At 52.7% G+C, this 57,671-nt stretch carries 46 protein-coding genes and 1 tRNA gene (2 of these 47 cut by a window edge); 34 read left to right on the top strand and 13 right to left on the bottom strand.

The features are described 5' to 3' along the window. From gatA to rlmD, 4 genes are all read left to right on the top strand, one after another. Window positions 1-435, top strand: partial view of an Asp-tRNA(Asn)/Glu-tRNA(Gln) amidotransferase subunit GatA gene (gene gatA, locus LKH74_RS08560; RefSeq protein ID WP_287708257.1) — the 3' end only. Its footprint begins 1,035 nt before the window's first position; 435 of the gene's 1,470 nt are visible here — the last part of the coding sequence; its start codon lies beyond the left edge, outside the window; its stop codon occupies window positions 433-435. Continuing rightward, entirely contained in the window at window positions 435-1,856 is a 1,422-nt protein-coding gene (gatB, locus tag LKH74_RS08565; RefSeq protein ID WP_287708258.1) for an Asp-tRNA(Asn)/Glu-tRNA(Gln) amidotransferase subunit GatB, read from the top strand. The genes gatA and gatB overlap by 1 nt, the downstream gene beginning before the upstream one ends. A 94-nt stretch (window positions 1,857-1,950) precedes the next feature. Continuing rightward, a complete protein-coding gene (locus LKH74_RS08570) occupies window positions 1,951-2,967 on the top strand; it encodes a diacylglycerol kinase (RefSeq protein ID WP_135368160.1) in 1,017 nt (338 codons plus the stop codon). A gap of 85 nt (window positions 2,968-3,052) precedes the next feature. Then, on the top strand, window positions 3,053-4,420 hold the full coding sequence (rlmD, locus tag LKH74_RS08575) for a 23S rRNA (uracil(1939)-C(5))-methyltransferase RlmD (protein WP_135368159.1): 1,368 nt from the start codon (window positions 3,053-3,055) through the stop codon (window positions 4,418-4,420). An 87-nt stretch (window positions 4,421-4,507) separates the two neighbouring features. Here the strand turns inward: rlmD and LKH74_RS08580 are convergent, their stop codons facing one another. After that, window positions 4,508-4,867, bottom strand: coding sequence for a helix-turn-helix domain-containing protein (locus tag LKH74_RS08580; RefSeq protein WP_135368158.1), 360 nt, complete (start codon window positions 4,865-4,867; stop codon window positions 4,508-4,510). A gap of 184 nt (window positions 4,868-5,051) precedes the next feature. Between LKH74_RS08580 and LKH74_RS08585 the strand changes: the two genes are divergently transcribed. The 8 genes from LKH74_RS08585 (at window position 5,052) to LKH74_RS08620 (ending at window position 14,132) form a co-directional block, all read left to right on the top strand. Beyond that, window positions 5,052-5,303: a helix-turn-helix domain-containing protein gene (locus LKH74_RS08585; RefSeq protein WP_135368157.1), complete on the top strand. Its 252-nt coding sequence runs from the start codon at window positions 5,052-5,054 to the stop codon at window positions 5,301-5,303. 467 nt (window positions 5,304-5,770) lie between these two features. Then, the gene (locus LKH74_RS08590) at window positions 5,771-6,631 is read left to right on the top strand and encodes a hypothetical protein (RefSeq protein ID WP_287708259.1); all 861 of its coding nucleotides are present in this window, start codon (window positions 5,771-5,773) and stop codon (window positions 6,629-6,631) included. Between the two features lie 301 nt (window positions 6,632-6,932). Further along, window positions 6,933-7,622 carry a deoxyribose-phosphate aldolase gene (deoC, locus tag LKH74_RS08595; RefSeq protein WP_287708260.1) on the top strand — a complete coding sequence of 230 codons (690 nt, stop codon included), beginning with the start codon at window positions 6,933-6,935 and terminating at the stop codon, window positions 7,620-7,622. A gap of 33 nt (window positions 7,623-7,655) precedes the next feature. Further along, window positions 7,656-8,843 carry a phosphopentomutase gene (locus LKH74_RS08600; protein WP_135368154.1) on the top strand — a complete coding sequence of 396 codons (1,188 nt, stop codon included), beginning with the start codon at window positions 7,656-7,658 and terminating at the stop codon, window positions 8,841-8,843. A gap of 28 nt (window positions 8,844-8,871) precedes the next feature. Continuing rightward, complete coding sequence (deoD, locus tag LKH74_RS08605) at window positions 8,872-9,579, top strand: purine-nucleoside phosphorylase (RefSeq protein WP_125574828.1); 708 nt, start codon at window positions 8,872-8,874, stop codon at window positions 9,577-9,579. A gap of 335 nt (window positions 9,580-9,914) precedes the next feature. Further along, window positions 9,915-10,880, top strand: coding sequence for a sugar-binding transcriptional regulator (locus LKH74_RS08610; RefSeq protein ID WP_287708262.1), 966 nt, complete (start codon window positions 9,915-9,917; stop codon window positions 10,878-10,880). An 18-nt stretch (window positions 10,881-10,898) separates the two neighbouring features. Next, complete coding sequence (locus tag LKH74_RS08615; protein ID WP_135368152.1) at window positions 10,899-12,197, top strand: pyrimidine-nucleoside phosphorylase; 1,299 nt, start codon at window positions 10,899-10,901, stop codon at window positions 12,195-12,197. Window positions 12,198-12,614: 417 nt separating this feature from the next. Beyond that, on the top strand, window positions 12,615-14,132 hold the full coding sequence (locus tag LKH74_RS08620; protein WP_287708263.1) for a gamma-glutamylcysteine synthetase: 1,518 nt from the start codon (window positions 12,615-12,617) through the stop codon (window positions 14,130-14,132). 516 nt (window positions 14,133-14,648) lie between these two features. Here the strand turns inward: LKH74_RS08620 and LKH74_RS08625 are convergent. From LKH74_RS08625 to gnd, 4 genes are all read right to left on the bottom strand, one after another. Beyond that, on the bottom strand, window positions 14,649-15,971 hold the full coding sequence (locus LKH74_RS08625; RefSeq protein ID WP_287708264.1) for an APC family permease: 1,323 nt from the start codon (window positions 15,969-15,971) through the stop codon (window positions 14,649-14,651). Window positions 15,972-16,316: 345 nt separating this feature from the next. Then, entirely contained in the window at window positions 16,317-17,675 is a 1,359-nt protein-coding gene (locus tag LKH74_RS08630) for a gluconate:H+ symporter (RefSeq protein WP_287708265.1), read from the bottom strand. Between the two features lie 167 nt (window positions 17,676-17,842). Continuing rightward, the gene (gntK, locus tag LKH74_RS08635) at window positions 17,843-19,393 is read right to left on the bottom strand and encodes a gluconokinase (RefSeq protein WP_287708266.1); all 1,551 of its coding nucleotides are present in this window, start codon (window positions 19,391-19,393) and stop codon (window positions 17,843-17,845) included. Between the two features lie 35 nt (window positions 19,394-19,428). Next, complete coding sequence (gene gnd, locus LKH74_RS08640) at window positions 19,429-20,334, bottom strand: phosphogluconate dehydrogenase (NAD(+)-dependent, decarboxylating) (RefSeq protein WP_135368147.1); 906 nt, start codon at window positions 20,332-20,334, stop codon at window positions 19,429-19,431. 89 nt (window positions 20,335-20,423) lie between these two features. On the opposite strand from gnd, the gene LKH74_RS08645 reads away from it, so the two are divergent. The 3 genes from LKH74_RS08645 (at window position 20,424) to LKH74_RS08655 (ending at window position 22,576) form a co-directional block, all read left to right on the top strand. Next, window positions 20,424-21,338: a MurR/RpiR family transcriptional regulator gene (locus LKH74_RS08645; protein ID WP_135368146.1), complete on the top strand. Its 915-nt coding sequence runs from the start codon at window positions 20,424-20,426 to the stop codon at window positions 21,336-21,338. A 149-nt stretch (window positions 21,339-21,487) separates the two neighbouring features. Next, entirely contained in the window at window positions 21,488-22,252 is a 765-nt protein-coding gene (locus tag LKH74_RS08650) for a GH25 family lysozyme (RefSeq protein WP_287708267.1), read from the top strand. Window positions 22,253-22,270: 18 nt separating this feature from the next. Next, on the top strand, window positions 22,271-22,576 hold the full coding sequence (locus LKH74_RS08655; RefSeq protein ID WP_287708268.1) for a hypothetical protein: 306 nt from the start codon (window positions 22,271-22,273) through the stop codon (window positions 22,574-22,576). Window positions 22,577-22,769: 193 nt separating this feature from the next. Here the strand turns inward: LKH74_RS08655 and LKH74_RS08660 are convergent, their stop codons facing one another. Then, window positions 22,770-23,156, bottom strand: coding sequence for a DUF4828 domain-containing protein (locus tag LKH74_RS08660; RefSeq protein ID WP_135368144.1), 387 nt, complete (start codon window positions 23,154-23,156; stop codon window positions 22,770-22,772). A gap of 317 nt (window positions 23,157-23,473) precedes the next feature. Here LKH74_RS08660 and LKH74_RS08665 point away from each other — a divergent pair, with 317 nt between their 5' ends. The 5 genes from LKH74_RS08665 (at window position 23,474) to LKH74_RS08685 (ending at window position 28,316) form a co-directional block, all read left to right on the top strand. Then, the gene (locus LKH74_RS08665) at window positions 23,474-24,478 is read left to right on the top strand and encodes a Gfo/Idh/MocA family protein (protein WP_135368143.1); all 1,005 of its coding nucleotides are present in this window, start codon (window positions 23,474-23,476) and stop codon (window positions 24,476-24,478) included. A gap of 12 nt (window positions 24,479-24,490) precedes the next feature. Continuing rightward, on the top strand, window positions 24,491-25,831 hold the full coding sequence (locus LKH74_RS08670) for a DEAD/DEAH box helicase (protein WP_287708269.1): 1,341 nt from the start codon (window positions 24,491-24,493) through the stop codon (window positions 25,829-25,831). A 52-nt stretch (window positions 25,832-25,883) separates the two neighbouring features. Continuing rightward, window positions 25,884-25,956 (top strand) — tRNA-Arg (locus LKH74_RS08675). A gap of 390 nt (window positions 25,957-26,346) precedes the next feature. Then, window positions 26,347-26,799, top strand: coding sequence for a universal stress protein (locus LKH74_RS08680; protein ID WP_135368141.1), 453 nt, complete (start codon window positions 26,347-26,349; stop codon window positions 26,797-26,799). Window positions 26,800-26,960: 161 nt separating this feature from the next. Beyond that, window positions 26,961-28,316 (top strand): gluconate:H+ symporter, encoded by a 1,356-nt coding sequence (locus LKH74_RS08685; RefSeq protein WP_287708270.1) that lies wholly within the window; start codon window positions 26,961-26,963, stop codon window positions 28,314-28,316. 717 nt (window positions 28,317-29,033) lie between these two features. Here LKH74_RS08685 and LKH74_RS08690 read toward each other — a convergent pair. Continuing rightward, a complete protein-coding gene (locus LKH74_RS08690) occupies window positions 29,034-29,975 on the bottom strand; it encodes a glycosyltransferase family 2 protein (protein WP_135368139.1) in 942 nt (313 codons plus the stop codon). Window positions 29,976-30,334: 359 nt separating this feature from the next. Between LKH74_RS08690 and wecB the strand changes: the two genes are divergently transcribed. The 3 genes from wecB to LKH74_RS08705 all read left to right on the top strand — a co-directional run bounded on the left by wecB (window position 30,335) and on the right by LKH74_RS08705 (window position 33,483). After that, window positions 30,335-31,468: a non-hydrolyzing UDP-N-acetylglucosamine 2-epimerase gene (gene wecB / locus LKH74_RS08695; protein WP_287708271.1), complete on the top strand. Its 1,134-nt coding sequence runs from the start codon at window positions 30,335-30,337 to the stop codon at window positions 31,466-31,468. Then, on the top strand, window positions 31,461-32,312 hold the full coding sequence (locus tag LKH74_RS08700) for a nuclease-related domain-containing protein (protein WP_135368136.1): 852 nt from the start codon (window positions 31,461-31,463) through the stop codon (window positions 32,310-32,312). Before wecB ends, LKH74_RS08700 begins: the two co-directional genes overlap by 8 nt. Before the next feature lie 247 nt (window positions 32,313-32,559). Further along, on the top strand, window positions 32,560-33,483 hold the full coding sequence (locus LKH74_RS08705) for a YihY/virulence factor BrkB family protein (RefSeq protein WP_287708272.1): 924 nt from the start codon (window positions 32,560-32,562) through the stop codon (window positions 33,481-33,483). A 470-nt stretch (window positions 33,484-33,953) separates the two neighbouring features. Here LKH74_RS08705 and LKH74_RS08710 read toward each other — a convergent pair whose 3' ends face one another. Beyond that, the gene (locus tag LKH74_RS08710) at window positions 33,954-34,412 is read right to left on the bottom strand and encodes a flavodoxin (RefSeq protein WP_135368134.1); all 459 of its coding nucleotides are present in this window, start codon (window positions 34,410-34,412) and stop codon (window positions 33,954-33,956) included. Between the two features lie 218 nt (window positions 34,413-34,630). On the opposite strand from LKH74_RS08710, the gene recX reads away from it, so the two are divergent. Beyond that, window positions 34,631-35,434, top strand: coding sequence for a recombination regulator RecX (gene recX, locus LKH74_RS08715; protein ID WP_287708273.1), 804 nt, complete (start codon window positions 34,631-34,633; stop codon window positions 35,432-35,434). A 28-nt stretch (window positions 35,435-35,462) separates the two neighbouring features. Further along, window positions 35,463-36,647, top strand: a complete 1,185-nt coding sequence (locus LKH74_RS08720; RefSeq protein WP_287708274.1) for a serine hydrolase domain-containing protein — start codon at window positions 35,463-35,465, stop codon at window positions 36,645-36,647. 681 nt (window positions 36,648-37,328) lie between these two features. Here LKH74_RS08720 and LKH74_RS08725 read toward each other — a convergent pair. Next, window positions 37,329-37,574 carry a YdeI/OmpD-associated family protein gene (locus LKH74_RS08725; RefSeq protein WP_135368131.1) on the bottom strand — a complete coding sequence of 82 codons (246 nt, stop codon included), beginning with the start codon at window positions 37,572-37,574 and terminating at the stop codon, window positions 37,329-37,331. 576 nt (window positions 37,575-38,150) lie between these two features. Between LKH74_RS08725 and ntdP the strand changes: the two genes are divergently transcribed. From ntdP to LKH74_RS08750, 5 genes are all read left to right on the top strand, one after another. Then, complete coding sequence (gene ntdP, locus LKH74_RS08730; protein WP_125574805.1) at window positions 38,151-38,708, top strand: nucleoside tri-diphosphate phosphatase; 558 nt, start codon at window positions 38,151-38,153, stop codon at window positions 38,706-38,708. Window positions 38,709-38,814: 106 nt separating this feature from the next. Next, the gene (locus LKH74_RS08735; protein ID WP_135368130.1) at window positions 38,815-39,927 is read left to right on the top strand and encodes an AI-2E family transporter; all 1,113 of its coding nucleotides are present in this window, start codon (window positions 38,815-38,817) and stop codon (window positions 39,925-39,927) included. 151 nt (window positions 39,928-40,078) lie between these two features. Next, window positions 40,079-40,495 carry a glycerol-3-phosphate cytidylyltransferase gene (gene tagD, locus LKH74_RS08740; RefSeq protein ID WP_125574803.1) on the top strand — a complete coding sequence of 139 codons (417 nt, stop codon included), beginning with the start codon at window positions 40,079-40,081 and terminating at the stop codon, window positions 40,493-40,495. A 68-nt stretch (window positions 40,496-40,563) separates the two neighbouring features. Beyond that, window positions 40,564-41,448: a hypothetical protein gene (locus tag LKH74_RS08745; RefSeq protein WP_135368129.1), complete on the top strand. Its 885-nt coding sequence runs from the start codon at window positions 40,564-40,566 to the stop codon at window positions 41,446-41,448. 14 nt (window positions 41,449-41,462) lie between these two features. After that, window positions 41,463-43,487 carry a CDP-glycerol glycerophosphotransferase family protein gene (locus tag LKH74_RS08750; RefSeq protein ID WP_287708275.1) on the top strand — a complete coding sequence of 675 codons (2,025 nt, stop codon included), beginning with the start codon at window positions 41,463-41,465 and terminating at the stop codon, window positions 43,485-43,487. A 718-nt stretch (window positions 43,488-44,205) separates the two neighbouring features. Here LKH74_RS08750 and LKH74_RS08755 read toward each other — a convergent pair. After that, window positions 44,206-44,760 carry a hypothetical protein gene (locus tag LKH74_RS08755; protein WP_287708276.1) on the bottom strand — a complete coding sequence of 185 codons (555 nt, stop codon included), beginning with the start codon at window positions 44,758-44,760 and terminating at the stop codon, window positions 44,206-44,208. 239 nt (window positions 44,761-44,999) lie between these two features. On the opposite strand from LKH74_RS08755, the gene LKH74_RS08760 reads away from it, so the two are divergent. Together LKH74_RS08760 and LKH74_RS08765 are read left to right on the top strand one after the other, a co-directional pair. Further along, window positions 45,000-46,577, top strand: a complete 1,578-nt coding sequence (locus tag LKH74_RS08760; protein WP_287708277.1) for a peptide chain release factor 3 — start codon at window positions 45,000-45,002, stop codon at window positions 46,575-46,577. Window positions 46,578-46,906: 329 nt separating this feature from the next. After that, window positions 46,907-49,033, top strand: coding sequence for a lectin-like domain-containing protein (locus LKH74_RS08765; RefSeq protein WP_287708279.1), 2,127 nt, complete (start codon window positions 46,907-46,909; stop codon window positions 49,031-49,033). A gap of 478 nt (window positions 49,034-49,511) precedes the next feature. Here LKH74_RS08765 and LKH74_RS08770 read toward each other — a convergent pair whose 3' ends face one another. Next, window positions 49,512-50,867, bottom strand: coding sequence for an FAD-dependent oxidoreductase (locus tag LKH74_RS08770; RefSeq protein WP_287708280.1), 1,356 nt, complete (start codon window positions 50,865-50,867; stop codon window positions 49,512-49,514). A gap of 230 nt (window positions 50,868-51,097) precedes the next feature. Between LKH74_RS08770 and LKH74_RS08775 the strand changes: the two genes are divergently transcribed. Both LKH74_RS08775 and LKH74_RS08780 read left to right on the top strand, forming a co-directional pair. Beyond that, a complete protein-coding gene (locus LKH74_RS08775) occupies window positions 51,098-52,531 on the top strand; it encodes a C69 family dipeptidase (RefSeq protein WP_287708281.1) in 1,434 nt (477 codons plus the stop codon). Between the two features lie 505 nt (window positions 52,532-53,036). Then, a complete protein-coding gene (locus LKH74_RS08780; protein ID WP_434737633.1) occupies window positions 53,037-55,643 on the top strand; it encodes a cation-translocating P-type ATPase in 2,607 nt (868 codons plus the stop codon). A gap of 554 nt (window positions 55,644-56,197) precedes the next feature. On the opposite strand, the gene LKH74_RS08785 is transcribed toward LKH74_RS08780, so the two are convergent. Both LKH74_RS08785 and LKH74_RS08790 read right to left on the bottom strand, forming a co-directional pair. Further along, a complete protein-coding gene (locus tag LKH74_RS08785; protein WP_287708282.1) occupies window positions 56,198-57,295 on the bottom strand; it encodes a MucBP domain-containing protein in 1,098 nt (365 codons plus the stop codon). 245 nt (window positions 57,296-57,540) lie between these two features. After that, window positions 57,541-57,671, bottom strand: the 3' end of a protein-coding gene (locus LKH74_RS08790; protein WP_287708283.1) for an ATP-dependent Clp protease ATP-binding subunit. It continues 2,119 nt past the right edge of the window; only the last 131 of its 2,250 coding nucleotides appear in the window; its start codon lies off the right edge, out of view; it ends in the stop codon at window positions 57,541-57,543.

Below are 57,671 nucleotides of genomic sequence, written 5' to 3' on the forward strand. Positions count from 1 at the left end.
TCTCGTTCCGAAGGATTTGGCGAAGAAGTAAAACGCCGGATCATGTTGGGGACGTTCTCCTTGTCCGCTGGGTTCTACGATGCCTACTTCTTGAAGGCAGCCAAGGTCCGGACGGTCATTATCAACGACTTTAAAGATGTCTTGAAGGACCACGATTTCATCATGGGTCCCGTGGCACCAACGCCGGCATTTGGCATTGGCGACGAGATCAAGGATCCTATCACCATGTATATGAACGATGTCTTGACAATTCCGGTCAACTTAGCGGGATTGCCAGGGCTGTCCTTACCAGCTGGCTTCAGCAACAACTTGCCAGTCGGGATGCAATTAATCGGTCGGCCATTTGACGAAAGCACGCTGTACAAAGCGGGTTACGCCTTTGAACAAAACACCGACTTTCATTTACAAGTACCCACGTTAGGAGGTCAAAACTAATGAACTTTGAAACCACGATTGGACTAGAAGTCCACATTGAGTTAAAGACAAATTCAAAGATCTTTAGCCCGTCACCAGTTGCCTATGGTGCCGACCCTAACGCCAATACCAACGTCATTGACTGGGGGTATCCTGGGGTACTGCCAACCACCAACAAGGGCGTAGTTGCCGATGGGATCATCGCCGCTTTGGCACTGCACGCCACGGTGGAACAACACACCCATTTTGACCGGAAGAACTACTTCTACCCAGATAACCCGAAGGCTTACCAGATCACGCAATCTGACAAGCCAATCGGTCATGATGGTTGGGTCGAAGTCGACGTTGACGGCGTGAAGAAGAAAATCGGGATCGCCGAAATGCACATCGAAGAAGATGCCGGGAAGAACACCCACGAACGGGACTATTCCTACGTTGATTTGAACCGGCAAGGCACGCCATTAATCGAAATCGTGTCGAAGCCAGACATCGCTTCACCAGCCGAAGCCTACGCCTATTTGGAAGCCTTGCGCCAACGGATTCAATTTACCGGGATCTCTGACGTGAAGATGGAAGAAGGGTCGATGCGGGTCGACGTCAACATTTCCGTGCGGCCGGTCGGGCAAAAGAAGTTTGGGACCAAGACTGAGTTGAAGAACTTGAACTCGTTCAACTACGTGCAACGCGGGTTGGAATACGAAGAAAAGCGTCAACAACAAGTCTTGATGTCCGGCGGTTCCGTACAACAAGAAACCCGCCGTTTTGACGAAAAGACTGGCGAGACGATTCTGATGCGGGTCAAGGCCGGCTCAGACGACTACCGGTACTTCCCAGAACCAGATTTACCTGCCTTGAACATCAGCGATGACTGGATCAAGGAATTGGGTGACGCCATGCCAGAAATGCCTGGGAAGCGGCGTGAACGTTACGTCAACGAACTGGGCTTAACGGATTACGATGCCATGGTCATCACCCAAACCAAGGAAATGTCTGACTTCTTTGACGCTACGGTGGCTTTAAAGGCGGATCCGAAGATGGCGGCCAACTACCTGCAAGGGGACGTGAACGCCTACCTGAACGAAAAGCAAGTGGACTTACAGGCTACCAAGCTGACACCAGCCAACTTGGCCGGGATGATCAACTTGATTTCTGACGGCACCATTTCTAGCAAGATGGCCAAGAAGGTCTTCAAGGCCATCACCAATGGCGAAGAACCAAAGGCCTACGTGGAAGCACATGGGTTGGTTCAACTGTCAGATCCAGCGAAGTTACAACCAATCATTGACGATGTCTTGTCGGCTAACCCGCAATCCATCGAAGACTTTAACAACGGGAAGAAACGGGCTGTGGGCTTCTTAGTGGGCCAGATCATGAAGCAAACGCACGGTCAAGCCAACCCACAAGTGGTGAACCAGTTGTTAATGAAGGCATTACAACAATAAAGACGTGAGACGTGGCCACTGAGGGACACGTGTTAACGGCGATTTAAAGAGAAAAGGGTGTCTGGTAATTTCTAGGCACTATTGGAGGCACAGCATGCGTAAACGGGCACGGGTCATTTACAATCCGACTTCAGGACGCGAGGCGTTGAAGAAAGACCTAATCGATATTTTAGCAGTGTTCGAGCAAGCGGGGTACGAGACCAGTGCCTTTGCGACCACTGCGGCACCAAATTCAGCTCGCGACGAAGCGACTCGGGCGGCCAAGGCCGGCTTTGAGTTGGTCGTGGCGGCCGGAGGCGACGGGACCATTAACCAAGTCGTCAACGGGATCGCTGGCTTGCCTCACCGTCCCAAGATGGCCATTATTCCTGCCGGTACCACGAATGACTATGCCCGGGCCTTGCACATTCCGCGCGAAGACCCGCTGGCGGCGGCCAAGGTCGTGTTAAAGGACCAGACGATTAAGATGGATATTGGTCAAGCCGGCGATACCTACTTTATCAATATTGCGGGTGGAGGCCTGTTGACGGAACTGACTTATGACGTGCCGTCTAACTTGAAATCCATTTTTGGTTACTTGGCTTACCTGATGAAGGGCGCTGAACTGTTGCCCCGCATTAAGCCAATCGACATGGACCTGACCTACGACGGTGGGCATTTCCGGGGGAAGGCGTCGATGTTCTTGTTGGCGCTGACCAACTCCATCGGGGGCTTTGAACAGATTGTTCCCGATGCGGCGTTAGATGACGGCAAGTTCACCATGATCATCGTCAAGACCGCCAGCATGCCGGAAATCTTGCGGCTGATGGGCCTGGTCTTGAACGGGGGCAAGCACATCAACGACCCCCACATCATTTACGAAAAGACCAGCAAGGTGGTCGCCCGGCCGGTGGAAGATCGCATGATGATCAACCTGGACGGCGAGTACGGTGGGGATGCACCAATGAAGTTCCGCAACCTGCGGCAACACATTGAGATGTACGCCAATCTGGATGATATTCCGGATGCGGCCGTCACCAGCGAATCGCCAGAACTGCTGGCCGCGGAGCAAAACTTCGTGAAGCAAGTGGAAAGTTTACCGGAGGACGCGGACGAACCGTCCGAAGACTAAACGGCTTATAGATAGTTACTGAAAGGGATTTTGCGCGACGAATGAGCAGCAAAGTCCCTTTCTGATTAAGGAAATTGAGGTTATTATGAAAACAAAAGCACCAGTCAGTAAAAACGAACGGCTAGACGTGACCATCACCGACCTGACGTATCAGGGGATGGGCGTGGCCAAGGTGGACGACTTCCCGTTGTTCATCGAAAATGCCTTGCCAGGTGAAGACATCACCATCCAAGTGACCAAGGTTCAGAGCCACTACGGCTTTGCCCGCGCCATTGCTTGGCAAAGCGAATCGCCCGACCGGGTCAAGGACGTGGACAAGACCTACCGGCAAACGGGAATTGCGCCCTTACAACACCTGGCGTACCCGGCCCAATTGAAATTTAAGCAACACCAGATTGAAGAGCTGTTCAGTAAGGCGCACCAAGACGTTGACGTCGCCCCAACCTTGGGGATGGCCAACCCGACGCAATACCGTAACAAGGCTCAGGTGCCTGTGCGGATGATCAAGGGTAAGTTGGAGACCGGTTTTTACCGCCAACACAGTCACGAATTGATTCCTTTGACGGACTTCTACATTCAAGATCCCGCCATCGATGACGCCATCGTCAAGGTCCGCGACTTACTGCGCCAATTTGAAATTCCAGCTTACAACGAAATCAGTGACAAGGGTGTTATCCGCAACATCATGGTTCGACGCGGGTATTATAGCCACGAAATGATGGTCGTTTTAATCAGCCGTCAGCAGAAGTTGCCAAGTCAGGACCAATTGGTCGACCAGATCCACAAGGCCCTGCCAGAGGTCACGAGCATCGTCTTAAACGTCAATGCGAAGAAGACCAACGTCATCATGGGCAACGTGACCCGGACGTTGTATGGCAAGCCTACGATTGAAGACACCCTGATGGGGCTGACCTTTGCCATTTCGGCACGGTCCTTCTATCAGGTCAACCCGCAACAGACCGAAAAGCTGTACCAAATGGCCATCGACAAGGCCGGCCTGACCGGTCAAGAGACCGTGATTGATGCCTACTGTGGGATCGGGACGATCTCTCTGGCCTTAGCCAAGCACGCCAAGCGCGTTTACGGGGTCGATATTGTGCCCGAAGCCATTGAAGACGCCAAGGTCAACGCGCAAAAGAACCATTTAGCCAACGTTGAATTCGCCGTGGACAAGGCCGAAGACCAAATGGCCAAGTGGCAAGAAGCCGGCATCAAGCCCGACGTCGTGGTGGTGGACCCACCACGCAAGGGCCTGGCCGAAAGCCTGATCGACTCCACCGCCAAGATGGGGCCGAAGAAGGTCGTCTACGTCAGCTGTAACCCAGCAACGCTGGTGCGTGACGTGGCCCGGTTCCAAGAACTCGGCTACGCCATCGACGGCCCGATTCAACCCGTTGACCAGTTCCCACAGACGCCGCATGTGGAATCTGTGACGGTACTGGTAAAGAAGTAAAGATTTAGGTGAAATTCCAAAATAAAAAAAATAAAAAACAGCTCTGCGAACCAAAATCGGTGGCAGGGCTGTTTTTTTGCAGATGCATCATTTCAGACCAGACAATTGTGCCTGTAACTGTTGTTGCGCATAGGTCAGAACGGCACGCTGACGGTCGGGCGAAAGCTGGGCATAGATGGCTTCGAAATGAATATTGTTATCGAGCAGGTCTTCGTCAAACCGGGGGTCGATAGCGGATTTATGTATGCCAAGGGCAGTCGCGAGTTTTTCGACGTTCGCGGGGCTGGGGGTGGAACGTTGGGCGAAGTAGCCGGATAAAGTCGACGTGGGAATGCCGGTTTTCCCCGCTAGCTCAGCTTGTGTGATGTCGCGACTGGCTGCCTTTAAGTTCTGCGCGATGACTCGACGGATGTTCTTTTCAAAAGGCGATAATTCATGGCGGGGCACGACGTTCACTCCTTTAGATAGTTTTAGTAAAATAACCTTTGATATCGTCATTATAACGAATTGCAAGAATACAAGCAAACTTATGAGAAAAAAACTTAAAAAACACCCCTAATTATTAATCAGCAATTGACAAAACGAATAAACTCGTTTAAGATGTGAAAGTGTTTGTAAGGAGGAGTCCGTGATGGATAAGGTGCAAATGACACTGGAAGCCGCTCGGCACAATGCCGGGTACTCGCAAAAGGAAGCCGCGGCTTGCTTAGGTATCCATTACCAAACGCTGGCTGCTTGGGAACGGGACAGTTCGAACCTTGGAATTCAAACGATTGAGCGTTTATCGGCGCTCTATCAGGTGCCACAGAACTGTCTCTTTTTTGGTAAAAAGAGTGATTTTATCCACGCTTTACGGCAGCGTGCGGCTAAGGGTAAGCTGTAGATCGCTTGAACCATTGGGAGGAGTCATAGCTAATTCCTTAGTGGAATTGGGCTGCTAACGTCGCGAGGGAATTTCCCTGGCGATTTTTTTGCGCCCATGAACTTTCTCGGTGGGTGATGGTTCAGTAGTAAGGTTACTAACTTGACTAACCGCCTTGCAAAATAGTGGTGTCGATGTAAAAAGGTCGTAAGTTGAAAAGATATGAGTCGTTAGTAGATTGATGGCAAATCTATTATTGCCTGGTAGCTTACCAGCTTCATTGGGTAGGGTCAAGGTAAATGCAATGAGGCGGTTCGCACGACAGTTGGGTATAGGATTGGGCCCCTGAACTTTTTAGGCGAGCGATTGTTGACAACGAATCCTACCGTGAGTAGACTGAAGAAGTTGTGTCGGTGGCGCATTGCTTGAAGATGAATGCGTCCGACACGCAAATTGGCCGCGTTAGAAGCCGCTAGGGGATGGATTGGATGAAGAAAAGAATTGTTGGATTGTTAGTTTTAGGTGGCTTAATGAGTGGGGGATTGATGACGCAGCCGGCACAGGCCGCTAAGAGTTACCGACTGAACTGGATGCACGCACGCGCGCGGAGTACATTTAAGTTTCGCAAGTCTGGTTACAAGCACTATGCCTATACACTACATAAGGTGAAGCATAACCGTTATCGGTTGAAGCGGGCGTATCGCCTAGGAACTATGAAAAACAAGCAAGTTCATCAGGTTAAAGCCATGTCATTAAGCCACTATAAGTATGAATTTGTTTACGTGACATATAAGGGGAAGGGGGCCTGGGTAAATGAGAAGTACGTCGTCTTCAGTCGGTCGAAAAAAGTCAAGAAGCGTTCTGCAAGCACTGCAAAGCAAAGACAAGTAACGCAAAAGTCAACAGCCACCGGTACCAAGACAACCGGTACCAAGACGACCAGTACCAAGACCACGTCACCCGCAACAACGGGCAAGAAGAACCAGTCTAACCAATCGAACACAGCCTCATCGACGACGTCAACCAGTACGAAATTCTACATCAAGACCAACAAGCACATCTCATGGCAAGAATGGCTCAGTTTGCCGGACCTCAAAGGTGAGGTGCAGGGGCTGACGTTTTATCACGTGGACAACGTGCCTTATGACGAAGACGGTTTTCCCTACGTGACCCAGAATATGTTTGCTGCGCCGTTACAAGTGCGGATGATGAAGGATGAGTTTACCTCGGCCACCTATCAAGCCATTGCGGATAAGTGGGATACGTATTATGTCAGTGACAAGCACGCGCTGTTCTGCCCGACCAATACTGAAGACGGCCAGGCCATTCGTGACCAGATGCCCGATTAACTGAAATTTAAACCGCAATCGACCGGATCAGTACGTCCGGTCGATTTTTTTAAAATTTTTTTTGCCAGGAAAATGAGGCCCTTTAACGTCGTCCCCGTGAACTAGGTAATTTCACAAGTATTTTTGAAAACGCTATCACGACGGGCTTCGATTAAGTAAAACGATTAACCCAACAAGTGAAATTTTTTCGTCCACCAATTGAACGAACGTGCATGATTTTGAACAGCGGTTCAATCGAGGGGTTTACAAATGTGCAGCTATCCGGTATGCTATTGGTGATAAATGAAAGGGGTTTCATATTATGACATTAACCAAAGCACAAGTAGCAAAATACATTGATCACACGAACTTAAAAGCTGATGCCACTGAGGCCAGCATTAAACAAACCTGCGACGAAGCCAAGCAATTTGACACGGCTTCCGTCTGCGTAAACTCTTACTGGATTCCTTTCGTTGCGGAACAATTAAAGGATAGCGACGTCAACCCAATCGCCGTTGTCGGCTTCCCACTAGGGGCAATGGCCACGGATAGCGAAGTCTTCGAAGCCAACAAGGCCATCGACGACGGTGCCGAAGAAATCGACATGGTCATCAACGTCGGTGAATTGAAGTCTGGTAACAACGATGTCGTTGAAGCCGACATCAAGGCTTTGGCAGATGCCGTTCACGCCAAGGGCAAGCTCTTGAAGGTTATCTTGGAAACCTGCCTGTTGACCAAGGACGAAATCGTCTTGGGTTGCCAGTTGAGTGAAAAGGCCGGCGCCGACTTCGTCAAGACTTCCACTGGGTTCTCCACTGCCGGTGCCAAGGTCGAAGACGTGAAGTTGATGCGTGAGACCGTTGGCGACCGCTTAGGCGTCAAGGCTTCCGGTGGGGTTCACAGCTGGGACGAAGCCTTAGAAATGATCGATGCCGGTGCCAGCCGTTTGGGTGTCAGTGCCACGGTTGCCATTTTGACCGGGGCCGATGCGGGCGACAAGGCCGGTTACTAGAATTAAATCTTTTGTGAAAGCGGGTATATAGGTATGAAGTTCAAACGTATTTTTGGATTAGTCATGGATTCAGTCGGAACGGGTGCCGCTCCCGATGCTGCGAAGTACGACGATGAAGGCTCAGATACCTTGGGCCACGTCGGCCAACACTTCGCTGGCAAACTGGCTTTGCCGAACTTGGCGAAGATTGGGTTGTCCAACCTGCGCGACACGCCAATCGAGGGTGTGCCAGTCGCTGACGACCCGCACGCTTACTACGGTAAGATGCGTGAAATCTCCGCCGGTAAGGATTCCATGGACGGTCACTGGGAAATGATGGGCCTGCCAGTACGCAAGGCCTTGAGCACGTTCCCGAATGGCTTCCCAGCCGACATCATCGACAAGTTGGAAAAGTTCTCTGGTCGTAAAGTGATTGGGAACCGGCCAGAATCCGGGACCAAGATCATTGCCGAATTAGGGGAACAACAGATGGCCAAGGGCGACTTGATCGTCTACACCTCTGGGGACTCCGTCTTACAAATTGCGGCCCATGAAGACGTGATTCCGTTGGACGAGCTCTACAAGATCTGTGAGTACGCCCGCTCCTTGGTCAACGGCCCTGAATACTTAGTCGGGCGGATCATTGCTCGGCCTTACGTGGGACCAGACGCACAACACTTTACTCGGACCGCTAACCGGCGGGACTTCACGTTGGAACCAACCGGTGAGACCGACTTGGATCGCCTGCAAAAGGCAGGTGTGCACGTGGTCGCAGTTGGGAAGACCAACGACATCTTCTCCGGTCACGGGATTGACGAAGGCTACCACAATGAAAGCAACATGGACGGGATGGATCACGTCGATCACGTCATGGCCGAAGACTTTACCGGCTTTTGCTTCATCAACCTGGTCGACTTTGATGCCATGTACGGTCACCGCCGCAACCCCGAAGGCTTCGGTCAAGCTCTGATGGACTTCGACAAACGCCTGGGCACGGTCTTAGACAACATGCATGACGATGACCTGTTGATGATCACCGCCGATCACGGGAACGACCCAACCTTCAAGGGTTCCGATCACACCCGTGAACAAGTGCCTTTGCTGGTCTACTCACCAAGCTTCAAGCAAGGTGGGAGCTTAGGCGTACGGTCACCATTTGCTGACTTTGGGGCAACTGTGCTCGACAACTTTGGCGTGGCTGGCAACGATGAAGGCCACAGTTTCTTAGCAGACTTGAAATAGTGAACAACCATTTTAGGAGGAACTAATCATGAGTAACCATATTGAAGCGAAAAAGGGCGACATTGCTGATACTGTTTTGATGCCAGGTGACCCATTACGGGCAAAGTACATTGCTGAAACCTTCTTAGAAAACCCAGTTTGCTACAACAAGGTCCGGAATTGCTTCGGTTATACCGGGACTTACAAGGGCAAGCGCATTTCCGTTCAAGGGACGGGGATGGGGATTCCTTCAATTTCCATTTACGCTAACGAACTGATCAGAGACTACGGTGCAAAGACCTTATTCCGGGTGGGGACGTCCGGTGGGATGAGCCCCGATGTACACGTGCGTGACGTGGTGTTGGCCCAAGCGGCCACGACCGATTCTTCCATCATCCAAAACACCTTTGGCCCAGGCATCTACTACGCGCCAATTAGTGACTTTGGCTTGCTGGACACGGCTTACCACGTAGCCCAAGACCTGAACATTCCGGTTCGGGTCGGCAACGTCTTGGCCGAAGACCGGTTCTACAACGACGAAATGGACCGGCAAAAGCTGGTTGATTACGGTGTGATTGCCACTGAAATGGAATCCACAGCCCTCTTCATGTTGGCAGCGAAGTACCATGTTCGCGCCTTATCCGTCTTGACCATCAGTAACCACTTGATTACCGGTGAATCCACGACACCTGAGGAACGCGAAAAGTCCTTCAACGACATGATCAAGGTTGCGTTAGACACAGCCGTTAAAGGTTAACCACTAGCGGGTGCGGACACGAGTCGCACCCGTTTTCTGAAAGTGAACCAGATTGACGCTTGCCGTTGTGATTCCGGCCCGATAAGTCATTTGCTTGAGACGGGTGGCAATCTTAGCCGGAGACAGTCAGAGGTGGAGCCAGCTGTGTCGACGCAGTTAGCTGGCGTTTTGTGCCAGGTTACTGCGTGGGACGACTTTGGAGACTGGCGGGTTAAGCCAGGCTTCAAAGCGAGCTGGAAGCCCGCCTTATGGCTGGAAGCGTTCCCCATAGCAGGTGGAACCTCTGACTGACGCAGGCGGCAAGCAATAAAAAATAATTACAAGGAGGAATCGGGATGACAGAGACGACGGAACAGCGATTAGCGCAAGGGTTGACCGTTGCGAAAATGTATTATCAAGCTGACCAGAGTCAAAGCCAGATTGCCCAACAGCTGGGCATCTCGCGGCCGACCGTCTCCCGCCTCCTGCAATTTGCTCGTGAACAAGGATTGGTGCGGATTCAGATTGTGGACCCCGTGCAGGACGTGCAAACGCTGGAACAGGCGTTGACCGCGGCCTATCACGTTGAGGTTCACGTGGTCCCGACTCAGTTGACCGCCAACGCGGAATTGTTGAATACCGTTGGGTCGTACGCGGCCCGCTACCTCGAAGACATCGTGCAGGAACACGACGTCATCGGGATCGGTTGGGGGAAGACCATTTATGCCATTGGGTCTAACTTGGCGCCGGACACGTTAACCGGTGTTGAGGTGATTCAGCTCAAAGGGAGCGTGAGTTATTCCACGGAGCACACGTACGCTTATGAAAGCATTGACGCCTTTGCCAACGCTTTTCACGCCGTGCCCCAGTACTTACCGTTGCCGGTTATCTTCGACCACCAACAAACTAAGGAATTGGTGGAGAAGGAACGACACATTCAGTACCTCCTCGAGCTGGGTGAAAAGGCCAACATTGCCATTTACTCGGTCGGCACCGTCCGTAATAACGCGTTAGTCTTTCAGCTAGGGTATTTGCGCGAACCCGAAAAGGCCGCGCTGCAGGCCCATGCGGTGGGGGACATTTTCTCCCGGTACATTGACGAAAATGGTGAAATCGTCGACCCGCAGCTGAATGGGCGGACCATCGGCATCAATTTGGCAAGCTTAAAGCAAAAGGAACACTCGATTCTGGTGGCTGCGGGGGATGCGAAAGTCCCAGCCGTCAAGGCGGCCTTGTTAGGCGGCTATCCGAATTGTCTGATTATCGATCAACACGCAGCAGCACAACTACTGAAAGTGTCACCCAATGCGGTGGCCAATTAGAAATGGAGTGGCTGAAACATGAGAATGGTAGACATTATTGATAAGAAACGTAACGGTGGCGAATTAACCAAGGAAGAAATTCAAACCTTCGTTGACGGTGTCGTTTCCGGTGAAATTCCAGATTACCAAACCAGTGCCTTCTTAATGGCAACGTACTTCAACGACATGACGGACGCCGAACGGTCTGAATTGACCATGGCCATGATGAAGTCCGGGGACCATTTGGACTTATCCAGCATTCCTGGCGTTAAGGTCGACAAGCACTCGACCGGTGGTGTCGGGGATAAGACCAGTATTCCGTTGGCCCCAATCGTGGCCGCACTGGGCATTCCCGTGCCGATGATCTCTGGCCGGGGGCTGGGTCACACGGGTGGCACCTTGGATAAATTGGAAGCGATTCCAGGATACCAAGTTGAAATCAGTGAAGACGACTTCAAGAAGCAAGTTAAAAATGAAGGCTTAGCCATTGTCGGCGCTACCGGGAACATTGCCCCCGCCGACAAGAAGATCTACGCCTTGCGTGACGTGACCGACACGGTGGACTCCATTCCATTGATTGCCAGCTCCATCATGAGTAAGAAGATTGCTTCCGGGACCGACGCCTTAGTGATCGACGTCAAGACCGGGGCCGGCGCCTTCATGAAGACGCTGGATGATTCCCGTGAATTGGCCAAAGCCTTAGTTGGGATCGGTAAAGGGGTCGGCATGAACTGCATGGCCATCATTTCCGACATGAACCAACCATTGGGGAATGCCATTGGGAACGCCTTGGAAATCAAGGAATCTATCGACTTACTGAAGGGCCAAGCACCCGCTGACATCACGGACTTAGTCTTGACCTTAGGTTCTCACATGGTCGTCATGTCCGGCAAGGCCGACGATTTGAAGACGGCCCGGGCAATGTGTGAAAAGACCATCGAAGACGGTTCCGCACTGAAGAAATTCGGTGACATGATTGCGGCTCAAGGCGGCGACCGGAACGTCATTGATCATCCAGAAATCATGCCACAAGCCAAATACAAGATCCCACTGCCAGCCAAGACGGACGGGGTCGTTAGCAAGGTCGAAGCCGATGAAATGGGTATCGCCGGGATGTTACTCGGTGGTGGCCGGCAAAAGGCTGACGACAAGCTGGACTACGCGGTTGGTATCATGATGAACAAGAAGGTCGGCGATGCAGTCAAGGCCGGCGACACCTTATTGACCATCTACAGCAACCGAGAAAACGTCGATGACATCAAGCAGATGCTCTACGATAACATTGAAATCAGTGACTCAGCTGAACCAATCACGCTGATTCACGAAACGGTTCGGTAGTCGAATCGTTGGCTTCATCTCCAAAAAAGACCAACTGGGTTTTGCGCCTGGCTGGTCTTTTTGTATGGCCATCGTTATAACTGACCGCCTTGCCAGTTACTGTGCCCGCGGCTGTCAGGGGGTCCGCCTGCCATGGCGGACGCTTCCAGCTCGGGGCGTCCTTCCACAGCGTTCCAACCTAGAGTTTCACGTAACGGTAGGCGGACCGATTTAAACGGATAAGACAGTCACTAAATATTTTTTGAAAAACTGGTGAAATATCAGTGACACGGGGGCCAATATTGTTTACACTTTAGGTTAACTAGAGATTGGAAGCGAGTCGGTCGTGGCCGCGACCGGGAGAATGCCCAGTGCTTGTCGACTGACGACCTTTAGCGCTTGTCACACTCATCTTGACAGTTAGGGGATGTTACCGTCATGCTGGACAACTTATTAACGGTTATTCGCGAAGAAAACCTTTCGGAACAGCTTTATCACAGTTTGGTTGGCTTGGAAATCGAGGAGCAGCGCATCGATCAGCACGGCCGGTTGAGCCGCCGCCCGCATCCCAGTCAGCTGGGGTCACGGACCTTTCACCCGTATTTACAAACGGACTTTACGGAAAGTCAGTTGGAGGTCATCACGGATCCCAACCCCAATATCGGCGGGACCTTGGATCAGCTGGATACCTTGCAAACGGTGGCGTATCGGTCGCTAGAAGGCGATGACCGCATCTGGCCGCTGAGTATGCCGCCGGTCATGGACGCGACCGACCTGCAATTTATTGCCGATCACTTTGACCGTCCCGCGATTCGACCATACCGCGAGTATTTAATCCAAAAATACGGCCTACAACACGGCTGTTTGACTGGCGTGCACGTGAACTACAGCCTGCCAGATCCCGTGGTACACCGGCTATACAGTCACTACACCCAAGAATTTTCGTCACTGGTTGCCTTTAAGAATGCCCTGTACTTTCGCATCGCCCAAAACTTCGTGCGCTACCAGTGGTTGTTGACCTATCTATTTGGCGCTAGTCCGTTGGCGGAAAAGGGATTCTTTGATCCAATGCCCCCAGAATTAAAGCGCCCGGTCCGCAGCATTCGCAACAGTCGCTTTGGTTTCGTCAATTTTGCCAAGGAACAGGTGAGCTACACCTCGTTAAAGGCCCATTTGAGCCAGCTCCAGCAGTTTATCGACGATGGGACCTACTTCTCGGCTCACGAGTTTTACGGCCCCGTACGGCTCAAGGGACAGGCTAACGCCCATGACTTTCAAACGGGCGGTATCCGTTACCTGGAGCTGCGCGATTTCGACAACACGCCGTTCACGCCCAACGGGGTCAGTCGGCACATGCTGTATTTCTTGAAGATTTTCATGCTGTACCTGTTGACGCAACCTGAACCGGCGGATTTAGCCACCGCCCTGACCGAAGCGCGGGCCAAAAACCAAACCGTGGCGTTAGAAGACCCGTTGACCCCGACTGCCTATCAAGCAGAAGGGTCGCGCATCTTTGCGGAAATGCGACAGATGGCCGAAGCGCTGGCGACGCACACGGAACAGTGGGAAATCATCGATGACTTAGAAGAGGTTTTGATGCACCCAGAGTTGACGCCGGCGGCCAAGTTGCTGGCGCACGTGGAACAGGGCAGTCTGATGAAATTCGGTCAGGCCGTTGCCCGCAAATGGTACCACGACCGCATCAGCGCCCCAGCCTTGTTGCCACAACTTGCCCAGTTGAGCGACCAGGCGCAGCGGTTCATCTTGACGGCCTTGCAAGCCGGCGTGCAATTCTACCAGGTCCGCGATGAAAATGGCGCCGACCTATTGATGTTCACCTTTGATGGGGTGACCCAGGTGCTAGAGGACCGCGAAACGCACGTGGCGGACCCCAACGCCCGCCTGCGCCAGCTATTCCCCGACCTACCACCATTGCCGACACCGTTACATTACTAAAAGGTGAGCCTAATATTGGCGAAACCAGGCGCCTGCGTCAGCCAGGGTTCCACCTGCTATGGGGAACACCTCCAGCCTGAGAAGCGGTCTTCCGGTTCGCTTGAAAGCCTGGCAAAGACCGCCAGTCTCCCAAGTCGTCCCACGCTGTAGGCTGAGACAAAACCTCAGCCAACACCGTCGACACAGCTGGCTCCACCCTGGCTGCCTCCGGCAAATTGATGGCTATCAGCAACACTGTGTTAATTAAATAGCAGTCGTCAATGTAGCTATCATCTGGGGGTTGGGTTGGGCGACTGGCATACCTTACTTAGCTGAGAGTTCGCATTGCGAGGCTGAGAACGAATATTTTTAACGTTATGAGTCGCATGATAATAATGGTTCCAGCTGATTTTCGTCTTTCGGGCTTCAGTTATGAACTATAAATAAAAATCCTCTTGCTCGGTTTAAGCCGGGTAGGAGGATTTTTGGGTTATGAATTTTACACAACGGCAGGCGACCAGCGTGAATAAATCGTGATTACTCCACAGTCGGATGGTGTTGGTGCCAGTAGTAGACGGGTAGCCCAATCAAGGTCAATGCCAGCCCCGTTACGGCCAAGCCAGTTTCGGTGACCAGGGTGGTAACCAGGATGAAGAGGCCTCCCAACAAGGCAATCAACGGAATCACGGGGAACCCGGGTACGCGATACGGCCGTGCTAATTCGGGTTCTGTCCGCCGTAGTTTGAACACGGCAATGAAAATCAGACAGTTAAAGCACCACATGACAAAGACCAACATGTCCGTCAGAAGATCAAAGCTGCCCATCAGCATCATGATGAGGGCGATGATAAACTGAACGGTTCCCGCAAAGTAGGGGACGTAGGTCCGCCGAGATAAGCGTCGGAAGTATTTGGAAAATGGCAGGCTGTCCTCTGCGGCCATGGCGAAGGGGACCCGCATTCCGGTCAACGTGTAGCCGTTGATGGCACCGTAGACGGAGATGAGGATACCAATCGTGACCAATTTACCGCCAAATTGCCCGAACAATTTCATGGAGGCATCGGCCGCGGCATTTTGATTACCGGCAATCAGGTCGATGGGCAGGGTCTTCAAGAAGACCAGGTTGACCAACGTGTAAATGATGGTGATGCCCGCCAACCCAATGACGATGGCCCGCGGTAGGTCGCGTTCGGGGTGTTTCATTTCGCCGGCAATGTTTCCAATGCTGATCCAGCCGTCATAGGCAAACATCGTTGCCAACAGGCTGGAACTAAAGGCGGTGCCCCAATTGAGGTGGTCCCCGGTGGTAATGGGCCACCACTGAATCGGGTCGTTGGCCGGCGCAAAGAGGCCGATACCGACAATGACGATGATGGGGATCAATTTAAAGACCAAGGCCGCCGACTGCACAGAACCGCCCACCTTGGCGCCCAAGAAGTTCAGTCCCGTGATACTCAGACCACAAATGATGGCCACCGGGAGCTGCCAACTGCTGCTGAGGTGAAATAGGGCAACCCACTGTGTCCCAAAAATGATCGACAGAGCCGCGATATTGGCGGGGTAGTAGACCAGTAATTGCGCCCATCCCATCAAGAAGCCCACGGGCTTGCCGTAAGCATATTCCAGGTAGCGCATGGCGCCCCCAGTGCGCGGGATTGCGGCGGCCAGCTCGGCACTGGTCAGACCAGCACAGATGGTCAACACTCCCCCGAGAATCCAAGCCAGCAGCGTCATATTGGCCGAATGGTTAGCGGCCACGACACTAGCAGTCTTAAAGAATACCCCGCCGCCGATCACGGTTCCCATGACGGTGGCCAGGGCGGTAAACGTGCCGATTTCTCGGCGTAACTCTTTTGCCAAACTCTTGACGCCTCTCTTCTCTCAAATGACTGATTCAACTATTATAGCACGGATTTTTGGGTGATGTCGGTGGGGAGCGTGAAATTTCCCTGAGAATTAGATTGGGTACAATTTAGTGCGTAAGGGATGCGTTAGTTTTGACCCTGAGTCGTTTAGCGATTAATGGGTGATAGGTGAGGGAGGTTGTTGGACCATGTTCGTCTTGGTACGCAAGTTGATGCTGCGTGATGGGGGAAGTGGGGGGCGAACGGTAGGCGGCCAGGATAACTTATGTTGCCAAAAAAATCCGCCACCCAGAACTGGGCAGCGGACGAGATGATGCTCGAATTAATTGTCAGAAAAATTCTAGTGGAATGCCATGTTCAACAGCAGAACAATCAGGATACCCACGATGGAAATCACAGTTTCCAGCACGGTCCAGATGCTCAGCGTTTGCTTAACCGTCAAATCGAAGTATTCCCGGAACATCCAGAAACCGGCATCGTTCACGTGAGAAGCGGCTAAGGAACCGGCACCAATGGCCAGCACCATCAAGGCTGGGTCAACACCGGATTGCGCCATCAATGGGGCAACAATCCCGGCAGCGGTCAATGCGGAAACCGTGGCAGAACCTAAAGCCACCCGCAGAACCACAGCGACTAACCAACCTAAGATCAGTGGGGACATGTTGGAATCGATAAAGAGTTTAGCAACTTCTTTACCAACACCACCGTCGATGAGGACTTGTTTGAAGGCCCCACCACCACCGATAACTAACAGCAGCATGGCGATTGACTTAACGGCATTTTCCAAAGTAGCCATGATGTCAGCGGTCTTACGTTTCCGACCCCAACCCATGGTAAACATGGCAACCATCAGGGAAATTAACATGGCGATGGCTGGGTCACCAATCAGGGCCACGATTTGGTCCAACATGGTGGCGTTCTTGGTAGGGGTAGCCCCACCGTCGACCGTCATCTTGTAAATGGTCGTGATGGCCATCAAGATAACAGGGAAGAGGGAAGTTATGACGGATAAGCCGAAGCTAGGGGCTTCAGAAGGCTTGAAGGTCTTGACTTCACCCAAGGAAGACAAGTTCCCTTTTTGTTGAAAGGCAGTTGGGGCAAATTTTTGGGCCAACTTCGTAAACAGTGGTCCGGCAACAATGGCGGCTGGAATCGCGACCACTAAACCGAACAGGAGGACCTTACCATCATTGGCGCCCAAGACTTGCGCAATGGCAACTGGGGCCGGGTGAGGTGGTAAGAACCCGTGGGTAACAGACAAAGCGGCTGCCATGGAAATCCCTAAGTACAGGATTGGCACATCAGCTTCAACGGCGATGGCAAAGACGATAGGAATTAACAGAACCATTCCGACTTCGAAGAATAACGCGATCCCAAGAATAAAGGAAGCAAGCATAATAGCTAATTGAAGGCGTTTCTTACCGAATTTGTCGATCAGCGTGGTGGCAATCACATAGGCCCCACCGGCGTCGGCAACTAACCGACCCAGCATGGCCCCGAAACCGAAGACTAAGGAAAGTTCACCCAGTTGGCTCCCAATCCCAGATTCAATCGTCGTGGCGATCTTGGTGAGGTTCATGCCCAACAGCATGGCTGTTAGGACAGAAGTGAGAATCAGGGAAACAAACGTATTGATCTTGAACCGAATAATGAGGACCAATAGGAAGATGACCCCGATAAGTAAAGCTAGAAGTTCCATAGGAAGTAAGCCCTTTCATATAGTTAATTTTGAAAAGCCAACGTGAAAGCGTTGGCTTCTCAATACTTTGTACACACATTGTACTAGACTAAGTGTGGTTTGTACACAATTTACTCGCGAAAAATTAAATTTTTTATTTAGTTTCAGAAAAAACTAAACCGGCTAACTTATTTTTTCGTCTTTGCGTGGACGTGGGTCCGTTGATACTCAGCGATGTTCTTGTATTCTGATTGTAATTGCCGACTCAGGCGAATGTAAATCGGAACCAAGGCACGGTAAGCATCGTAGGTTTCTGGGTTCGGGTGGTGGACGTTAGCGACTCCGATGAAGTTCTTCACAACGGAGAGATCATCGATCAGACCTAACGCGTACATCCCGAGCGTAGAAGCACCCAGCGCTGTCCCTTCAGGACTTTCTGGAATCGTGACGTCTTGTTCAAAGATGTCCGCCAACATTTGGCGCCAGAGTTCTGAACGGGCGAAACCACCAGTTGCTTGAATGCTAGTTGGCTTGCCAACGACTTCTTCGAGGGCCAACATCACGGTGTACAGGTTGTAGACAATCCCTTCGAGGGCTGCCCGCACCATGTGAGCCCGTGAGTGGGTCCGCGTCAAACCGAAGAATGAACCGCGGGCGTTAGCGTCCCAGATAGGGGCCCGTTCGCCACCTAAGAATGGGTGGAAGATCAGGCCGTCGGAACCAGCTGGCACCTTAGCGGCAATTTCGGTTAAGAGGTCGTAAGAGTCAACGCCCATTTGTTCAGCGGTCAGCTTTTCAGGTGCGAAGAGTTGATCACGAACCCAACGGAAGACGATTCCCCCGTTGTTGACAGGGCCGCCAACTACCCAGTGGTCTTTGCACAGGTAGTAACAGAAGACCCGGCCTTTAGGGTCGATCTTCGGCTTGTCGGTCACGACCCGAACGGCACCAGAAGTCCCGATGGTCACAGCGACCACGCCTGGCTTAATGGCGTTAACCCCTAAGTTGGCGAGGGGACCATCGGAAGCACCCATGATAAAGGGAGTTTGTGGGTCCATACCAATCACACCGGCGTAATCTGCGTTCATGCCAGTGATTTGGTCAGTTGTGTCGACCAATTTTGGTAATTGGTCACGGGTAATCCCGGCAACTTCTAAGGCTTGGTCGTCCCAGTCCATCTTAAAGATGTTGAACAGACCAGTGGCATTGGCAATCGAGTAGTCTTCTTGGAGTACACCGAACAGACGGTATAAAACGTATTCCTTGATTCCGACGAACCAGCGGGCTTGCTTGAACAAGTCAGGTTGGTCATTGCGTAACCAGATTAATTTGCTAAGTGGCGTCATTGGGTGAATTGGTGTCCCGGTCTTTTCGTAAAGTTGCTTACCCACACCGTTTTCACGTAATTCATCCGCGTACTTCACCGCACGGTTATCAGCCCAAGTAATTGCTCGGGTCAGCGGTTTGTGGTCTTCATCTAACAGAATCAGACTGTGCATGGCAGCGGAGAAGGAGACACCTTGAATCTTGCCATTCTTCAAATCTGCCTTGCGCATTACCGTGGTTAACCCATCGATCATTGCGGAGAAAATCTCATCTGGATCTTCTTCGGCCATGTCGGGCACATCTTGATAGAGGGGATAAAGGTTGTTTGAATAACCTTGCATCTGACCCGCAGTATCATAAAGTACGGTCTTGACACTGGTAGTACCAATATCGACCCCAATCATGTAGTCCATAGAGCTCTTCCTTTCGTGTCGCTAATTAAAAAGTGTTATTTGCCAGCCTTGTCCATGGCGTGGCCACCAAAACCGTTACGTAAAGCAGAAACCACTTTACCAGTGAAGGTGTCATCTTGCATAGAACGGTAACGCATCATCAAGGCCAAAGCGATAACTGGCGTTGGCACGTGGCTGTCCAAACCTTCTTGAACAGTCCATTGACCTTCACCAGAAGCGTGCATACGGCCAGCGATCTTTTCAAGTTCAGGATCCTTGGCAAATTGTTCTTCGGCCAATTCCATGAGCCAGCCGCGGATAACAGAACCGTGGCTCCAAACCTTGGCAACGGCTTCGTTGTCGTAGTCGAAGTCAGAAGCTTCAAGCACTTCAAAACCTTCGGCGATGGCTTGCATTTCACCGTATTCGATCCCGTTGTGGACCATCTTCAAGTAGTGACCTGAAGCGGCACGACCGGTGTAAAGGTAACCGTCTTTTTCAGAGATATCTTCGTATAATGGACGAAGCGTTTCGAAGGCTTCCTTGTTGTCCCCACCGATCATGAAGTTACCGTGTGAACGTGCGCCTTCCATACCACCTGAAGTCCCACAGTCAAAGAAGTCGATGCCTTTGGCCTTTAAGAGGTCGTTGTGACGAAGAGAATCCTTGTAGTAAGAGTTCCCACCATCGATTAAGATGTCGCCCTTACCCAGCAACGTGCTTAATGATTCGATCGTGGAATCGGTTGGCTTGCCGGCTGGAACCATGACCCAAACAATCTTAGGTGAAGGTAACTTAGCAACCATATCTTCTAAGCTATCGGCGCCTTCAGCACCTGCAGCAACTGCCTTGTCAACAAAATCTTTGTTTAAATCATAACCAACGATTTCGTGGTTGTGATCCATAGCGTTTTCTGCAAGACTAAGACCCATCTTACCTAAACCAATTAATCCGAGTTTCATGAAATTAATCTCCTTTGCATGATGCGAAATTTTTCTGACAACGCTATTATATGTAAAAAAGTTTCACTTTTCAAGGCTTTTGATGTAAAATGTTTACAAAAAGTGAAATAACGCAGCAAAAGGCTGCTAGAAAGGGGGCGGCAACCATCGCGCGTTCAACGATTGGCAAGATCCGGGGCACCTATGATCAATTATCCCGGACGGAAAAGAAAGTTGCCCAGCTCGCATTGGACAATCCGGGAGTCGTCAGTGAGATGACCATCAAAGAACTGTCGAGTGCGACCGGTGTTTCCACGGCCACGATTTCGCGGTTCGTCAAACGCATGGATTATGCCAACTATCGTGAGTTTACCATGGCACTGGCCCATATGGCGATTGAAGACGCTCCGCAAGTTAGTTCATTTCCTGAACTCGATGAGGGCGATTCGCTGTCGACCATTGCCAACAAGACCTTTCGCTACACGATTCATTCTTTAGAAGCGACCAATGAGGCGCTGAGTGAACACGAGTTGGCGCGAGCCGTCTTGAAATTGATTCACGCCAAGTCCGTGACGTTCTTTGGGCTAGGTGGGTCATCGATTGCGGCTCTGGATGGCTACCATAAGTTTTTACGAACCTCACTCAATGTGGCGTTTTATCCGGATTATGATATTCAACTGATGCAGGCGGCCAAGCTCGGCCAAGACGACTGTGCCATCATTATTTCCCACTCGGGACGGAATCACGAGACGCTAAACATTGCCGATGAGCTAAACAAAAATGGCGTCACCATCATTGCCATCACCAGCTACAGTGGCTCGCCGCTCGCTCAGGCCGCCGACGTTTCCTTCCTATCACTAACGGACGAGGTCAATTATCGTTCGGAGGGGATGTACTCCTTGATTTCACAGCTGGCGATTCTGGACAGCCTGTTCATGATGACGGTCTTGCGGATCTCGTCGCGAACGGACCAAACGCTGACCAAGGTGCGCGACGTCATCGAACAGACCCGCCATGAACGGTAAGGCGGCCAGCACCGACTGTATAATAGACAACTATTTCCGTAAAATAGATGAGCCACCAAATTGCTTGGTGGCTCATTTTTCTTTAAGCTTTTTTAGGGGATAGGCATGGTATAATAGATGATATTCTACAGACTGAGGAGAAGTGGTGAGTGACGGTGAAGCGACGTGAGGTTCAACCCATCTATGAGAATACGTTTCATCGTCGGCACCATCGCCGGTGGTGGGTCTTGTTGGGACTGATTGTCGTGGCGCTTATCGCGGGTTTTGGCTGGACGCAGTGGCAGGCCCACCAAAAACGGCAGTTGGCCAATTATCCGATTCGCGGTGTGACGGTCAATCAGGACAGTGGTTACCTGGACTATCAGCAGTTGGCTAAACACGTTCAGTTCGTGTATTTGCAAGCCACTTCAGGAGCCACGTACACCGATGACGACTTCAGCGATAACTATTCTCGTTCTCAGGGGGCCAGCGTCAAAGTCGGCGTTGCCCACACGTTTAGCTTTACCACGTCCGCCAACCGCCAGTACCGGCATTTTCACACGACGGTCGGGCAAAATACGGGGACGCTCCCAATTATGGTGGCCGTGAACTATTATGGTAAATATAATAGTAGTAATGTCGATATGGCCAAGCAAGGCCAAAAACTGAAGAAGCTGGTCAGTGAGCTCGAATGGTATCATCAGGGTGTGATCATCTTGGCGACGCAACAGGTGTTGACGCAATTCGTTCGGCCGGTCTTACCCGCACAAGATTATTGGGTCACCGGTGGCAAATTAGCCGGGCACAGCGCTCAGGTCAAGCTGATCGCATATGACACGGATGGCAGTGTCACCCAAAATGGTCAGAGTCTACCCGTTGTGCGCTCCGTGTTCAACGGCAACCAGCACGCTTGGCAGAAGTTCGCGGCCAATTAGTTGAGAGGAGATGTTAACATGGCGGTTAATATTTTTGATCACGAGGAATTGATGATCACGGTGTTGAATCAATTAGCCGACCGTGCGCATTTGGAATCGGTGGCGTTAGGCCTCTTAACGGCCCGTCTGTCAGCGGCAGAAGGTCAGGCCGTGATGGACTTCATTGCCGAAAAGCAGGTGAAACAGCAACCCCTCTCGCAACAAGCGTGCGCGGACCAAGTTTTAAAGATCAAGCCGGATATCGAAAACGCCTTGGTGTTCGTGCAACGATTAAAACGTGCTGCGACGGCGGAAGAGTGCTTCCCGGACGTTTTAAATGCATAACGCAATAGACAAAAAATGAGCCTGGGACAAAATCCCCAGGCTCTTTCACTTCACCTTTATCTAGCTGAAACGTGCGCCAAAAGGCAGCCGGTTTCGCTTAAACCTGATAACCAAACAATCCAAGATCGGGATTATTTGGTTATCAGCCTTAAATGCTCGCCAGCTAATCGCCTTTCGTCCCACTCTAAACACGTTAGTTTTCGTTAGGGTGGTCTGGCTTAGCCGTCAGCGGCTGCATGGCGTAGGTGCAGTCGTCGGCTTCATCGAAAAAGGAAATTGGTTGACGTTCATTGGCGTGAATCGTCAGATGATAGCCGAACTTATCCTGAAATGTCAGTTGTTGTTCATTGAGGTCTTGAACGCGGACCTGTAGTTGGTGGTCATCGATTTGCACGTCAAGATTAGGACTAATTTCTAACCGGTGGCGCCGCTGGTTGTGGGGGTCAATGAACTGCCACGTCCCAACGTAGAAGAGTGGCGACGTGCTTGGTTGTGGGTCTTTCTTTTTGCGCAACGAAAAGCCGCCAGTCAATCCGGCAACCAGTGAAATTCCAAATAAGGCGATGTCTCGACCTTTCACCGGTAATCCCTCCCTTGAATTAGTTTCTCCTTTAAATATAACATTTTTAACCGGAAAAGCCGCAATATTTCCCCTGGATTTTGGGGAAAATTAATTCTCTGGCTATCGTCCAGGGAAGGTGCCTGGTAAAATAAGGATTGCCCCGCTTAGTGGTGGTTTCGGTTTAGCTATACCAAATTTCAAAATCGGGGAGCGGTAACGACCGGGACGAACACGGATGACCGATTGCGCACAGAAGTGTGGTACTCTAAAAGTGGTCTAGTGAATTTTTGACGTTAAGTATTAAATAGGTAATGAAACAATTTGGAGGGATTTATATGATTCGCATGGGAACGGTTGGCACCAACTGGATTACCCAACAGCTGGTCGAAGCCTTGGCCCTCAGTGGTCAGTACGAATTGGCCGGGGTGTACTCGCGGCATCAGGATACGGCGGAGGCATTTGCTACTAAAAATCACGCCCAAGCTAGCTATACCAATTATGAAGATATGTTAACGCAGGCCCAACTGGACGTCGTGTATATCGCCTCGCCCAACAGCCTGCATTTCAAGCAAGCCATGGCCGCCATCGACCACGATATTGACATCGTGGTGGAAAAGCCGGCCTTCAGCAATCGCCAGGAAATGGTGGCCATTCAAGCAGCCTTGGCGCAACATCCCCAAGTGAAGTTCTTTGAGGCGGCGCGCCACGTGCATACGCCCAACTTCCATGCCTTGGAAAAGGCCTTGTTGGGCCTGCCACTGATCCAGGGGGCATCGCTGACCTACATGAAGTACTCGTCGCGCTACGACCTGGTCTTGGATGGCGAAGTGCCCAACGTCTTCAGCCGCCAGTTCTCCGGAGGCGCGTTGCAGGATCTGGGCGTTTATCCGATCTACTTGGCGATTGCCTTGTTTGGCCAACCGGAACACGTCCAGTACTACCCGACACTGATTGCGACCGGCGCGGACGGCAAAGGGGTCGCCATGTTGCGGTACCCAGGCTTTGACGTGACCGTGTCCTTTGGCAAGACCAGCAATTCGACCGCAATTTCTGAAATCTACGGTCTGAAGGAAACCATTGCGCTGGATAGCGCCGGTGAGCTGACCCACGTCGAGGAACACGCGGCTTCCGGTGTCGTGCAAGACCTGAGTGCACCGGACCTAGCCAACCCGATGTTGCCAGAGGTCCAAGACTTCGCGCGGGTGTTGTTGGCCCCGGATGACCCACAGAACCAAGCAGACTACCAGCGTTGGCTACAGTGGAGTCTGACCGTGAACCAAGTGCTTTACAGCCTGCGAGTGAGCGCTAACCTGCGTTTCCCAGCTGATGAGAACGACTAGAAAGGAAACAGCATGTTAAAACAATTTGAAAAACATTTTACAGAACTCGGTTACCAGGCACCAACCGCTATTCAAACGGCAGTGTACGACGCCATGGTCGGTGACCAAAACGTCTTGGGGTTGGCCCCGACTGGCTCCGGTAAGACCGTGGCCTTCACGCTGCCGGCCTTAGCCAATCTCCTCCCCGGCGATGGCACCCAGCTGATCGTATTGGAACCGTCCCAGGAGCTGGCCATTCAAACCAGTCGCGTCATGCGCGATTGGGGCAAGTTGTTGGACCTCAAGGTGGTCGCTTTGACCGGGGGTGCCAATGTCAAACGCCAAACCGAACGCCTGAAGAAGCGTCCGGAAATTGTGGTCGGCACCCCGGGGCGAGTCTTGAATCTGGTCAATGACCGCAAACTCAAGTTACACTTGGTCTCCATGCTGATCGTCGATGAAGCCGATGACTTATTGACAGGCGACACGTTGGACACGGTGCGCGAGATTGCCCAGTCCACGCCGGCCGATGTTCAGTTGGGCTTCTTTTCCGCCACCGACACGCCAATTCTTCACGAGCTGGATAAATGGTTTGGCCAAACGGTCGAACGCATCGATGTTCGTGAGCAGGACAAGACGCAAGGGGTGGTGCGCCACGGCTTGCTGCAAGTGGGGATGAACAAGCGTGACCAGATGCTGAAACGGTTGCTCGCCATGCCTAATTTCCGGGCGCTGGTCTTCTTCAAGCAGGCCAGTACTTTGCGGAAGACGGCGACGCGCTTTTACCACGACCACGTGTCCGCAGCGGGTTTGACCAGTGACCTGCGGCAAGTCCAACGGGAAAAGGCACTTCAAGACTTCCGGCAGGGGCGGATCCGGTTGCTGCTAACGACGGACGTGGCGGCACGGGGGTTGGATATTCCCAAGTTGCCGGCCGTCATCAACTATGACTTACCCGATAAGGTCAACGAATACGTCCACCGGGTCGGGCGGACCGGCCGGATGGGCGAACCAGGACAAGTGATCAGTCTTGGCGACGACCATGACCTGCGGGATTTGAAACGCCTGCTCAAGGACACGGACTATGACCTGGTGCCGCTTTACTTCAGTGGCCGTGGATTGACGACCGAACGGCCCACCGCAGCGACGGTCAAGGCCAACGAAACGGCTAAGGCGGTGCGCACGACGACCACCGCAACGACTAAGCCGCAACCGGGCGCTACGGCAGCGCCTAAGTCGGGGACCCAGGCGAGCGTCAAGGCAACAGCCAAGGCGGAGAAGCCGAACCCCAGCAAGAAAAAGAAGCACAAGAACCGCCACACCAAGAACAAGGGGATGCGCAAGAAGTGGCGGGACCGCGACGCGCAGAACTAGTCCTTTACAATTTTCGAGATCCGTGTGAGAATGATAAGCGGATCTTTTATTTGGCCCTATAGCACAACTGGATAGGGCACTCGCCTCCTAAGCGAATGATCCCGGTTCGAGTCCGGGTGGGGCCATTGACGTTAAATCGTAAACATCTGGAGTCGCTTTGAATCGTTGATTTGAAGCGGCTTTTTTCGTGGTTAGAAAACGGACCGTGTCTGGTCAAAATGCAAATTCGAGTAAGGTTGGTGAAACCAGGGGCTTGCGTCTAGAGTGGGCTTGCTCTGGGAACGGACCTTCACGAAACTTTAAATGGCTGAAACGTGCACCAAAAGGCAGTCCCGATTTCGCTTAAACCTGATAATCAAACAATCCAAGCCTAGGATTATTCGGTTATCAGTCTTAATGCTCGCCGGCTAATCGCTTTTGGGCCCACTCTCGCTTTTTTCATGCATTCACCTCCCCAATGGAATCGTTTTCGGCTATAATGAATGTGGTTACGAAAAAGTGAGGAGGAGTTTTCAATGGACAATGCTGGATCAATGAATCCGAAGAAATTTACCCGAATCTTAGTGGGGGTCGATGACTCACCGGATGCGCAATTGGCCTTTCGTTACGCGATGAACCGCGCCAAATTCGACAATGCCGAGTTGGTCATCTGTTCCGTCTTGGAATCGGACAACATGAACATTTACCAAGCGCTCAGTAAGGACTATGTGCACGGTCAACGGGCCGATTTGCAAAAGCATTTGGAAGCTTACGAGAACCTGGCACAACGCTTTGGGATTACCAAGGTCAAAATCATCATCGGTGAGGGCGACCCTGGTGAAACCATCGTCAAGCAGATCATCCCAGAAGTTGAGCCCGACCTGTTAGTCGTCGGCTCGTTGTCCAAGACCGGCGTGCGGAAATATTTTGGGAGCCAGGCAGCCTACATGGCGAAATATTCTCCAATTTCGGTAATGATTGTCAGATAGCGTTTTCACAGCTGTTTTCACAAGCAAACTGTAAATAATATTCAGATTGCCTCTTGCAAGTTGAAAAAAATTTTCATACAATGATTCTTATGCGACAAGATCGAATTTGGCTACGGCAGGCTGAATTCATCAGAATCGAGCATAAGAAAAGAGAGAGAAATATGCAGTTCGTGATTTTGTTATTGGGTATTTTACTTTTGCTCTTCTTGATCATTCGAGTAAAGTTAAACACCTTCGTTTCACTGATCGCTACGTCTATTTTGGTAGCGCTCGGTTTAGGCATGAACCCGGCAAATATTGCGGATTCCATTAAAAACGGTATCGGGAGCTCGATGGGCGAACTGATTATCGTTTTTGGATTCGGTGCCATGATTGGTCGGTTAGTGTCTGATGCCGGGGGTTCTTACCGAATCGCCCGGACGTTGATTAGAATTTTTGGGAAGAAACGCCTCCAGGTTGCCATCGTGGTCGCGTCCTTCCTGATTGGGATTTCTCTGTTATTTGAAGTGGGGCTGGTCTTGGTTACGCCAATCGTCTTTGCGGTTGCGCTGGAAGCCGAAGTACCGTTCCTCTACCTGGGAATCTCAATGGCGGCCGCACTGTCGGCGACACAAGGGTTCTTACCCCCACAACCATCACCAACCGCTGTTGCGACGGCTTTAGGTGCCAACGTTGGGGAAATGTTAATGGTCGGGATCATTGTGGCCATTCCCTGTGTGATCGTCGCTGGTCCAATTTGGACGCGTGTGATTCGCCGGTTTAATCCAGATTTATTTGTCATCAAGCGTTCCTTGCCTGCCTTTGGTGAAGTGAAGGAATTTGACTTGAAGGAAACGCCAGGCTTCGGTCTGTCCGTCTTCACGTCACTGTTCCCCGTAGTCTTCATGATTTTGGCAACGGTTTATCAAATGGTGGTCAACGGCGGAACAGCGCCGAAGAATCCGCATGGTCTGGATGCGGTCATCACGATGCTGGGGAATCCCGTCATCGCCATGGTCGTGGCCTTGCTGTTTGCCATTTGGTCCATGGGTTTCCATCGCGGTCGTTCGATGAAGGAAATCAGTGGGACGCTGGAAGACGCCATCAAGTCGATCGCCATGTTACTGATGGTGATTGCTGGGGGCTCAGCCTTCAAGCAAGTGCTGATCGACGGTGGGGTCGGTAAGGCCGTGCAACAATTGATGATGAACTCCACGTTCTCACCAATCCTGTTGGCTTGGCTGATTACCGTTATCCTACGGGTCTCCTTGGGTTCCGCCACGGTTTCCGGAATGACGGCCTCCGGGCTGATCACGCCACTGATGCATTCACTGGGCGCTGATCCAGTCATGATTGCCTTGGCCATCGGGGCCGGTTCTTTGGCCGCTTCTCACGTCAACGATGCCGGTTTCTGGATGTTCTCCGAGTACTTTGACTTGAGCGTTAAGCAAACGTTCCAAGTCTGGACGACACTGGAAACGGTCATCTCCGTGGTGGGGCTGTTGATGGTCTTACTGATGAACGCTATTATTCACTAATTTTTGAAATGTGTGTGGCCCGTGCCCTTAGGGGAGGCGGGTCATTTTTGTGTTTGAAACTGGAAGTAGACTTGACAGGTTGACTGCCGGAAACGGCGGTGTTCCGACACCTAAAATAGGTGAAATCAGGCGCCTGCGTCAGGCTAAGGTGGGACCTGCTCTGGGAAACACCTCCAGCCTGAGGGGCGGTCTTCCGGCTCGCTTGAAAGCCTGGCAAAATTCGCCAGTCTCTCAAGTCGTCCCGCGCTGTAGGCTGAGAAGAAACCTCAGCCAACACCGCCGACCCAGCTGGGGCCATCCCTGGCTGTCTCCGGCAAGTTGACGGCTATCAGTAACACTGTGTTAATGATAGACTAGTCGTTAATGCAGCTACTATCTGGGGTTAAGGCAACTGTTACTGACATGCACTACCGTAGCCGAGAGTTCGCCAAATATGGGTTCAGCCGTGGGAGTTGCCTTAGCGGCGCGGTTCATGCCGCTTAGACAACTGGCGTCTTTGAGACGTGTTTTTCGGCTCAAAGCGAGGCGTCGAGACCGTCCTTTGGCTCGACCCGTCCGCCCCAGCGTTCCAACCCATATTTGGCGAACGGTAGGCGGCCAGTTCGTAACATGAAGCGGTCAGTAACTAATCCCAATGCCGCGAGTCGCCCCAGGATGGGTCATGTTCTGGAGAATAGCAAAAAAGGACCCGGCAACACGTGCCAGGTCCCAGTAAACTTATTTTTCTTCCCGGACGATATATTTCGGCCGGTGTTTTGTTTCCAGATAAATCTTATTGATGTACTGCCCGAGGATCCCCAGACAGAACAACTGAATCCCACCGATAAACAGCAAGATGGCGACCAGAGATGGCCAGCCGGCGACGGCACCGCCAACGGTCAACGCCCGGATGATGACGAACAGTAAGCCAAAAATCGACAAGATAAAGGAAATACTGCCGACCCAGGTGGCTAATCGCAACGGAGCATTGGAGAAATCAATGATGCCTTCAATGGAGTAGGCAAACAGCTGGCGCAGATTCCAATGCGTGGTCCCGGCGGCCCGGGGCTGGCTTTCGTAGGTCAGATAGGTGGTCTTGAAGCCCACCCAACTGAAGATACCCTTGGAAAATCGGTTGAACTCGGGCAAAGAGAGCACGGTATCAACAAATTGGCGGGTCATCAATCGGTAATCACGCGCGTTCGGTTCGATGCGCACGTCCGAGATCTTATTGATGACGCGGTAAAAGCTGCTGGACAGAAAGGCCCGCAACTTACTTTGCCCGCGCCGTTCCTTTTGAATCGTACCCACGCAGTCGTAACCGTCGTTTTCGATGAGCGCAAACATCTTGGGTAACAACTCTGGTGGATCTTGTAAATCGACATCCATAACGGCGACCACGTCCCCGGTCGTGGCTTGTAACCCCGCAGCCAGTGCGGATTCCTTCCCAAAATTCCGGGAGAACGACCGGTAATGGACGGTCTCGGGGTAACTTTGGTGGAGCTCCTTCATTTCCTTGAGGGTGTGGTCAGTCGACCCATCGTCTACGAAAATGTATTCCGGCGTGACCGTCGGCGTGGGGGTGTTCATTGCGTCGATCACCTTGCTAACAGTTCGGTAAAATAATGGAATTGACTCCTCCTCATTATAGCAAGGAACGACCAGACTAATCTTTTTCATGTTTAGACATTCCTTTCACACAACGATACTATCTTACCTCAAATATTTGGGGCTGACCATGACATTTGGCTTAAAAGTTGACGACAAGGATAAGTCAGCCACGGAAGGGTCAGGGCAAAGCGATGACATTGGGCTAATCCGTGCCTGAATCAACTGGCGCCCAGTCTTGAGGAGCAATCCAGATGGCGCCGCTGCGTGCCAATCCCACCTTTGACGAACGGCAGGCGGCCAGTCAACGCCAGTGTCTACGGTAAGGTATGGCTACAGTGTAGCATTTACGCAGAAAAACGGGAATTAATAACATGGGCGGGTGGCATCTGCTATAATTGACCTAATCAACACCATTTGGAGGGAAAATAGTGACAAAACCAATCAAAGTCATGACGGTGTTTGGTACCCGTCCAGAAGCGATTAAAATGGCCCCAATTATCTTGGCCATGCAACAACGTCCCGCTGAGTTCACCCCAATCACAGTGGTGACCGCGCAGCACCGCGAGATGCTCGATCAGGTTCTTGAAATCTTTAAAATCACGCCTGATTACGATTTAAATATTATGCAACCCCGCCAGACGCTGAGCGACATCACCACTCGGGTCTTGACCAAGCTGGATACGGTCCTCGATGAGGCCCAACCGGATATCGTGCTGGTCCACGGCGACACGACCACGACCTTTGCGGCCAGCATCAGTGCCTTTTACCATCAAACCATGCTGGGCCACGTGGAGGCTGGTTTGCGGACCTGGAATAAGTACTCACCGTATCCGGAAGAAATGAACCGACAACTGACGGATATTTTGAGTGACCTGTACTTTGCGCCGACCGAATTATCGCGGCAAAATCTCTTGAAGCAGGCCCATCCTGACGACCACATCTCCGTGACCGGGAACACGGCCATCGACGCCTTGAAGCAAACGGTTGACGCCAACTACCATCACGCCGTCTTGGATCAGGTCCAACCGGGCCACCGCATGATCTTGATGACCATGCACCGGCGGGAGAATCAAGGCGCACCGATGCACGCGGTCTTCAAGGCCGTGCGTCAGGTGGTCGCTGACCATCCGGACATTGAACTGGTCTATCCCGTGCATTTGAGTCCGGTGGTTCAAGCCGCGGCCCGCGAGGAATTGAGTGGCATGGACCGAATTCACTTGATCGACCCACTGGATGTAGTTGATTTTCACAACCTGTCCGCCCGCAGTTATTTCATCATGACCGATTCGGGTGGGGTGCAAGAAGAGGCGCCTTCCCTAAACAAGCCGGTCTTGGTCCTACGAGACACCACGGAGCGGCCGGAAGGGGTCACGAACGGCACATTGAAGTTGGTCGGCACCGATCCTACCAAGGTCACAGCAGCCATGGAAACGCTACTGACGGACCAGGCGGCGTACGACCAAATGGCGCAGGCCAAGAATCCTTACGGGGATGGGCACGCGTCAGAACGAATTTTAGCTGCCATTGAAGCAGCGATTAATGGGGGCAATGCGAATGGCTGAGACGGCATACGACCGGGCCGAAATTAAGACCACAGAACAATTATCAGAAATCATGCGCGACATTCATTTGGCCGCGCGCAAACACAACGAACGCTTCGATTATAAAATTTTGCGCAACGTGCATTTCGCCAACAAGGTCAAGAATCCGGTCACGCAGGAAATGAACGACGGGGACTCCTGGCGCGTCATGCAGATCGACAACCTGTTGGTCACATCCTTTGGTGTCATCAACGTGGAAAGCAAGTATTGGCGGGGGATGATCTTCCATGACCTCTCTGAAGAAATCTTCTCGTCGAGTCTGGATGACTTTTCCGGCGTCAACCTGGGCAACCGAGAAAAGGACACGGCTAAGGCCCTGACCAACCGGCTGGACCGCTTTTTCTTGCCGAATTTATCGGAAGAAAATGAATCCCTGACGCAGGGGTACACCATGAGTCTGGAACAGGAGGGCCGCGGACAACGGTCCATCACGCTACACACGGGGATCAGTAACCCGGCCACGCAAGCGGAACTGTCCTCCAAGTTGCTGGTGCGTTATATCAACAGTGAAATCACGATGCACAAGCAATTGGAAAATAAAAACGATCGGATCATCGACTTCGTGAAGCCGTTAGTTTATTATAATTATTACGACCGTTATGACCGGAGCAATTCCTTAGTCGTGGGTAACAAGACCAAGCTCAACGCCCACGACGCTTACAACTGCACGGCGGTGGCCAATTACGAGGATTTAAAGACGTTCATCGAGTCCTTCCGCCAAGCCAAACGGGTCCGCTTCAGCCGCAAGACGCTGGAAAAGATGATTGGCACGCTCAAGTTCGCCGAGGACTACGGGTCATTTTAACGGTCCCTGCATTGAGGGGGTAAGAGCCACCGTACCGTGCATCCAATTCGAGATCGGTACGCGGTGGGCGACTATCGGCTACGGTTGTGGTGATCCGTTACAGGCCGCTTAGTTGACGCGGTGATCCGTGACGGGCTGTGTCAATCTGATTGGGCGGCTGATACCCCTGGCAGTCGTAGGCTGCAGCGTTTACCACGTAGCCAACGGAACTAAATCAAATTAAACCAAAGAAGGGAGCCAACCGACCGTGACCACTCAGTGGCGTAAGCGGGGTGCGCAGCTCAAGCGTATCTACATGACCATTACCAAGCACTATACCATGGCCAACGTGTCCGACTCGGCCGTGGTCTTGGCGTATTATACCCTGCTGTCCTTGTTTCCAGCCCTACTGGTCCTGGCCAGTATTTTACCTTATTTGAACATCCAAACCAGTACGGTGCTGGACAGCATCGAGCCGATGGTCCCCGAGAGTATCTTTGACATGTTAGAGCCCATCATTCACTCCTTCCTGAATAATCGGAGTGGCGGCGTCTTATCCATCGGGGTTATCGTTTCCATCTGGTCGTCATCCCGGGCGGTCGCGGCGTTTCAGCGCACCGTCAACCGGGCTTATGGCGTGGCGAAGAATCAAAATGCCTTCGTCAACCGGGTGGTGGCCTTCATTTGGATGGTCGTGCTGATTGCGTTTCTGTTTGCACTAATGATCTTCTTCAGTTTCGGCCAAATCGTTTTGGAAAAATTAACGCCACTTTTGCATTTGCCCAACGCCATTCTAGCGTACGTGAATGCCTTGAAATGGCCACTGACGTTCTTCGTGGTCTTTGTGGTGCTGATGATTCTCTTTTATTTCGTGCCCAACGCCAGATTAAAATGGCGGTTCGTGTGGCCGGGAGCCCTGGTTGCCACGGTCGGCTGGTTACTGTTATCGCAAGCGTTCTCCATCTATGTGAAATACTTTGCCCACAACATTGACAGCTACAAAACCATTGGAACATTCATCTTCTTAATGTTTTGGCTAGACTTCACCGGCCTGATTCTGATGTTCGGGGCCGTCTTGAACGCGGCCATCCAGGAGCTGATCGTCGGCGCCATCGAGGAACAAAAGGCACTAGCGATTCCTAATCTCTTGAAGTATCGCAAGTATCGCTTAAAAAATAAATCCCCTAAGTAAGCCGATTGGGCCGAAAGCGGGGTAAACGCAAAAACAGACCAGACGGCAAATTCGTCTGGTCTGTTTTGTTATGGTGTTTTTGTTTTTGAGGAGGGCTTATCAGATGCACTGGCAGGATTAGGGCGCTGACGCCATAATCCTTTGTGGACCCATGATTAGCGGTGAGAAAAACCAGCCACAGTTAACAACGCAGCCATCCAACCACAGGTCACGCGGCCCTTAACTAGCGCTGCTGACAAGCATTATCGTAGCCGAGAGTTCGCTAGAGATGAGTTCAGCTGTGGGAGTTCCCTTAGCGGCGCGGTCCATGGCGCTTAGGGAACTGGCAAGTTGGAGACGCGCTCTATCGGCTCCAACTTGAGTGTCGAGACCGCCCTGTGGCTCGACGCGGCGCCCTCAGCGTTCCAACTCATCTCTAGCGAACGGTAAGGCGGACAGCAAAACGCAAACCCTCGTCAGCCAGCCCTCGGTCAAGCGTGCGCCTGATGGTAGGTGTCGACGAGTTGTTGGGCCATGGCGTCCAGCTGGTCGATGGCCGCTTGGTCGGGGGCTAGGTTGATCTTGACCGGTGCCGCACCCCGGGTCGCGCCCGTTTGCTGGAAGGTAGTTTCGAAATGATCGACGGTGGTGTTGTAGTATTCGCCGTAGAAGGTGTCGCCGGACCCGGCCACGCCATAGACTTTGCCGGTGAGATCTAAGTCTTGCAAGTCCTCGTAAAAGTCCATGCCTTCATCGGGCAGCGAGCCCTCGTCGTAGGTGTAGGCGCAGACCACGCAGATGTCGACGTTTTCGAATTCGGCGGCGTCGGTCTGTGAGATTTCCGTTTCCTTGACCTGACAACCGAGGTCCTCTAATTTTTCCGTGACAATGTCGGCCACGTCTTCATTGTTGCCGGTGATAGTGGCAAAGACTACTTGTGCTGATACCATTTCGTTTCACTCCTTAGGTTAAACCCGTGTTTGTCGTTAATTATAGCAGGTTGCCGTGGCGGTGACTAGGAACGGTTGGGGGAAATAACCGTGTACCGCGCGAAAAGATGATTGACTAACAAATCTGGCACTCTGCTTCCCACACCCCCAGGAGAACTGGTAAAATGGTGCCAGACAGTTAAGGATGACTGGTATTTTGAACAAAGGATGTGACAGTAATGGCCGTCATTACCATGATTGAGGCCCAGAAGAAAAATAGCGGCCGTTATAACGTATATGTTGACGGCGCTTACGCGTTTCCCGTCAGTGAGAGTGTGCTGATCGATTTTCGCCTGTACAAGGGCATGGAGGTCACCAAGACGCTGGAGAGCCAGCTGGTGGACGCAGACAACGTTGCCAAGGCGTACAACCGCGCGTTGGACTACCTGTCCAATCAGCTGCGGACCGAAAAGGAGATTCACGACAAACTGGTCGAGCTGGAAATCCCAGAAGAAACGATTGACCTGACGTTTCAGAAATTGCGGGAGCTCAACCTGGTGGACGATGCCCACTACGCCGCCAGCTACGTGCGGACGATGATGCACACGGGAGATAAGGGCCCGCGGGTAATTCGCCAGCATTTGCGCCAAAAGGGTGTGGGTGAAAAGCTGATCGACGACGCGCTGGTGTTGTACACGCCAGAAGAACGCCTGACCGTGGGGACGGCCGTGGCGGAGAAATTGGCGAAGCGCTACCACCGTCAAGCCTTTGGGACTCAGCAGCAGAAGATTCGTCAAGGCTTGATTTCACGTGGGTTTAACAACGACGAGGCCGGGCAGATGATCGCCACACTGGACTTGACCCCTGACCTTGACCAGCAACACGACTTATTGGTCAAGCAGGGCGAAAAGCTGTGGCGGCGGTACCGCGCCTTGAGTCCGTCAGAACGTAAATATAAGACCAAGCAGGCGTTGTATCGCAAGGGGTTTCAGCTCGACGATATTAGTCAGTGGCTGGCTGATTTAGGGGAATCGGCCGAATAGCAACGCAAAAGAGTAAGGGGGAGTTGTCATGCGGAAACGGACGTTGGGCATTCTGGTGTCGTTGGGGATGGTCCTGGGTATTGGGGGCGGCTTGGCTTGGTGGTTTAACGGGCAAACGCAGAGTCATGCGGAACCGGCCGCCACAAGCAGTTCGGTGGTGAAACCGAAGCCTAAACCCAAGCCCAAGGCCAAGAAGCCGGCCAAGAAAAAGACGGTCAAGCCCAAGGTGACCGCGGCGACGCGGCAGATCGACGCCATTTTACGCGCCAATCGCTTCGTAGGCACGGCGCTGGTGGTGCGTTCGGGCAAGACCATGTATGAGCAAGGCTTTGGCTACGCGCAGGCCAATGAGCAAAAGAAAAATGGTATCAACAGCGTTTATCAACTGGCGTCCGTGCAGAAGTCCTTTACGGCGGGACTGATCATGAAGTTGGCGGCGGCACAACGGCTGTCGTTAACGGACCCGTTGGCGAAGTACTATCCGCAGATCAAGGGGGCACAGCGCATCACCTTGCGTGACATGCTGGACATGAAGAGCGGACTGACGTTGGAGGCCTTTCCGGACACCCTGCATTCGGAAGACGGGATGATCAAATTCATCTTGCACCACATCATCAGTCAGCCGGCCACCATTGGCAAATGGAACTACTCACCGGTCAACTTCATGTTGCTGGCAGGCATCATCCAACAGGTCACCGGAGAAAGCTACCGGCAGTACTTCACGGAAAATATCATTGAGCCGTGGGGCCTGCATCACACGGGCTTTGTCTTCAATATGGCCCACCGCAAGGCCTACTCGCAGGGGTATCAAAATAACAACGAGGCCGACGTGGGCACCAACTACGATTCGGAATATCCAGAGTCGCGGGCGTCCATGCTCTACCAGTTCGGGACGGGCCAGGTCTACATGTCTGCCCACGACCTATATGTGGGTGAGCGCAACATGTTGTTAGGAAAATTGTATCCGCAAAGCGACGTCAACGTCTTACTGGCGCCGGGGTCCAATTCGATGTACGGCGGGGGCGCGTACGTTTACCCCGGGTACATTCGCGTGCACGGGTTAGCTTACGGGTATGAGGCGACGGCGCTGATCAGCAAGGATGGCCAAGACGCGGTGGTGCTCTTGACGAACTACTACCGGGCCAACCAGTTGGCACAAACGCCAGCTATTCAGATCTGGAACCTCCTCGAATCCGGCCAGCTCAAGAACTAGCACGCAGGATTGCGCATGCGGGCCGCCTTACCGTTCGCCCAATCTAGGCTGGAACGCGGTGGGAGGACGGCAAAAGCCTGAGAAGCGGTCTTTTGCCTCGCTTTAAACCGCCAAGGGGCGGCGTTTTAAAGTCGCCCGTCTCTAACCGGCTGCGCCGCTAAGAGACGCCACGGCTGAGCCCAGATTGGACTTCACTCACGGCTACAGTGGGGAAGAATGGCTGCTTGTTGCTAAAGCAACCCAGAGTTCTGATATTTGCCGGATTTCGGGTTAGCTAATTTGAACCATAAAAACACGCTCAGTTACTAGCAACATGTTTTGCCAGTGACTGAGCGTGTTTTGTTTATGTGATTTTTGTGGGTCACAACCCACTGATGAAATTGAGAAGTGTAGTTCAACGACGGTAGAGAGGGAGCTTGGTAGTGGCCAACAGATGCCAAGACTAAGTGGCTGGCGACCACCACCGGAGCCGAGAGTTCGTTAGAGATGGGTTCAGCTGTGGGAGTTCCCTTAGCGGCACGGGTCATGGCGCTTAGGGAACTGGCAAGTTGGAGACGCGGGCTATCGGCTCCGACTTGAGTGTCGAGACCGCCCTATGGCTCGACGCGACGCCCTCAGCGTTCCAACCCATCTCTAACGAACGGTAAGGCGGCCAGTATAACCCCCGTCGCCACCAACCACTTAGTCTTTGGGCCGACTGCCGTAAGCCCGCTTGGACTTGTATCCGGCCGCCAGGATCTGGCGCATGTCGGCGATGTGACGTTGCTTGGTCGCGTCGGCCTTGGCACCGAAGATGTAGCGGGCCCATTCACGTTGGTAGCCCACGGTGAGGTCGTTAAAGAAGGCCGTTAATTTAGGATCATCCGCCAAAAGTTCGGCGACTTGGGGAATCAGGGGTTCAAAGGAGCTGAGGGGAGCTTGTGCCATAAGAAGTTACCTCGATTTTCTAAAATTTTTAACTCAATAGTGAACTTGATTGTGGGATTTGGCAAGTCCGGTTTGGTGTACTGTCAGAAAAGTTTTTCCGCGGAAAATGACAACTTGTGAGGACGATTTGCGCGGCTAGTAAATTTACTGGGCAATCTTCAACACCAATAATTGTCGGGTAGCCGTCTGAAATGGGTGGGATGGTGTGGGGGTTAATCTGTGCAGCTGAAAGTCGTGATCGTAGCCGAGAGTTCGTTGCATATGAGCTCAGCCGTGGGAGTTTACTTAGCGGCTTGCCGCTTAGTAAACTGGCGCCTTTGAGACGCGATTTTTCGGCTCAAAGCGAGGTCGAGACCGCTCTGTGGCTTGACCCGACGCCCTCAGCGTTTCAACTCATCTCTAACGAACGGTAAGACGGCCAGCCCCAACTAAGGTAAAATTCACCGGACGATAGCCGCTCACCAGAAGGAATTTGTTCAGGAGAATCGGTCTGAACCTATTCAAGGGAGGCGTAATCTGGTATAATATTGAGTGAATTTTTATAGTTACCCGTTACTTAGAAAGTAGGGTTTAGACATGACGCGCGAAGCTAGAGGACCTAAGGAAGGCGACTTCATTACGATCAAAAGCTACAAGCACGACGGAAGTTTGCATCGAACTTGGCGCGACACTATGGTACTCAAAACAAGCGAAAACGCCCTCATCGGCGTCAATGACCACACCTTGGTCACCGAAGACGATGGGCGGCGGTGGGTGACTCGTGAGCCCGCAATCGTTTATTTTCACAAGCATTATTGGTTTAACATTGTTGCGATGATTCGGGACAACGGGGTGTCGTATTACTGTAACCTGGCATCCCCGTACGTTTTGGATAAAGAAGCGCTCAAATACATTGATTATGATCTCGACGTGAAGGTTTTTCCGGATGGTGAGAAACGCCTGCTCGACGTTGACGAGTATGAAGATTTCAGTCAGCGGTGGCAGTATGGTGAGGCAACCGATCGGATCTTGAAGGCCAACGTGTTGACCCTGGTCGATTGGATTAATCATCATAAGGGGCCTTTTTCCCAAGCCTACGTCGATCTCTGGTACCAACGTTATCAGGAGTTACTTCGACGCTCGAATGATCAGTAAGAGTTGTCTTCCGTACCACCAGGAGCAAGTCCATTTCGTGGCTCGCTCCTTTTTTCTAAAAATCAGACCGGCCGGGTGGCTGGTGAAAATGAAGGGAGCGTCCACCATGAAATGGGTCGCCAACTCACGACTCCTCTTTTGGTCATTAGAATTGTTGATTGTGGCCGCATTGATCTGGGTCTGTACGCAAATTAGCTTTCTGTTCTCCCCAATTGGGGTCTTTCTGTCGACAATCTTCGCACCGCTCCTGTTGTCCGGGGTGTTGTTTTACCTGTTGAACCCCTTGGTCAAGGTGCTGGAAAAGGTGCGTTGGCGTAAATTTCATCTCAACCGCACCGGAGCCGTGGCATTGGTCTTCTTGTTGCTGGTGTTGGTCTTGGTGGCCGGTGGTATGTGGCTGATTCCGCGGCTGGCCACGCAGATTACCAATTTGATTGGCAACATCCCGGGGTTTGCCAAGTCGAGCGAGGCAGTGTTGAGTAAGTTTATCAATCAGCCGGCCTTTAAGGATGTGGATTTTACCAAATACCTCAGTCAACTCCAGTCCGCCTTCGCCAAGTACGCCCAGGGCTTCATGAGCGGCCTGACCACGGGCATTGGCTCCATCATCGGGACAGTGACCACCGTGACCGTCACGGCCGTTACAGTGCCTGTCATGCTGTTTTACATGCTCAAGGATGGTGATAAGTTCATGCCGGCCATTCGCAGCTGGTTGCCCGAAAAGCACGGCGACCAGATTGCCGAATTGCTCGGCCGGATGAATCAAACGATTGCCCGTTACGTGGGTGGTCAGATCATTGAATGCCTGTTTGTCGGCAGCTTCACGGCCATCGGCTATTTCCTGGTCGGGGAGAAATACGCGTTGTTGCTGGGGCTGTTCGCCGGTATCTGCAACTTGATTCCTTACGTGGGTCCGTACATCGGTATCCTGCCGGCCTTGATCGTGGCCTTCACCAGCAGTACCAGCTTGGTGTTATACGTCATCATCGTGGTCGTGGTGGTCCAACAGATCGACGGCAACCTGGTGTACCCCAACATCATTGGCAAGAGCTTACAGATCCATCCACTGACGATTATCATTATTTTATTGGCAGCAGGAAATATCGCGGGGCTACTGGGGATGATTCTGGCGATTCCGCTATACGCCGTGGTCAAGACGATTGTTCAGTATCTTTACAGTATTTGGCAGCTGGATCACAGTAAGAAATCCGCACTTTAGGGTGTCAAAATTCTCAAGAATTGCGTAACGTTTGCGGTTTGAAGTTGACGTGACCGCTGAATATGCTACTATTTAGATTGTTATTGGAATTTTTTTGTGCCCCCTGCAGACTGCGGCGGGGAAATTAACCAGATAAAGTAGGAGAGTCTACATGAAAAAAGTAATTACGTACGGGACGTTTGACCTATTACATAAGGGTCACATTCGGTTATTGAAGCGGGCGAAAGCCTTGGGTGACGATTTGACAGTGTGCGTGTCTTCTGATGAATTCAACGCCGAAAAGGGCAAGCGGGCTTACACGTCTTATGAAGACCGTAAGTACATCCTCGAAGCCATTAAGTACGTGGATCACGTCATTCCAGAAACCTCTTGGGACCAAAAGATTCGCGACGTCCAAGATAATGATATTGATATCTTCGTCATGGGTGACGACTGGAAAGGCAAGTTTGACTTCTTGAAGGACTACTGTGAAGTGGTTTACTTACCACGGACGGAAGGCATTTCCACGACTAAAATCAAGCACGACTTAGGCCTATCAGACGAAGAAGACTGGAAGGAAAAAGAGTAGTGTTGGTGAAAATCCTTAGTCGTTGACTAGGGATTTTTTCTTATTAGAGCGCAGACGGAGGCAGAGGAATGCAACAAATTATTTTTTTAGTAACGTCCTTAAACGGGATGCATAAGCCCAATTTTACCCAGCAATTATTGCAAGCGGTCAAACAAGACGTGGCAGTCAGCGTGTTAGTCGCGCTGGTGGACTTTGAGGCGACCTGGAAAGTGCGGACCTTTTTAAATCGCTTGGCCCGCAAGAACCCGGGTGTCAGTGATGTGAACCTGGTCACCTTAGCCGACCTGTATCGCGATGAGCAAGGCTTAAAATTGACCAGTGGCGAGCGCAACACACCCACGCTGACGACCTTTGATGAACGGCTATTCGCTGACAACGAAGAACAGGTCAAGCGGTATTTGGACGCCGGTCACCTGGTCGCCGAATTACGGCAATTAGACGATGACTCACCGATGGTCTTGCGGCAGTATCACGCCGATCAGTTGGTGCAGATCGACACTTACGGCTTGGACGGTCAGGTCGTCGGCATTGAAAAAATCACGGATGAGGTCGCCCAGACCAGCTACGTGTTAAACGCCAAGGGAGAAGCGGTCCTACGCTTCGTGCGGCATGAACGGCCCATCAACCACGTCTTCAACCTGAGCAATGCGTCGGCCATGATGGCCACGGAATTCGCGGATGCCAAGCAAAACGCGGCGCTGGCCAACATGACCAAGCGCCAACGAAACAAGGCCGAGGCCGCTACCGTGGATCACACCTCGATTGTCTCGGCCGCAGAGACGTACTACGGCGTATTGGCCTACTCGAACTACCGGCGTTTTGATGACCTGTATACCTTTTACCAAGCGGTCTTGAGCCACCTGTTGACGCCGGAGACCCGGTTGTACGTCGACCTGGCGATTAACGCCGCTATCTCACCGCAAATGCCGAACCAGCTGATTTTTAATTACTAAGGAGTTTTTCCATCGTGCGTGCGATTTTATCTGGATTACATCATAAAAAGAATTTACAAGAACTCGAACTCGAACTGATCGACGTGCCGGAACCGTTCGATGATTTAGCGGTCACCTTCTTGGAAAAAACCACCAAGGCGTCGTTGACCGTGCCCATCAGCAAGGTCGTCAGTGCGGAGATCGTGCGGATTCGTCTCAATGCGGCGGACCTGCAGATCCCGGCGTCGGAACAAAGCGAGTTCAGTTGGGAACTATACTTAAATATTCGGCAACAGAACACTCGCGGCTTGATCCAAGTCGAAAGTGAATACCTCAGTGACCGGCACCAATTGACGTTGACCAGTTTTTACCAGGTCAACAGTGATGCCGAGGGGATGGCGTTGTTCAACCTGCACACCCAACAGTCCGAAACCGAATTCACCATCAGTGCCATTAACTTGCAAGACGACCAGCTCCAGGTCATCGGTCGCAGCCGCCTCAACGGCCAAGCCATCGAGAACCAGCGATTAGTCTTGAAGAACGAAAAGCAGGATAGTTCCGCGGAGTGGCCCATCACCCACATGAACCTGCACGGCCTGTTCACGGGCGCTATTCCGTTGTCTGATTTGCCCCAAGACAGCACCCAACAGCTCTTCATCCGCTCCACGGTAGCGGGCACAGACCTGGAACAACGGGTCGTCTTGGCCAAGTCATTAGCCGGGCAGGTCACCCAAGCCATTACCCCGAACCACCGCTTGGTCTTGGTGCAAAAGCGCTTTGACAATGGGATTCGAATTCAGGAAATGGCGGCGCCAACCTTGCCCCAACGCCTGGCCCACGTGCCTAGCAAAGTCGGTGGGGCGACCAAGTTACTGTCCCTGTTGATGGACAAGGTCAACCTGGCTTACATGCGGCGGTTATTTAAGCGCGGTCACCGGCCATTTGAGCAGCCAACCCTGATTTTCGAAAGCTTCGGTGGGCGGCAAGTCAGTGATTCGCCGTACGCCATTTACCGCTTGTTCGTGCAACTGTACCCTGGGTTTAACTTCGTCTGGTCGATCGACAAGTCGCAAAAGAAGTTCTGTCGGGAAAATCAAATCCCGTTTGTCGTGCGGCGGACAGCCAAGTGGGTGCGGACGCTGGAAAAGGCCAGTTTCTGGATCAGTAATGCGCGCTTCCCGGCCTGGGTCCGTAAGCCCAATTACGTGACTTACATCCAGACCTGGCACGGGACGCCGCTGAAAAAGTTGGGCTTGGACATTGAAAACGTGTCGATGCCTGGCACCACGACTGCCAAGTACCACGCCAACTTCGTGCGGGAAGCCAACCGCTGGGATGCGTTGGTTTCGCCCAACGACTATTCCACGCGGATTTTCCGGTCGGCCTTTGGCTTTAACAATCAGATTTTAAAGGTCGGGTATCCCCGAAACGACGAACTGATCAACAGTACGCCCGAAGACGTGGTTGCCTTGAAGCAGCGACTGGGGATTCCGCTGGACAAGAAGGTCGTCTTGTACGCGCCAACTTACCGGGACAACCAGTTTGCCGAAAAGGGCAAGTACACGTTCGAACTGCCATTTTCACTGGATGATTTCCGCGAGAAATTTGGTCAAGACGCGGTCTTAGTACTGCGGATGCACTATTTGATTTCTAACGCGCTGGACATCAGTGGCTACGAAGGGGTCGTCTTTGACCTGTCGAACCACCCAGACATTTCCGAGCTGTATCTGATCTCTGACATGTTGATCACCGACTACTCGTCCGTCTTCTTTGATTTCGCTTACCTGAAGCGGCCGATTCTGTTCTACCCGTATGATTACCACATGTACAAGGACGAACTCCGGGGCTTTTACCTTGACTACGAAAAGGACTTGCCGGGTGAGATTGCCCATAATGAAACGCAATTGTTGGACATGATCGGCGAAAAGCTCCAGACACCAGACATGAGCGGCGACCAGAAGTTCATGGACTTCTACCGACGCTTCTGTGCCATCGACGACGGGCTGAGTTCCTTGAAGATCGTCAACTACGTGGTCCAACAGATTGAAAAGAACGTTTAAGCGTTTGTAATCACTGTGGCTGACGAGACTATGCGGAGCTGGCCGCCTTACCGTTCGCTAGAGATGAGTTGGAACGCTGAGGGCGAACGGGCCGAGCCAAGGGGCGGTCTCGCCGCCTCGCTTTGAGCCGAAGTTCACGTCTCAAAGACGCCAGTTCTCTAAGCGTCGGAAACCACGCCGCTAAGGGAACTCCCACAGCTGAACTCATCTCTAGCGAACTCTCGGCTACGATGATGTGTGGTCAGTTAGATGGCGTTAAATCATTTGGACTGGTACTACAAGCTGTCATGTTTACGATGGTTATCAGTTTTGGTGATGGAAAGTTTAAAATAAACAAAAACTGCAGGTACTCACGTTGACGTGGGAACCTGCAGTTTTTAATTGTTTGTTATGAATTGTCGCGATGAGTCGGACTGCGTGGTGTACGCCTTAACGTTCGGTGTGGTGCAGTTTGTCACAGTGAGGTAAACCGTATTGATGACAGTACGCGCCATCGTAGCCGAGAGTGAAGTGAAATCTAGGCTCAGCCGGGGAATTTGACAGCGCTTTTTGCTGGCAAATTGGTGACTTTGAGACGCGTTCTTCGGCTCAAAGCAAGCTCCGAGACCGGTCCATCAGGCTCGGAGCGGTCCTTCCCCAGCGTTCCGGCCTAGAATTTCACGTAACGGTAAGGCGGCCAGTTCCGCCGATGCTGCCATAACCGCTACAACAACCATCACTAACGTTGATAGCTAGTGGCTTGCCGGTAAGCGTGGGCGGTCAATTGGTCGACCTGTTCAGTCGTAATGCCAGTCTGCTTGAAGTACGTGCGTAAGATGACGCGATAGTTGCGCCGGACCAGCTGAACGTCGGGGTGCTTGACCGAGGTGAGCTGGTGCTGTGCCGCTTTAGCCAAGGTGAACGCGTGATGCGGCTGCTTGAGGTTCTTGACCAGATACGTGACATTCTTGCTGGCCTTTTTGGCCTGGGGGCTGACCGGTTGATTGGCCGTGCGGCTGCTAGCCAGGGACTGCTTCATGTTGGCAGTCAGACTGGTAACCTCGTAATATTGATTCTTTTTTAATTGGACGTGGTCATAGGACCGAAATAACAAATTGTTGAGCAGAAGGGCAATCACCGCCAAGCCCGCCCCGCAAAGGATGACGGACATGGTGGGGCGTAAAGGTTGGTGCTTGGCCCGCGCGATGAGTAATCCCGCGAGGCCGCCCAGTACCACCAGGGCCCCCACGCCAAAGACGATTTCAATGAGTAAGGCTTCAGTAGACGCCGACATAATTTCACCCGTTTCTAAAGATTAAAGGTCATTGTCTTATCATACCACGAAATCCCCGGCACCGGCGAATCGACTCGAAAAACCGTGACGGGGGTGGACAACTGTCTAAGTCAGAAGCGGTCCGTCGGCGGTCGATAGCTTTCAACCACCCGCTAAATGTGTTAAAATTACTAGCTGTGACCTTTAAACTTAAATGAGACTCTAAATAGAGAAAATAAAAAAATTTGTGAGGAAAAAATATGAGTGAAAAAACTTTAGCGTCAGCGGTGAACAAGCGCCGAACGTTTGCCATCATCTCTCACCCCGATGCCGGGAAGACGACGATCACCGAACAGCTGCTGTTATTCGGGGGCGTGGTCCGCGAGGCCGGTACCGTTAAGGCCAGAAAGAGTGGCAACTTTGCCAAGTCTGACTGGATGGAAATTGAACAAAAGCGGGGCATTTCCGTGACCAGTTCCGTGATGCAATTTGACTATCAGGGCAAGCGCATCAACATCTTGGATACCCCTGGACATGAGGATTTCTCCGAAGATACTTACCGGACGTTGATGGCGGTGGACTCCGCGGTCATGGTCATTGACTCCGCCAAGGGGATTGAACCCCAGACCAAGAAGCTGTTCAAGATCTGTAAGATGCGGGGCATTCCCATTTTCACGTTCATGAACAAGCTTGACCGGGATGGCCGGGACCCTATGGACCTGATCGCCGAACTGGAAGATGTCTTGGGCATCGAAGGTTATCCGATGAACTGGCCGATTGGGATGGGTAAGGAATTGAAAGGTCTGTATGACCGTTACCACCACCGCGTGGCTTTGTTCCGGCCGGACGATGACGCCCATCAGTATTTGCCGTTAAAAGATGACGGTGAATTGGCTGAACCCAACGCCTTGGAAGAAGACGGCTGGTACCAAGATGCCAAGGACAACATGGCATTGATCAGTGAGGCCGGGAACCAATTTGACGAAGCAAAAATCGCCAGTGGGGACCAAACGCCGGTCTTCTTCGGGTCTGCCTTGGCCGACTTTGGGGTCAAGACCTTCTTGGAAACGTACCTGGAATACGCACCGAAACCGGCGAGTCACCACACTGAAGAGGATACCGATGTGGCCCCGACTGATCCCGAATTCTCTGGGTTCGTCTTCAAGATTCAGGCCAACATGAACCCGCATCACCGTGACCGGATCGCCTTTGTCCGGATCTGCTCGGGTGAATTCGACCGGGGTATGGACGTCATCCAGGAACGGACCGGTAAGAAGCTACGGTTATCTAACGTGACCGAATTCATGGCCGACACCCGTGAAAACGTGGAAACGGCCGTGGCCGGCGACATCATCGGGCTGTACGATACCGGGAACTTCCAGATTGGCGATGCCATTTACACCGGGAAGAACAAGATTAAATTTGAAAAATTGCCGCAATTTACCCCGGAACTCTTTGTGCGGGTCTCCGCAAAGAACGTCATGAAGCAAAAGTCGTTCCACAAGGGGATCAACCAACTGGTCCAAGAAGGGGCCGTCCAACTGTACACGTCGTATTCGACGGGCGACTACATTTTGGGAGCCGTGGGGCAACTGCAATTTGAAGTCTTCCAATTCCGGATGCAAAACGAATACAATTCCGAAGTCGTCATGGAACCGATGGGCAAGAAGACCGCCCGTTGGATCAATCCGGATCAACTGGATGAACGGATGTCCTCATCCCGGAACCTGTTGGTCAAGGACAATCACGGCGAGCCGCTGTTCTTGTTTGAAAACCAGTTCGCTGAACGTTGGTTCAAGGACAAGTACCCGAATGTCGAATTGACGTCTAAACTGTAAGGATAATTGAACCGCCGCAACGCTGCTCCTCGGAGCTGGTCGTTGCGGCGGTTTTTGTGTGGACGATTTTGGAAAAAAAGCGGGCGGTATGGTTTCCGCTCAGTGCCTACAGGTGGCAGAAGGATGATTCCGGCGGATGGGTGGTGACGCGTGGTGGGGGGCGCCCTAAATCAATCTTGGCCCATGAAAGTCAAATTTCGAAGCCTTTTCTTCGAAATTCGCTTCGGACTATCAGCAAAAAGCCGTTTCTGTTACACTATAAACGAAATAGTCATGGCAGATAGAGATTTAGTCCCACAACCGTTTGGGGACAGAGAGGAGCGGTTGCGATGAAACGAAAGAATTGGTTAGGGTGGGTCGTTGGCTTGGGGGTCCTGTTGATTGGCGGTGTCGTGGGACGAGCGGATGCGGATTATGATCAAGCGTTGCGGACCGCGCCGCAGGGCATCTCCCTCGATAACATCTTTGTCCCAGGCACCACCAGCAATAATCAAGCAGCGGTCGTTGGCACGACGAATCCCGCCATTACGGGGACGCAGGCGGCCAAGGTCAACAATGGTAAAAAGCAATTTGGGGCGATCTGGTCGACGGCGGACAATGTTTTTGATTTGACCAAAGATCAGTCGGCCTCGATGTGGCTGTACTTCGGGAACACCGGCAAGAAGGCGGCAGATGGCATGGCCTTTGTGATGCACAATGATGAAAACGGTTTAGCAGCTACGCCGACATTCGGCAAGAACGTGTCCGGCGAGACTTTGGGCGTTTGGGGCGTCGACACGGATAAGAAACAAACGACGCCGGATAAGTTGGCCACCATGGCGATTCAAAATAGTTGGGCGTTGGAATTTGACACGCACCTGAACACTTCGACGAACTACGGCAATACCGGGGATGCGGACTCCTTTGACGTTGGCATTGCCGGTCCGCACATCGCGAATAATTATCCGGCCGCGACGAGTAGCTACCAAATGGTACGGACGTCGACGCTTCTGCCCATCTACAGTGTGGGCTACTACGCGACGCAAACGCATGAGGGACTGTTGCAGGGGGACTACACCTTGCTCGCTAACGGCGCATGGCATCATTTAAGCCTGGATTGGCAGGCGAGCACGCAGAAAATGACGTATACCTTTAATGACAAGGATCCGGTGTCGGGGACGGCCCAATCCGGCCTGCAGGCGACCGCCAAGCTGGACTTGAACCAGATTGATCCGAAAAATACCGGCCAGGTCCGGTGGGGCTTTACCGGGGCCACTGGCGATAGCTACGAAAATAACTTAGTGGTTATCGAAGAGGTACCTGGTTTGGTCGATGCGCGGGCAACCACCCGGCTGACGGATACCACGACGAATCAGGTCATTCAAGACGGTGATCGACTCAAGGGGCAAGATGCGTTTAAGCTGGAGTATCAATTGGCTTATTTGAGTGGTAAGCAAGACTGGCAAGACGTGCAGGCCCACCTCCAAATTCCAGACCAACTGACGGTCGACGCGGGAAAGATCATCTATGCGGATGGGAGCACGGCGACGGTCGATTTGGCGGGGCTGACGGATAATCAGGTCACGGTCAAGTTGGCTCGAGCGCTGTCTGCGACCAACGCGACGGCGACCATCAGTCTGACGGGAACGGCGAATAATTTGAAGACCCCCGTCACCGTGGATTCGGCGGCCAGTACCTTTAGCGCCGTCAATGGTGTTGTGACCGCGGATACGCCAGTGTTTACCTTGAACCCGACGCTAGAATTGTACGCGGCCTCGCTGTCCGGCAGCAGTGTGCAGCTTGAAGCAAATGAAGACGCGGTCATGAAGGGGCTGGTCGTGGTGCCGGAGGGGGTCGACCTGACGAATGCGGATATGACAGTCCACACCACCTTGAATGGCAAGCGGCGACCAGATTTTCAAATGACCGCCGGCGATGACCCATCGAGTGGGCGCTTTGACGTGACCGTCGCGGCAGCCGACCTCCAAAGCGGTCAAAACACGCTGATCACCACCGTGTCGGATCCTTACGGCAACGTGTCCAATGAAGTGAAATTTACGATCACCGTTAGTCGCCAGTTAGTGTTCCAGACGGTCGCGGACCGGAGCTCATTTGAAGAGACCACCCTGACCGGCGCGTACCAACGGGTCAAGCGGACGTTGGACTGGCAGGTTGAAATCTTGGATACCCGAGAGGCTGGGGCCAAATGGACGCTCCAGGTGACCAGTACGCCGTTTATCAATCAAGACGGGCAACCACTGGCCGGGACGTTGAGCTACCATGAAGGGACCGACCGGACGCCAATTGGCACGACGCCCATCACCATCAGTCGAGGCGAGGCGCAAGACGCAGACGTGGTCACCAATGTGGTCGATGACTGGGACGACGAGAGTGGCCTGTTGCTCGAGGTCAACAGTTCGGCGCTAGCCAGTGAGTACAGCAGTACAGTGACGTGGCTGTTAAACGATGTCCCTTAGGTCTTAGTGAAGGGGCAGTCCCAATGCAAGCTAAAAAGGTTTCGTTCATCCGGAAGGGGATGCACGAAACCTTTTTGACTGGCATGAATGCGTTCATTGAAAAGTTGATTAAATCAGTTGTCTGTGCCGGCTAGGCGTTCCGCCTGCTAAAACGTCGTGCTAGCTGTCTTTAGCGAAGGTAGCCTCCGGATACTGGTCCCGAAGATTCAACCGGCCTTGAACGAAAATAATTGTTCTGAATGATTGCCACCGGAGCCGAGAGTTTGCTAGAGATGGGTTCAGCTGTGGGAGTTTCCTTAGTGACGCGGTTTACGGCACTTAGGAAACTGGCGACTTTGAGACGGGTACTTCGGCTCAAAGCGAGGCGACGAGACCGGTCCTTGGCTCGGCCCGTCCGCCCTCAGCGTTCCAACCCATCTCTAGCGAACGGTAGGGCGGCCAGTAATCACCACATGACTGTCAGCACCAGACCAATCGCTTAGTCAGCCGGTTGGAGCTTAGCGACCTTGGCTTGCGCCGCTTGGGCCAAGATGTTCAAGTAGTTGAACGGCCGGTCGAAGTTTGGCTGGAAGAGCATGTCGACCATGGCCAAGTCATCGATTGTGTTTTCGTTTTGGATGCAGACGGACAGGGTGTTGGCGGATTGAGAAACGTCGTAGTGACTCATCAATGCGCCACCTAAGATCCGCCGACTGTCTGGGTCGAAGACCAGTGACATCAAGACGGGTTCGGTCGTTGGCATGAATTCTGGCCGGTAGTTGTCCTTGACGATAACTTGTTCGGCGTGGATGCCTTGTTGCTTAGCGGCGGCTAAGGTCAACCCAGTTGAGACGATGGTCCGGTCGTAGAGGGCTAACCCAGAAGAAGATTGTGTGCCCATGTACTTGACGGTTGGCTTGATCAGGTTCTTGCCCACTAAGATGCCTTGACGAACGGCATTGGTGGCCAGCGGAATGTAGGCATTTTGGTGCGTTGGGTTGTAGTGCACGGCGGCACTGTCACCGGCAGCGAAAATATCAGGGTTAGAGGAACGCATATAGTCATCGGTAATGATGGCGCCGTTTTGGGCCATGTCGACCTTGCCCTTTAAGAGGCCCGTGTTTGGCCGGAAGCCGATGCATAAGATGGCCAGGTTGGTGTCGTAGCTGCCCTTATCCGTCTTGATGGTGACCCCATCGCCCGTATCGGTGAAGCTTTGCACGGTCTCACCCAAGGCTAACTGGACGTTGTTGTCGCGGTAGTCTTGCTCGATGACGTCCGTGAATTCTGGGTCAAAGTATTTCGGCATCACGCGGTCCATCGCGTCGATCAACGTGACGTCGTGGCCGGTGGTGGAGTAAGCCTCAGCCAGTTCGGCACCAATGTAGCCGGCACCAATCACAGTGATGTGCTTAGCTGATTTGGCTTCTTCAATTAATGTTTGGGCGTGGTTCCAGTTCTTGCACAGCTTGACGTGGTCGCCGTCGATGCCCGGAATCTTGGGGACGATTGGCCAAGAACCAGAGGTCATGACCAGCTTGTCGTAAGCGGCCGTCGTTTGCTCATGGGTGTTCAGGTCCTCGACGGTGACCGTCTTTTGGTCAGGATCAATGTCCAAGACATTGTGATTCATTTGGACATTGGCGCCTAGACTCTGGAGCTCTTCAGGACTGGAATAGAATAAACCTTGGGGGTCCGCAACCTTTCCACCGAGATACAAAGCAATCCCACAGGATAAGAAGGAGATGTTATCGTTCTTTTCGTAGACGGTAACTTCTGCATCGGGGTGTTCCGCTAAGATCTGCTTAATGGCAAAGGTGCCTGCATGTGTACAACCAACAACTGTGACTTTCATGATGGTGCCTCCCAAAACAAAATTTTTGAAGGGTAATTCACAAACTAGTCTATGTGAAATTCCTATCAATTGAATACAACTCTATTTTAGACAACTCATCTGAAATGTCAACACTTTTTTGAAAGTGTTACCATTTTGTCATGCGCGCGGATTCGGGCCGAAACTAGTCTTGCGTAGGGAAAAGCGGTAAAATATGAGTCGTAGAAAAAATTAAGGAGTGACCACTAATTATGAAATTCGCAAAGCATCTCTCGGCTTGCACGTCCGTCTTAGTCGGCAAGGACGCCACGGTCGATGGCTCCACACTCATCGCCAGAAACGATGACACCTTCTTACCCCTGACCCCACAACGGTTCTACGTTCACCCGGCCGAACACGACCAACCGGAGCGGACCTGGGTCTCCAATCAAAACGGCTTCACCGCGCCGATTCCGAGTGACGGTTACCGCTACTTGGCAACGCCTAACGTCGAAGTCGACAAGGAAGGGGTCTATGCCGAAAGCGGCTTTAACGAAAAGAACGTGGCCATGAGTGCCACCGAAAGTGTTTACGGCAATCCCGCACCGCTGGCCTTGGATCCCCTGGTGGAAAATGGATTAGCCGAAGATTCACTGCAGACCATGGTCCTGCCGTACATCAACTCCGCCCGTGATGGGGTGCGTTACCTGGGCAATTTGATCAAGCAATACGGTTCACCCGAAGGTAACGGCGTGCTCTTCTCGGATCACGATGAGGTGTGGTACATGGAAATCGTCACTGGCCATCACTGGGTTGCCCAACGCATTCCCGATGACGCCTATGCCGTGACCGCCAACCAAGTGGCCATCCAACAGGTCAGCTTTGATGATCCCGATAACTTCATGTTCTCAGAGGGCATTCAAGAATTCGTGGCCGACAACCACTTGAACCCGGACCAAGACGGTTGGAACTTCCGGCACATCTTTGGGACCGACAACGAAAAAGACCGGCACTACAACACGCCACGGGTCTGGTTCGGCCAACACGTGCTCAATCCGGAAATCGAACAGGATCCCCAATCCAGTGACCTGCCTTTCATTTGCCGGACCAGTCACAAGATCAGCGTGGAAGACGTCGAATACATTTTGAGCTCCCACTACAATGAAACCAAGTACGATCCGTTAGGCCCTGGGGATGACGCGGATAAGCTGAAATTCCGGCCAATTTCCATGAACCGGACGCAAAACTCACACGTGCTGCAATTACGCAACGACGTGCCCGCCGAAAGCTCCGCCATTTTCTGGTTGAACTTCGGGGTACCAGCCTTCAGTCCGTACGTGCCGTTCTTTGCTAACGCCACGGATACCGATCCCTCTTACAGCCAAACGCCAGTCCACTTGGATGACGTCAGTGCTTACTGGATGTACCGCAAGCTGTCCATGATCGTGGAATCCCACTACGTTCAGTTCATTGAACAGGACACGGACTACATCACGGCGGCCAAGCAAAGCCTACGTGCTCACGTGGCACAAACACTGGCACAGGCCAAGTCCTTGTCCGGCGATGAGCTGACGGCCTTCTTGACGAAGCAAAATCACCAAGTCGTCGCCGACATGCGCAAGGTCACCACGCAACTGACCAACGACCTGATTGAAAAGGGCCTGACGCTGTCTCGCCTGACCTTCAACATGGACAAGAACCTGTAGTCAGTACTGATGGTGGGGTCTCGTCGCCTGCGGCATAGTGAAGCCTGACCGCCTTGTCGAACTATCGGCTCCGGTGGTGGCGGTCAAAACGATTGTTGTGGCCAGCCAATTGTATGACAGTGTTGCGGAAATTTCGGGTCAACCAACAGCATGGACTGGCCAAGCTTGGCTAGCTTTCAAAGTGAACCGGAGACCGTTGTCAGAAAGTTGGCACAAATTGCTACTAGTGGTCACTGGCTGCGGTTATCCTTTAGTAAGTGATGACTACCGCCAGTGAACGGCAAGGTGCCAGTACGGGCAGTGTCGCCAAGAACAACTCGTTTAATCAAATAAATTTAGCGCTACTGCGAAGCCACGATGGCCGAACGGTAGCGCTTTTTGGTATGGACCACTGCAAGTCTCCAGAAATCTTCACAAATTTCCCAAATTCTATACAAAACTTTTCGTAATAATAAGTATACGGTAATTGATATGATGACTCATTTATATAACGGAGGAAAATAACATGAAGAGAAAAGAGATGACGAAAATTCACTTAACAGCGCAGCAGGGCTTGACGGCTCGCCAGGCGCAGGAACGTCTGGACCAGTTTGGCGCGAACCAACTGGTGGCTGCGAAGAAACCGGCGTTGTGGCGGCAAGTGGTGCGGCATTTAAGCGACGTGTCCTCATTGGTTTTACTGTTTGCGGTGGGGCTGGCCAGTTACATGGCCCTATTTCAAGGGGGCGGCTGGACCAAGACGATTGTGATCGGGTCCATCTTGGTCATCAACGTGATCATTGGGTTGTACCAAGAAGCCTCGGCGGAAAAGGCTTTGGCTGCCTTACAATCCATGAGCCTGCCCACGACGACGGTGCGCCGGGACGATATTGCGCAGACACTACCCGCTAAAGACGTGGTGCCAGGTGACCTGGTGCTCTTAAAGGCGGGGGACCAGGTGCCGGCCGATGGGGTCGTACTCCAGAGCACCAATTTGACCGTCGACGAAGCCGTTTTGACGGGGGAAAGTGTGCCGGTGGCTAAGGAAAAACTGACGGACCCCACGGCTGCGGCAGAAACACAACAGGTCTTCTCCGGAACGGCGGTGACGGGCGGGACGGCAATCATCCAGGTCGTGACGACCGGAATGGCTACAGAATTGGGCCAAATCGCGGGGCTGTTGAACAAGACTAAGAAACGGGCCACGCCACTTCAAGGGCGGTTGAACCGCCTATCCGGTTGGCTGACGGCCTTTGCCGTGCTCGGTGGCCTGGTGATCTTTGCTTTGAGCATTTGGATGCAAAATCAAGGCCTAGCCGACAGTCTCATGATTGGGATTTCCCTGGCCGTGGCGGCGGTGCCGGAAACGTTGCCAATCATCGTGACCATTAGTTTGGCCCACGGCGTGAAGCGCATGGCTAAGCGCAATGCCATCATGCGGCGGGTCAATGCGGTAGAAACCATTGGCGGCGTGGACGTGATTGCTTCCGACAAGACGGGGACGTTGACGCAAAACCAGATGACCATCACGCGTTACTGGACCCCCAACACGCAAAATGCCTTGGCGGCCGAAGACTTGTCGCCGGCGGGTGAGCAGCTGATGCGCTACCTGGGATTGGCCACTAATGCGGAGATCCAACTGGTTGATGGTCAAGAAGAAACGATGGGTGACCCCACGGAACTGGCCATCGTGCGTTGGCTCAAGCAACACGACCGGAGCCGGCAAGCATTTGAAAAACAAGCGCCCCGGTTGGCCGAAGATCCTTTCGACTCTACCAAAAAGACCATGGCGACGATTCACCGGCTCTCCGATGGCCAGCAGTTGGTCATCGTGAAGGGGGCCTTTGACCGACTACCAATTGCCTGGGAAACGGGTCAGTTGGCCCAAGCACAGGCCATGCACGACAGTTTCGGCCAACAAGCCTTGCGGGTCCTATCGGTGGGCTACCGGGTCATGCCAGCCACGCAGACGCACGACTGGGCGGAACTGACGCAAGGGCTGAAATTCGCGGGGCTGGTCGGCATCATTGACCCACCGCGGCCAGAAGTGATTCCGGCCATTCGTGAGGCGAAACGTGCCGGGATCAAACCCGTCATGATCACGGGAGACCACATGGTGACGGCCGAGGCCATTGCCAAGGAAATTGGCCTGTTGACGCCGGGACAGTTGGTTATGTCGGGTGACGAATTACGGACACTGACGGATGCCCAGCTCGACGACCAGATCGCCGACATTGCGGTCTACGCTCGGGTGTCACCGACGGACAAGATTCGCATCGTCCAGGCCTGGCAACGCGCCGGCAAGACGGTGGCGATGACGGGTGATGGGGTCAACGATGCGCCGGCCCTAAAGGCGGCTGACGTGGGCATTGCGATGGGCATCACCGGTACGGAAGTCTCAAAGGGGGCGGCCGACATGGTCTTAACGGACGACAATTTTGCCACGATCATTGCGGCGGTGCGTGAAGGCCGGACGGTGTACCAAAACATCTTAAAGGCCGTGGAATTTCTGGTGGGGGTCAACTTCGCTCAAATCTTCCTGATGGTCGGCGCCGTGCTCATGGGCTGGGGCGCACCGTTACTGGCGGAGCAGCTCCTATTGATCAACGTGTTAGCCGACGGCATTCCAGGCTTCTACATTTCCCGCGAGCCGGGTGAAAAAGAAGCCATGGCCCAACCCCCGGTGGCCAACGACGAGAGCCTGTTTGCCCGGGGACTCGGTGGCCGTTTGGCTGTGCGGGCCGTGACCTTTACCGTACTGACGCTGGGTATCTATGCGCTGGGACGCTTCGGTTTATCTAACGGGCAAGCCACACTAGGCATGACGATGGTCTTCTTGGTGCTGGCGGTGGGGTCGATGATCGACATTTACGCCATCAAGGACCGTCAACCGTTGACACGGCAAAGTCTACGACGGAATCCGACGCTGAACGTTTCCATGTTACTCGCGATTGCCTTGGTCCTGGCGATTGCCACGGTACCGGGCCTGCAGGGAATGTTTGGCCTCGTGAGCTTACCAGCAGTGGCTTGGCTGATTGTGATTCCGGCGATGTTCTTACCGACGCTGGTCTTGGAGATTGCCAAGCGCTGGCAGCGGCGTGACACGCAAAATTGGCTAGTAGAAACTGACTAGGGCTAGCAAAGTGAACGGTTATCAAAAAAACGGTGTCGTCCCGAGGTGGGAGACACCGTTTTTGTATGGGTTGATTTAGGTGTTGAAGGTTGAAAGTAACATTAACGTGCTGATTGCCGTAATGACGGTGTTCCGACACCTAAAATTGGGGAAACCAGGCGCCTGCGTCAGGCTAGGGCGGGGCCTGCTCTGGGAACATCTCTACCCTGAGGAGTGGTCTTCCGGGACGGCTGCCTTCATCAATGCAGCACCTATCTGGGGTTAAGGCAACTGTTGCTGGCAAGCACTACCTTAGCCGAGAGTTCGCCAAATATGGGTTCAGCCGTGGGAGTTGTCTTAGTGGCGCGGTTCATGCCGCTTAGACAACTGGCGTCTTTGAGACGTGTTTCTCGGCTCAAAGCGAGGCGTCGAGACCGTCCTTTGGCTCGACCCGTCCGCCCCAGCGTTCCAACCCATATTTGGCGAACGGTAGGCGGCCAGTTCGCATTGTGAGGCTGTAAACGACTATTTTGACGCCAGGAGTTGCGTAATGACAATAGTTTCGGAACCTTCAGTTAGGCGTAAGCAATGGGCGCCAACCGTACGTAACGCGCATTGATGTAGGCAGCCGGGCCAATCTGGTACCAGACCAGCTGCTGGTCATCCACGACGCGACCGCGGATATCCAAGGCTTCACCGTGTTTCAGCTGGCCAGCCGTTTCGCCGTATGGTTCACGATAGATGGACACCGCTTGATGGGGGATGTAATCCACCGTGCCGATGCGGGCAAAGGCTTGAGGGTGCCATTTGGCAGGTGCTGGCAAATGCAGGTCAATGAATTGGTGGTCGCGGCGGACGGTCTCTTGGGCCCGGAGCCACTGTTCACCACCGAGGTTGTACCACTCATCGCCGTTGGTCAGGGTGATGACCATGAACAGGCGCCAGAGTGAGTCGGTTGGAAATTGGTAGCCGTACGCCCGACCGTTGGGTTCGTCGTAGACTTGGTGGTCGCTTTGCAAGAAGACAAATTGGTGAACGCGCTGAACCGTTTGCCAGGAATCGCGCCGGTAGTAGTAGACCACTTGGCCAGGTTGGTCGGTAAAGGTGCCACGTTGCTGACCTTGAGCCTGGAAAATGTGGTAGTTGGTCACGGGCGGTGGGGTCAGTGAAAAGGGCGTGCCTAAGCGTCCTCGTAAAATCGAAGGTAGCTGTAAGAGCCGACCGGTATCGTAATCCACCAGGTAGCTGATGATGGGCTGGCCCCAGTGGCGCACGTAGACCAAAGTCGTCAGGCCGTATTCGCTGAGATAGGTCTGCGTGAAGCCGTGGACGTCGCGTAAAGCGTACCCCGGGATCTCCGGAAAGCGAAAACGCACGGTGTGATGGAGCTTTCCGGTAAGCACCAGTGCTGGTTGTAGCGGTCGGTCTTGGTCATCGACTAGCCGAACCACTAAGGTGGCGGTAACCGGCGGCTGGGTGGTTATGGCCGGTGTCGGCTGAGGTGTCGGGGACACGGGTTGCGGCGTGGGGGTCAAAGGCGCCGGAGTGGTCGGTGGCGTCACGGGTGCGTCAGGTGGCGTCACCGGGGCCGCCCGGCGTTGTGCGTGCCGCGGTCGATGTTTCGGCGGTCGCGCCGGTTCGATCACCCGCCGTAACCAGTCAAAAAAAGCCATGTCCTTTCACCTCCAGAAGTTTCGTTAAAACCAGTATACCGCATTCTGCAGCCCGATTGCAGACCCTAATTGCAAAACGCTTCCATGACAGGTAAAAAAGTTGTTGGGAATAGGGGTGGGGCTGGTCGCCAAACCAGTTACCTGCGGCTGCCAGGGGGTCCGCCTGCTCTGGGGGACACCTCCTACCAAAGTTAGAGACAAACAAAAACGGCAACCGCCCACAGGCAGCTGCCGTTTCATCACGCTTATTTCGTATTGGTATCGTCCGTCTTGGATGCGGCAGCGTCGGCCTGGTTGGCTTCGTTGTCAGCAGCTAAGACGATCTTACCGTCTTCGATCTTGGCCACGAGATTCTTGACGTCCGCGTGATCCAGGT

This window comes from Levilactobacillus sp. (genome assembly GCF_022646225.1).
Taxonomy (GTDB): domain Bacteria; phylum Bacillota; class Bacilli; order Lactobacillales; family Lactobacillaceae; genus Levilactobacillus; species Levilactobacillus suantsaiihabitans.

What these genes read in the sequence shown, in the direction of transcription:
- gatB (WP_287708258.1), top strand. Translation starts at nt 435, where the DNA reads ATGAACTTTGAAACCACGATTGGACTAGAAGTCCACATTGAGTTAAAG.
- LKH74_RS08570 (WP_135368160.1), top strand. Translation starts at nt 1,951, where the DNA reads ATGCGTAAACGGGCACGGGTCATTTACAATCCGACTTCAGGACGCGAG.
- rlmD (WP_135368159.1), top strand. Translation starts at nt 3,053, where the DNA reads ATGAAAACAAAAGCACCAGTCAGTAAAAACGAACGGCTAGACGTGACC.
- LKH74_RS08585 (WP_135368157.1), top strand. Translation starts at nt 5,052, where the DNA reads ATGGATAAGGTGCAAATGACACTGGAAGCCGCTCGGCACAATGCCGGG.
- LKH74_RS08590 (WP_287708259.1), top strand. Translation starts at nt 5,771, where the DNA reads ATGAAGAAAAGAATTGTTGGATTGTTAGTTTTAGGTGGCTTAATGAGT.
- deoC (WP_287708260.1), top strand. Translation starts at nt 6,933, where the DNA reads ATGACATTAACCAAAGCACAAGTAGCAAAATACATTGATCACACGAAC.
- LKH74_RS08600 (WP_135368154.1), top strand. Translation starts at nt 7,656, where the DNA reads ATGAAGTTCAAACGTATTTTTGGATTAGTCATGGATTCAGTCGGAACG.
- deoD (WP_125574828.1), top strand. Translation starts at nt 8,872, where the DNA reads ATGAGTAACCATATTGAAGCGAAAAAGGGCGACATTGCTGATACTGTT.
- LKH74_RS08610 (WP_287708262.1), top strand. Translation starts at nt 9,915, where the DNA reads ATGACAGAGACGACGGAACAGCGATTAGCGCAAGGGTTGACCGTTGCG.
- LKH74_RS08615 (WP_135368152.1), top strand. Translation starts at nt 10,899, where the DNA reads ATGAGAATGGTAGACATTATTGATAAGAAACGTAACGGTGGCGAATTA.
- LKH74_RS08620 (WP_287708263.1), top strand. Translation starts at nt 12,615, where the DNA reads ATGCTGGACAACTTATTAACGGTTATTCGCGAAGAAAACCTTTCGGAA.
- LKH74_RS08630 (WP_287708265.1), bottom strand. Translation starts at nt 17,675, where the DNA reads ATGGAACTTCTAGCTTTACTTATCGGGGTCATCTTCCTATTGGTCCTC.
- gntK (WP_287708266.1), bottom strand. Translation starts at nt 19,393, where the DNA reads ATGGACTACATGATTGGGGTCGATATTGGTACTACCAGTGTCAAGACC.
- gnd (WP_135368147.1), bottom strand. Translation starts at nt 20,334, where the DNA reads ATGAAACTCGGATTAATTGGTTTAGGTAAGATGGGTCTTAGTCTTGCA.
- LKH74_RS08645 (WP_135368146.1), top strand. Translation starts at nt 20,424, where the DNA reads ATGTTTACAAAAAGTGAAATAACGCAGCAAAAGGCTGCTAGAAAGGGG.
- LKH74_RS08655 (WP_287708268.1), top strand. Translation starts at nt 22,271, where the DNA reads ATGGCGGTTAATATTTTTGATCACGAGGAATTGATGATCACGGTGTTG.
- LKH74_RS08665 (WP_135368143.1), top strand. Translation starts at nt 23,474, where the DNA reads ATGATTCGCATGGGAACGGTTGGCACCAACTGGATTACCCAACAGCTG.
- LKH74_RS08670 (WP_287708269.1), top strand. Translation starts at nt 24,491, where the DNA reads ATGTTAAAACAATTTGAAAAACATTTTACAGAACTCGGTTACCAGGCA.
- LKH74_RS08680 (WP_135368141.1), top strand. Translation starts at nt 26,347, where the DNA reads ATGGACAATGCTGGATCAATGAATCCGAAGAAATTTACCCGAATCTTA.
- LKH74_RS08685 (WP_287708270.1), top strand. Translation starts at nt 26,961, where the DNA reads ATGCAGTTCGTGATTTTGTTATTGGGTATTTTACTTTTGCTCTTCTTG.
- LKH74_RS08690 (WP_135368139.1), bottom strand. Translation starts at nt 29,975, where the DNA reads ATGAAAAAGATTAGTCTGGTCGTTCCTTGCTATAATGAGGAGGAGTCA.
- LKH74_RS08700 (WP_135368136.1), top strand. Translation starts at nt 31,461, where the DNA reads ATGGCTGAGACGGCATACGACCGGGCCGAAATTAAGACCACAGAACAA.
- LKH74_RS08710 (WP_135368134.1), bottom strand. Translation starts at nt 34,412, where the DNA reads ATGGTATCAGCACAAGTAGTCTTTGCCACTATCACCGGCAACAATGAA.
- recX (WP_287708273.1), top strand. Translation starts at nt 34,631, where the DNA reads ATGGCCGTCATTACCATGATTGAGGCCCAGAAGAAAAATAGCGGCCGT.
- LKH74_RS08720 (WP_287708274.1), top strand. Translation starts at nt 35,463, where the DNA reads ATGCGGAAACGGACGTTGGGCATTCTGGTGTCGTTGGGGATGGTCCTG.
- LKH74_RS08725 (WP_135368131.1), bottom strand. Translation starts at nt 37,574, where the DNA reads ATGGCACAAGCTCCCCTCAGCTCCTTTGAACCCCTGATTCCCCAAGTC.
- ntdP (WP_125574805.1), top strand. Translation starts at nt 38,151, where the DNA reads ATGACGCGCGAAGCTAGAGGACCTAAGGAAGGCGACTTCATTACGATC.
- LKH74_RS08735 (WP_135368130.1), top strand. Translation starts at nt 38,815, where the DNA reads ATGAAATGGGTCGCCAACTCACGACTCCTCTTTTGGTCATTAGAATTG.
- tagD (WP_125574803.1), top strand. Translation starts at nt 40,079, where the DNA reads ATGAAAAAAGTAATTACGTACGGGACGTTTGACCTATTACATAAGGGT.
- LKH74_RS08745 (WP_135368129.1), top strand. Translation starts at nt 40,564, where the DNA reads ATGCAACAAATTATTTTTTTAGTAACGTCCTTAAACGGGATGCATAAG.
- LKH74_RS08755 (WP_287708276.1), bottom strand. Translation starts at nt 44,760, where the DNA reads ATGTCGGCGTCTACTGAAGCCTTACTCATTGAAATCGTCTTTGGCGTG.
- LKH74_RS08760 (WP_287708277.1), top strand. Translation starts at nt 45,000, where the DNA reads ATGAGTGAAAAAACTTTAGCGTCAGCGGTGAACAAGCGCCGAACGTTT.
- LKH74_RS08765 (WP_287708279.1), top strand. Translation starts at nt 46,907, where the DNA reads ATGAAACGAAAGAATTGGTTAGGGTGGGTCGTTGGCTTGGGGGTCCTG.
- LKH74_RS08770 (WP_287708280.1), bottom strand. Translation starts at nt 50,867, where the DNA reads ATGAAAGTCACAGTTGTTGGTTGTACACATGCAGGCACCTTTGCCATT.
- LKH74_RS08775 (WP_287708281.1), top strand. Translation starts at nt 51,098, where the DNA reads ATGAAATTCGCAAAGCATCTCTCGGCTTGCACGTCCGTCTTAGTCGGC.
- LKH74_RS08780 (WP_434737633.1), top strand. Translation starts at nt 53,037, where the DNA reads ATGAAGAGAAAAGAGATGACGAAAATTCACTTAACAGCGCAGCAGGGC.
- LKH74_RS08785 (WP_287708282.1), bottom strand. Translation starts at nt 57,295, where the DNA reads ATGGCTTTTTTTGACTGGTTACGGCGGGTGATCGAACCGGCGCGACCG.